48 protein-coding genes and 3 tRNA genes (1 of these 51 cut by a window edge) are annotated in these 57238 nt (G+C 62.3%); 30 read left to right on the forward strand and 21 right to left on the reverse strand.

Annotated features, from left to right (window positions below; all coding sequences use genetic code 11):
- The first annotated feature begins 73 nt into the window (after positions 1 to 73).
- From ACFMO7_RS09855 to rpsI, 4 genes are all read left to right on the forward strand, one after another.
- Positions 74 to 700 carry a bL17 family ribosomal protein gene (locus ACFMO7_RS09855; RefSeq protein ID WP_376795317.1) on the forward strand — a complete coding sequence of 209 codons (627 nt, stop codon included), beginning with the start codon at positions 74 to 76 and terminating at the stop codon, positions 698 to 700.
- 306 nt (positions 701 to 1006) lie between these two features.
- Complete coding sequence (gene truA, locus ACFMO7_RS09860) at positions 1007 to 1861, forward strand: tRNA pseudouridine(38-40) synthase TruA (protein ID WP_376795318.1); 855 nt, start codon at positions 1007 to 1009, stop codon at positions 1859 to 1861.
- Positions 1862 to 2189: 328 nt separating this feature from the next.
- Positions 2190 to 2681 (forward strand): 50S ribosomal protein L13, encoded by a 492-nt coding sequence (gene rplM, locus ACFMO7_RS09865; protein WP_376795319.1) that lies wholly within the window; start codon positions 2190 to 2192, stop codon positions 2679 to 2681.
- Between the two features lie 132 nt (positions 2682 to 2813).
- The gene (gene rpsI, locus ACFMO7_RS09870; protein ID WP_376795364.1) at positions 2814 to 3188 is read left to right on the forward strand and encodes a 30S ribosomal protein S9; all 375 of its coding nucleotides are present in this window, start codon (positions 2814 to 2816) and stop codon (positions 3186 to 3188) included.
- Between the two features lie 322 nt (positions 3189 to 3510).
- Here rpsI and ACFMO7_RS09875 read toward each other — a convergent pair whose 3' ends face one another.
- Together ACFMO7_RS09875 and rocF are read right to left on the reverse strand one after the other, a co-directional pair.
- A complete protein-coding gene (locus ACFMO7_RS09875; RefSeq protein WP_376795320.1) occupies positions 3511 to 4452 on the reverse strand; it encodes a branched-chain amino acid transaminase in 942 nt (313 codons plus the stop codon).
- Positions 4453 to 4688: 236 nt separating this feature from the next.
- A complete protein-coding gene (gene rocF, locus ACFMO7_RS09880) occupies positions 4689 to 5582 on the reverse strand; it encodes an arginase (protein WP_376795321.1) in 894 nt (297 codons plus the stop codon).
- 419 nt (positions 5583 to 6001) lie between these two features.
- Here rocF and ACFMO7_RS09885 point away from each other — a divergent pair, with 419 nt between their 5' ends.
- Both ACFMO7_RS09885 and ACFMO7_RS09890 read left to right on the forward strand, forming a co-directional pair.
- Positions 6002 to 7720 carry an ABC transporter substrate-binding protein gene (locus ACFMO7_RS09885; RefSeq protein WP_376795322.1) on the forward strand — a complete coding sequence of 573 codons (1719 nt, stop codon included), beginning with the start codon at positions 6002 to 6004 and terminating at the stop codon, positions 7718 to 7720.
- Positions 7721 to 8253: 533 nt separating this feature from the next.
- Complete coding sequence (locus ACFMO7_RS09890) at positions 8254 to 9507, forward strand: Glu/Leu/Phe/Val dehydrogenase (RefSeq protein WP_376795323.1); 1254 nt, start codon at positions 8254 to 8256, stop codon at positions 9505 to 9507.
- Here ACFMO7_RS09890 and recJ read toward each other — a convergent pair.
- From recJ to rpsF, 6 genes are all read right to left on the reverse strand, one after another.
- Positions 9498 to 11363, reverse strand: a complete 1866-nt coding sequence (gene recJ, locus ACFMO7_RS09895) for a single-stranded-DNA-specific exonuclease RecJ (RefSeq protein WP_376795324.1) — start codon at positions 11361 to 11363, stop codon at positions 9498 to 9500. The genes ACFMO7_RS09890 and recJ overlap by 10 nt on opposite strands.
- Before the next feature lie 29 nt (positions 11364 to 11392).
- On the reverse strand, positions 11393 to 12628 hold the full coding sequence (gene hemW, locus ACFMO7_RS09900; protein ID WP_376795325.1) for a radical SAM family heme chaperone HemW: 1236 nt from the start codon (positions 12626 to 12628) through the stop codon (positions 11393 to 11395).
- Positions 12629 to 12883: 255 nt separating this feature from the next.
- Complete coding sequence (locus ACFMO7_RS09905; protein ID WP_376795326.1) at positions 12884 to 14341, reverse strand: peptidylprolyl isomerase; 1458 nt, start codon at positions 14339 to 14341, stop codon at positions 12884 to 12886.
- A 643-nt stretch (positions 14342 to 14984) separates the two neighbouring features.
- Positions 14985 to 15380, reverse strand: a complete 396-nt coding sequence (gene rpsR / locus ACFMO7_RS09910) for a 30S ribosomal protein S18 (RefSeq protein ID WP_376795327.1) — start codon at positions 15378 to 15380, stop codon at positions 14985 to 14987.
- A gap of 82 nt (positions 15381 to 15462) precedes the next feature.
- On the reverse strand, positions 15463 to 15870 hold the full coding sequence (locus ACFMO7_RS09915; RefSeq protein ID WP_376795328.1) for a single-stranded DNA-binding protein: 408 nt from the start codon (positions 15868 to 15870) through the stop codon (positions 15463 to 15465).
- A 226-nt stretch (positions 15871 to 16096) separates the two neighbouring features.
- Positions 16097 to 16708 (reverse strand): 30S ribosomal protein S6, encoded by a 612-nt coding sequence (gene rpsF, locus ACFMO7_RS09920; RefSeq protein WP_376795329.1) that lies wholly within the window; start codon positions 16706 to 16708, stop codon positions 16097 to 16099.
- 80 nt (positions 16709 to 16788) lie between these two features.
- Here rpsF and ACFMO7_RS09925 point away from each other — a divergent pair, with 80 nt between their 5' ends.
- The 4 genes from ACFMO7_RS09925 to ACFMO7_RS09940 all read left to right on the forward strand — a co-directional run bounded on the left by ACFMO7_RS09925 (position 16789) and on the right by ACFMO7_RS09940 (position 19391).
- Complete coding sequence (locus ACFMO7_RS09925; protein WP_376795330.1) at positions 16789 to 16926, forward strand: hypothetical protein; 138 nt, start codon at positions 16789 to 16791, stop codon at positions 16924 to 16926.
- A 706-nt stretch (positions 16927 to 17632) separates the two neighbouring features.
- Positions 17633 to 17839 carry a 50S ribosomal protein L35 gene (gene rpmI / locus ACFMO7_RS09930; protein WP_376795331.1) on the forward strand — a complete coding sequence of 69 codons (207 nt, stop codon included), beginning with the start codon at positions 17633 to 17635 and terminating at the stop codon, positions 17837 to 17839.
- A gap of 107 nt (positions 17840 to 17946) precedes the next feature.
- Entirely contained in the window at positions 17947 to 18336 is a 390-nt protein-coding gene (rplT, locus tag ACFMO7_RS09935) for a 50S ribosomal protein L20 (RefSeq protein WP_376795332.1), read from the forward strand.
- Positions 18337 to 18551: 215 nt separating this feature from the next.
- Positions 18552 to 19391, forward strand: coding sequence for a TrmH family RNA methyltransferase (locus tag ACFMO7_RS09940; protein WP_376795365.1), 840 nt, complete (start codon positions 18552 to 18554; stop codon positions 19389 to 19391).
- 609 nt (positions 19392 to 20000) lie between these two features.
- On the opposite strand, the gene ACFMO7_RS09945 is transcribed toward ACFMO7_RS09940, so the two are convergent.
- From ACFMO7_RS09945 to rny, 4 genes are all read right to left on the reverse strand, one after another.
- On the reverse strand, positions 20001 to 22319 hold the full coding sequence (locus ACFMO7_RS09945; RefSeq protein WP_376795333.1) for a methyl-accepting chemotaxis protein: 2319 nt from the start codon (positions 22317 to 22319) through the stop codon (positions 20001 to 20003).
- A 760-nt stretch (positions 22320 to 23079) separates the two neighbouring features.
- Positions 23080 to 23667 carry a signal peptidase I gene (gene lepB, locus ACFMO7_RS09950; protein WP_376795334.1) on the reverse strand — a complete coding sequence of 196 codons (588 nt, stop codon included), beginning with the start codon at positions 23665 to 23667 and terminating at the stop codon, positions 23080 to 23082.
- 133 nt (positions 23668 to 23800) lie between these two features.
- Positions 23801 to 24685: a PHP domain-containing protein gene (locus ACFMO7_RS09955; protein ID WP_376795335.1), complete on the reverse strand. Its 885-nt coding sequence runs from the start codon at positions 24683 to 24685 to the stop codon at positions 23801 to 23803.
- 150 nt (positions 24686 to 24835) lie between these two features.
- On the reverse strand, positions 24836 to 26401 hold the full coding sequence (gene rny / locus ACFMO7_RS09960) for a ribonuclease Y (protein ID WP_376795336.1): 1566 nt from the start codon (positions 26399 to 26401) through the stop codon (positions 24836 to 24838).
- Positions 26402 to 26657: 256 nt separating this feature from the next.
- On the opposite strand from rny, the gene ACFMO7_RS09965 reads away from it, so the two are divergent.
- Positions 26658 to 27128: an NUDIX domain-containing protein gene (locus ACFMO7_RS09965; RefSeq protein ID WP_376795337.1), complete on the forward strand. Its 471-nt coding sequence runs from the start codon at positions 26658 to 26660 to the stop codon at positions 27126 to 27128.
- Between the two features lie 96 nt (positions 27129 to 27224).
- Here ACFMO7_RS09965 and ACFMO7_RS09970 read toward each other — a convergent pair whose 3' ends face one another.
- The gene (locus ACFMO7_RS09970) at positions 27225 to 28790 is read right to left on the reverse strand and encodes an NAD(P)H-hydrate dehydratase (protein ID WP_376795338.1); all 1566 of its coding nucleotides are present in this window, start codon (positions 28788 to 28790) and stop codon (positions 27225 to 27227) included.
- A gap of 169 nt (positions 28791 to 28959) precedes the next feature.
- On the opposite strand from ACFMO7_RS09970, the gene ACFMO7_RS09975 reads away from it, so the two are divergent.
- Complete coding sequence (locus ACFMO7_RS09975) at positions 28960 to 29928, forward strand: hypothetical protein (RefSeq protein ID WP_376795339.1); 969 nt, start codon at positions 28960 to 28962, stop codon at positions 29926 to 29928.
- Between the two features lie 48 nt (positions 29929 to 29976).
- Here ACFMO7_RS09975 and ACFMO7_RS09980 read toward each other — a convergent pair whose 3' ends face one another.
- From ACFMO7_RS09980 to ACFMO7_RS09995, 4 genes are all read right to left on the reverse strand, one after another.
- Positions 29977 to 31122 (reverse strand): outer membrane lipoprotein carrier protein LolA, encoded by a 1146-nt coding sequence (locus tag ACFMO7_RS09980; RefSeq protein WP_376795340.1) that lies wholly within the window; start codon positions 31120 to 31122, stop codon positions 29977 to 29979.
- A gap of 190 nt (positions 31123 to 31312) precedes the next feature.
- Entirely contained in the window at positions 31313 to 31744 is a 432-nt protein-coding gene (locus ACFMO7_RS09985; protein ID WP_376795341.1) for a FixH family protein, read from the reverse strand.
- A 9-nt stretch (positions 31745 to 31753) separates the two neighbouring features.
- Positions 31754 to 32740, reverse strand: a complete 987-nt coding sequence (locus ACFMO7_RS09990) for a ubiquinol-cytochrome c reductase iron-sulfur subunit (protein ID WP_376795342.1) — start codon at positions 32738 to 32740, stop codon at positions 31754 to 31756.
- Between the two features lie 52 nt (positions 32741 to 32792).
- Positions 32793 to 33302, reverse strand: a complete 510-nt coding sequence (locus ACFMO7_RS09995; protein WP_376795343.1) for a sigma-70 family RNA polymerase sigma factor — start codon at positions 33300 to 33302, stop codon at positions 32793 to 32795.
- 926 nt (positions 33303 to 34228) lie between these two features.
- Between ACFMO7_RS09995 and sdhC the strand changes: the two genes are divergently transcribed.
- The 5 genes from sdhC (at position 34229) to ACFMO7_RS10020 (ending at position 39056) form a co-directional block, all read left to right on the forward strand.
- Positions 34229 to 34609 (forward strand): succinate dehydrogenase, cytochrome b556 subunit, encoded by a 381-nt coding sequence (sdhC, locus tag ACFMO7_RS10000; protein WP_376795344.1) that lies wholly within the window; start codon positions 34229 to 34231, stop codon positions 34607 to 34609.
- 344 nt (positions 34610 to 34953) lie between these two features.
- The gene (sdhD, locus tag ACFMO7_RS10005; protein WP_376795345.1) at positions 34954 to 35373 is read left to right on the forward strand and encodes a succinate dehydrogenase, hydrophobic membrane anchor protein; all 420 of its coding nucleotides are present in this window, start codon (positions 34954 to 34956) and stop codon (positions 35371 to 35373) included.
- Between the two features lie 17 nt (positions 35374 to 35390).
- Positions 35391 to 37127, forward strand: coding sequence for a succinate dehydrogenase flavoprotein subunit (sdhA, locus tag ACFMO7_RS10010; protein ID WP_376795346.1), 1737 nt, complete (start codon positions 35391 to 35393; stop codon positions 37125 to 37127).
- Positions 37128 to 37176: 49 nt separating this feature from the next.
- Positions 37177 to 37884: a succinate dehydrogenase iron-sulfur subunit gene (locus ACFMO7_RS10015; RefSeq protein ID WP_069803256.1), complete on the forward strand. Its 708-nt coding sequence runs from the start codon at positions 37177 to 37179 to the stop codon at positions 37882 to 37884.
- 254 nt (positions 37885 to 38138) lie between these two features.
- Entirely contained in the window at positions 38139 to 39056 is a 918-nt protein-coding gene (locus tag ACFMO7_RS10020; RefSeq protein ID WP_376795347.1) for an alpha/beta fold hydrolase, read from the forward strand.
- Between the two features lie 2 nt (positions 39057 to 39058).
- On the opposite strand, the gene ACFMO7_RS10025 is transcribed toward ACFMO7_RS10020, so the two are convergent.
- Complete coding sequence (locus tag ACFMO7_RS10025; protein WP_376795366.1) at positions 39059 to 40702, reverse strand: molybdopterin-dependent oxidoreductase; 1644 nt, start codon at positions 40700 to 40702, stop codon at positions 39059 to 39061.
- A 485-nt stretch (positions 40703 to 41187) separates the two neighbouring features.
- Between ACFMO7_RS10025 and ACFMO7_RS10030 the strand changes: the two genes are divergently transcribed.
- From ACFMO7_RS10030 to ACFMO7_RS10085, 12 genes are all read left to right on the forward strand, one after another.
- The gene (locus ACFMO7_RS10030) at positions 41188 to 42258 is read left to right on the forward strand and encodes an ROK family protein (protein ID WP_376795348.1); all 1071 of its coding nucleotides are present in this window, start codon (positions 41188 to 41190) and stop codon (positions 42256 to 42258) included.
- Between the two features lie 71 nt (positions 42259 to 42329).
- Complete coding sequence (locus ACFMO7_RS10035) at positions 42330 to 43088, forward strand: TlyA family RNA methyltransferase (protein WP_376795349.1); 759 nt, start codon at positions 42330 to 42332, stop codon at positions 43086 to 43088.
- A gap of 499 nt (positions 43089 to 43587) precedes the next feature.
- The gene (locus ACFMO7_RS10040) at positions 43588 to 45204 is read left to right on the forward strand and encodes a benzoate-CoA ligase family protein (protein ID WP_376795350.1); all 1617 of its coding nucleotides are present in this window, start codon (positions 43588 to 43590) and stop codon (positions 45202 to 45204) included.
- 108 nt (positions 45205 to 45312) lie between these two features.
- Positions 45313 to 46155: a hypothetical protein gene (locus tag ACFMO7_RS10045; protein WP_376795351.1), complete on the forward strand. Its 843-nt coding sequence runs from the start codon at positions 45313 to 45315 to the stop codon at positions 46153 to 46155.
- Positions 46152 to 46760, forward strand: coding sequence for an NUDIX hydrolase (locus ACFMO7_RS10050; RefSeq protein WP_376795352.1), 609 nt, complete (start codon positions 46152 to 46154; stop codon positions 46758 to 46760). The genes ACFMO7_RS10045 and ACFMO7_RS10050 overlap by 4 nt, the downstream gene beginning before the upstream one ends.
- 265 nt (positions 46761 to 47025) lie before the next feature.
- On the forward strand, positions 47026 to 47793 hold the full coding sequence (locus ACFMO7_RS10055) for a response regulator transcription factor (protein ID WP_376795353.1): 768 nt from the start codon (positions 47026 to 47028) through the stop codon (positions 47791 to 47793).
- Positions 47790 to 49400 (forward strand): sensor histidine kinase, encoded by a 1611-nt coding sequence (locus ACFMO7_RS10060; RefSeq protein ID WP_376795354.1) that lies wholly within the window; start codon positions 47790 to 47792, stop codon positions 49398 to 49400. The genes ACFMO7_RS10055 and ACFMO7_RS10060 overlap by 4 nt, the downstream gene beginning before the upstream one ends.
- 216 nt (positions 49401 to 49616) lie before the next feature.
- The gene (locus ACFMO7_RS10065) at positions 49617 to 50036 is read left to right on the forward strand and encodes a MaoC family dehydratase N-terminal domain-containing protein (protein WP_376795355.1); all 420 of its coding nucleotides are present in this window, start codon (positions 49617 to 49619) and stop codon (positions 50034 to 50036) included.
- 55 nt (positions 50037 to 50091) lie between these two features.
- A tRNA-Leu gene (locus tag ACFMO7_RS10070) sits at positions 50092 to 50173 on the forward strand.
- Positions 50174 to 50303: 130 nt separating this feature from the next.
- Positions 50304 to 50385, forward strand: a tRNA-Leu gene (locus ACFMO7_RS10075).
- 94 nt (positions 50386 to 50479) lie between these two features.
- Positions 50480 to 50553, forward strand: a tRNA-Val gene (locus ACFMO7_RS10080).
- Between the two features lie 645 nt (positions 50554 to 51198).
- Positions 51199 to 52848 (forward strand): acetolactate synthase, encoded by a 1650-nt coding sequence (locus tag ACFMO7_RS10085; RefSeq protein WP_376795356.1) that lies wholly within the window; start codon positions 51199 to 51201, stop codon positions 52846 to 52848.
- A gap of 535 nt (positions 52849 to 53383) precedes the next feature.
- On the opposite strand, the gene ACFMO7_RS10090 is transcribed toward ACFMO7_RS10085, so the two are convergent.
- The 3 genes from ACFMO7_RS10090 to ACFMO7_RS10100 form a co-directional block, all read right to left on the reverse strand.
- Positions 53384 to 54043 (reverse strand): LysM peptidoglycan-binding domain-containing protein, encoded by a 660-nt coding sequence (locus tag ACFMO7_RS10090; protein WP_376795357.1) that lies wholly within the window; start codon positions 54041 to 54043, stop codon positions 53384 to 53386.
- 478 nt (positions 54044 to 54521) lie between these two features.
- Positions 54522 to 55691, reverse strand: coding sequence for an ABC transporter ATP-binding protein (locus ACFMO7_RS10095; protein WP_376795358.1), 1170 nt, complete (start codon positions 55689 to 55691; stop codon positions 54522 to 54524).
- 408 nt (positions 55692 to 56099) lie between these two features.
- Complete coding sequence (locus ACFMO7_RS10100; protein ID WP_376795359.1) at positions 56100 to 56369, reverse strand: helix-turn-helix transcriptional regulator; 270 nt, start codon at positions 56367 to 56369, stop codon at positions 56100 to 56102.
- 592 nt (positions 56370 to 56961) lie between these two features.
- Here ACFMO7_RS10100 and ACFMO7_RS10105 point away from each other — a divergent pair.
- A protein-coding gene (locus tag ACFMO7_RS10105; RefSeq protein ID WP_376795360.1) for a Gmad2 immunoglobulin-like domain-containing protein crosses the window boundary here: on the forward strand, positions 56962 to 57238 show its 5' portion. Its footprint extends 977 nt past the window's final position; the window shows 277 of its 1254 coding nt (coding positions 1-277); the start codon lies at positions 56962 to 56964; its stop codon lies off the right edge, out of view.

Below are 57238 nucleotides of genomic sequence, written 5' to 3' on the forward strand. Positions count from 1 at the left end.
TCCCGACGAATCTGCGCGCCAGCACGGTCGGGGCCGAGATGAACGGCGATCACGAAAGGGAGGGTTAGTTAAGTTGAGGCATCGTGTTGCCGGTAATAAGCTGGGAATGCCGGAGCACCGCCGCCGCGCTGTCCGCCGCAGCCTGATGGCCGGTTTGCTCCGCTACGATCGGGTCAATACTACCCTGGCCCGCGCCCGCGCCATTCGCGGCGAGGTCGAGCGGCTGATCGCGACCGCCGTTGAGGGCCGCGCCGCCGCTCAGCGCCATCTGGCGCAGGTGGTTCCCGATGAGGAAAAGGCTGCTAAGCTGCTGGCCTTCGCTCGCCGCGGCCGCTTCTCGCTCCATGACGAGGTGGCGACAAACGAGGAGCGCGCCGCTATAGGCATGCCCCCGCTGACAGAGCAGGGCCGCAAGTTCCTGGAGAATAAGCTGAAGGAGCGCCGCGCGGAGCTTCTGCGCATTATTCCTAAGGAGGAGGAGGCGGAGCAGGCTTTGCGCGCCGCTTATGAGGCCCTGGTGATCGAGTTGCGCGCCCGCCGCTATATTCTGAGCCATCTGCCCGATGAGCTGGTGGTGCGCCGCCTCTTCGATGAGCTGGTTCCGCGCTACATGGGCCGTCCGGGGGGCTATACGCGCATTACCAAGCTGGGTCGGCGCAAGGGCGATGCCGCCGAGATCGCTCAGATCGCTTTGGTCTGAGTGGGGCCGCGAACCCGGCTTGCCTGGCTTGCTAGGCTGGCCCTCCCGCTTGCTGGCCTGCCGCTCTGGAGAGAGGAGAGGCGCAAGCGGCGAGCTGCGTCCTGACCCTCCTTCTGGCTCTGGCTGCTCCGCCTCCCCTGGGACTGGCGAGTGAGTGAGATGCTGCCAGGCTGGGCTGGACCGGCAGGCGGGCAAGTCAGTGTCTCTAGGGCCAGGCTGCAAGGGTCGGACTGCCTCGGCTGGCAGAAAAGCGGGGGCAGGTTGTACGATACAGGGTTGCGTCAGCTTCTGGTTTGACAGGAGTGTATGAATATCGCCTGTGGCATTGAGTACGATGGCACGGACTACCACGGCTTCCAGCGGCAGCCGGCGGCTCAGGGTCCCACCGTTCAGGGAGTGTTGGAGACCGCTATTGCCCGCATTGCTGGCGAGCGGGTCGTGGTGCACGGTGCCGGGCGCACCGATGCCGGCGTGCACGCCTCGGGCCAGGTGATCAATTTCCATACGACGGCCCAACTCGCCCCCGAGGTCTGGGTGCGGGCCTTGAATGCGACCTTGCCGCCAACGGTGGTCGTGCGCTGGGCGCGGGCGGTGCCGGAGCGCTTCCATGCTCGCTTCAGTGCCATCAGTCGCTCTTATCGTTATACGATCTGGAATGATGCGGTTCCGACGGCGCTCCTGGCCCGCTTTACCTACCATCGGTCTCAGCCGCTGGCGGTCGATCTCATGGCTGAGGCCTGCAAGTTCCTCTTAGGAACCCAGGATTTCGGGGCCTTTGGGCGTAGTCCCGAGGATGCTTCTCATCCCGATGAGGCCGGCCCGCATCACTGTATTCGTACCATGCTGGCGGCCTCCTGCTTTCGCTACGGCCCATGTATCTTTTGTGACTTTACGGCCAATGCCTTTCTGACCGGTATGGTGCGCCGCCTGGTGGGAACGCTCTTGCTGGTCGGGCAGGGACGACTCAGTCTGGAGGAGTTCGCTGCCATTGTCCGACGGGCCGAGCGCTCTCATCCCGGGGTAGCTGTGCCGGCACGCGGACTGTGCCTGGTCGGCGTCTCCTATCCCAGCGAGCTGGGTTTGCCGGAGCCGCCTCTGATGACACCGGCTGCTGCCTGGCCCTCACCGGTTGGCGCTGGCGCAGAGTTGCAGGCTGACTGAGGCTGGCTCGTCTCTCCCTGGCGGGCTGAGTGGGCGAAGCTTGTCAAGCCTGACAAGCCTGACAAGCCTGACAGACGGCAGGCGAGGCAAGGCCAGGCGTAGGACGGCTAAGGCGCGCCTGCACTCGATGCTCTGCGATGGATGTGCTGCTTGTTTGAGTGGGTGAGTGGGTGGCTGGATGGATGGGTAAGTGAGAAGTGCCCGTGTGTATGCCTGTGGGCCTGTGTGCCTGCAGGTGGTCAGGCGGACATTCGTGAGCGTGTGTGTGCAAGCCAGCGAGCGAGCGAACGAGCAAGCAAGCAAGATTGCGTTTTGGGAGCTGTGACCTATGAGAAAGACCTATAGCGCCAGGGCGGCTGACCTGCGCCCGAAATGGTATGTCATCGATGCCGAGGGGCAGGTGCTGGGCCGGCTGGCGGCACAGATTGCAACTATTCTGCGCGGTAAGCATAAGCCGACGTTTACTCCGCATATGCCCTGCGGCGATTATGTGATTGTGATCAATGCCGATAAGATCGCTGTGACCCGCGGGCGCCTTGATAAGAAAGTCTACTTTCGCCATACGCAGTACCCTGGTGGGGTGAAGCTGCAGACGCTTCGCCAGGTGCTGGAGGGTCCTCACCCTGAGCGCGCTCTGATTCACGCGGTGCGCGGCATGGTGATGCACAATAGCCTGGGCAACCAGTTGATGCGGCGGCTGAAGGTCTACGCCGGCCCCAATCATCCGCACCAGGCCCAGAAACCTGTACCCTGGCGTGGGTCTCAGGCCCTGCTCGACGAGTATCTCTCGGAGCAGTCGCCAACCTCCGACAAGAAGTAAGTGGCCATCGTTGCTTGTTGTTACTTACCTTACCTTACTTACCGCTTGAGATGAGAGAAGGAAGGGAGAGGAGTACGGACCTTGGCTGAGAGCACCAAACTGGAGCTGCCCAAAGGGGAATATTACTATGGGATGGGACGGCGCAAGACGGCTGTGGCCCGCGTACGTCTTTATCCCAATGGGAGCGGCAGAATTATTGTCAATGGACGCGACTTCCAGAATTACTTTGGCAATCGTGAGTCGGTGGTCGCGACCGCTCTGGCGCCGCTCCGCTTGCTCGATCTGACCTCGGCGTATGATATCTCTGTGCGCGTGCTTGGTGGCGGAATGAGTGGCCAGGCTGGCGCGATTCGCCATGCTCTGGCACGGGCTTTGCTGCGCGTTAATCCCGATTGGAAGGGCGCTTTACGCAAAGCCGGCTTCTTGACGCGCGATCCTCGCATGAAGGAGCGAAAGAAGCCAGGTTTGAAGCGCGCACGCAAGGCGCCGCAGTACACCAAGCGTTAAGCCGGGCCTTGCTGTCGACCGCGCTCGCCCTAGCGGCTGTTTCTCAGCAGGATGGATCGGGTAGGTCCTGACCGAGCGGCCAGGACTGGACCGAACCCAGCAGCGTGGGCACGGGAATGGCTCGCAGGCAAGTTCTGGCCGAGTGTCTGGTGGTGGACGGCGGGCATCGCAAAAAAAACAGGCGTGGGGAAGATGATCGCCCCGCACCTGTTTTTTTGGTCTCTAATTTGGACCCGCTGGCCTGGCGTCCTTTGAAGGCTGAGTAACCTGGCCTGGTCTGGATGGGATAGGAGATGAGGGTTCTCTCTCTCCTTCTCCGGTGCTAGCCGGCGCTGGCTGGAACGCTGCTGTAAACGGGCGTGCACCAGCGGGCGCGATATTCAGGACGCTTGCCACGTACGACCTGGAAGTAGAGGTCCTGTAGGGCCTTGCTGATGGGACCGATCTGGCCGCTGCCGATGGGACGATGGTCTACCTCTACGACAGGGGCGATCTGGGCGCCTGTGCCGCACAGGAAGATTTCCTCGGCGTTGTAAAGCTCGGTTCGGTCAATGCTTCGCTCGCGTGTAATGCGCCCTAGTTCGCGACGGGCCAGCTCCATGACCGTGTCGCGAGTAATGCCAAGCAGGATGTTTTCGGTCGGAGCTGGCGTGATCAGCTCGCCGTTGAGAACCAGAAAGATGTTTTCGGCGCTGCCTTCGGAGACATGCCCCTCGTGGGTGAGCATGATGGCCTCGTCGTAGCCGTTCTGCAGGGCCTCGCTTTTGGCCAGCGCTGAGTTGACGTAAGCGCCGCAAACCTTGGCGCGCGCGGGGATGGCGTTGTCATCGATCCGTCGCCAGCTTGAGACGCAGCAGCGCAGGCCCGTGGTGGACACGTAGTCCCCAAATGGCTCGGTGGTGATCAAGAAGCTATCGCTGATCCCGTGCAGGCGCACACCGATCGTCTGGTCGCTTTTGTAGGCAACGGGACGGATGTAGATGTCTCGCCGCTGGTTGTTGCGTCGCACCAGCTCAACCGTGATCTCTAGCAGTTGCTCGACGCTGTAGGGCAGCGCGATTTGCAGCGTCTTGCAGGAGCGCAGCAGGCGCTCATAGTGCTCACGGGCCCGGAACAGGTAAAGCTGTTGTTCCTCTTCGTTCCAGTAGCCGCGGATACCCTCGAAGCAGCCGGTGCCGTAGGCGAAGCCATGCGTGCGTACAGAGATCACCCCACGCTCGACGGGGATGAATTCGCCGTTCATGAAGAGTTCTTGGGCTTCCATCGCTGTTTCGGCAGAAAGCTCCGTTGCTCTCTGCCTTCCCTCCTTCTTCAGAATAAGCTTTGGCCTGGTTTCCTGGTAACCTGCTGCAGGCCGCTCTGCCCGGCCTGGCCCGGCTCAGCTTCGCTCGCGGCGGGGTGAGGTCTGCCTGGGCTGGCCAGGGCGGAGAGACCTCGCAAGAGGCAGGCTGGCCCGGCCATGAAGAGCGAGCCGGCAGGGTATGGGTTGGCTCCGGCGAGCTAGAGAATGGTCTTCCCCAGGGCGGAGAGCACCAGCCCGACGGCCAGCGAGGCAGTCGCGTTCTCGCGATCCAGAATTGGGTTGACCTCGACCACGTCCAGCGAACAGAGCTGACCGCAGGCGGCCAGCAGCTCCATCGAGAGGTGAGCCTCGCGATAGCTGAGGCCCCCACGTACCGGGGTTCCCACGCCGGGCGCTTCGCTGGGATCGAGTGCATCCAGATCAAGGCTCAGGTGGATGCGTCTGCCGTTGTGTCCGGCCACGGCGATGGCTTCTTCCATGATGGCGGAGATGCCGCGGCGATCGATGTCGGTCATGGTGAAGACATGGACACGATTGGCGCGCAGGAGTTCGCGCTCGCCAGGGTCGAGGTCGCGTGCGCCGACGATCGCGATGTTGCGCGGGTTGACCTTGGGCGCGCGGCCGGCCAGCTGCACGAGGCGCTCGTGTCCCAACCCGGCCAGAGCGGCCAGCACCATGCCATGAATGTTGCCGGAAGGCGTGGTCTCCGGAGTATTGAAGTCGCCGTGGGCGTCGATCCAGATGACGCCGATTTCTCCGTAGAAGCTGGAGACACCCGTGATCGAGCCGAGGGCAATGCTATGGTCGCCGCCCAGGACGAGCGGCAGATCGCCCGCCTCCAGCGCCTCGCTGACAGCGGCGGCTAGCTCTTCGGCCACCTGGATAATCGGCTCCAGGTATTTGACATGGGGGTCGCCTGCTGGCTGGCTTTCAGGAAGGGGGACGTGCAGATTACCGATATCGTTAACGCTGTGGCCGAGCGCACGGAGTTTCTCGTGAAGGCCGGCATAGCGGATAGCACTCACCCCAATATCCACGCCACGTCGATCTGCCCCGAGGTCCATCGGCACGCCAATCACACGAATCTGCATCTGTTCGCTTGCCCTCCTGTTCGCCGTTGAACAGTGTGATCTTCTCCTCTCCATTATAGCCCTGGGCTAGCTCCTTGTCCATCAGCCAATTGCTCCCAGAATGGCCAACTGAGGGGAGCCATTAGAGCCTGGGTGGGGCCAGGGCACGAGCAGGACGGCAGGACGCCAGCAGGACCTACCTGTTGGTGCGGCAGGTGGATGCTGTCAGGGACGTCCTGACGGACCGACAGGGCCGACTTAGCGGGTATCCCCCCACAACTTGCCGCAGGCGCAACGGGCGCTATACAATAATAGACTACCTTCCCTGACGCTCCTGCCAGGTCCGGCTGGCTCAGGAGTGGTGAAATGGTGCTAGCAATAAGGAGGGCCGGGGCACGTTCGTTCCGCTGGCCTGTCTGCAAGAAAGGGGGCGCTTTGTCGTGCTGCTCTGGTTGCCGTCTATCCGCATCTACAGGAGCCGCTGGCAGGGAGTGAGGGCGGCTCTCTTCCGACTGCCGACAGGGAAGTCTCTTGCCCGGGCCTGGCTGCAGTGTTGCTGGCCAGGCGCTCTGCTTTGCCTGCTCGTCCTCTTCTCGGCCTGCGCTGGCAACTCCCCGCCGTCCACCAGCAGTCAGCAGCCTCTGGCCGCGGCGCAGCAGGTGCTGGTCTTTCCCAACGTGGGGACGAAAGATATCGCCACCCTCGATCCGGCCCAGGGACCGGATGCTAACTCGGCGCTGGCGGTCAATATGCTCTACAGCGGCCTGGTCCGCGCGACCGCCGACCTGAGCGTCGTCCCCGACCAGGCGACCTGGCAGGTCTCGCCCGACCAGCGCGTCTATACCTTCCATCTCAAGCCCGGTATTGCCTTCTCCGACGGTACGCCTGTCACCGCGCAGACCTATGTCTTTACGCTAACACGCCAGCTCCTGCCAGAAGTCAAATCCCCGATTGCTTCCTTCTTTGAAGGCTTTATTGCCGGCGCGTCGGATGTGGCGGCTGGCAAGACCCGCACGCTCAGTGGGGTGCGGGCCTTGGACAATTCGACCTTGCAGATCACGCTGACCCAGCCAACCCCCTTCTTTCTGGAGGTCCTGACCAATCCCCTCTTTGATCCCCTGAATCCAGCCCTGGTGCAGAAGTATGGTCAGGCCAACTGGGCCAGCCAGGCCGCGGGCAACGCCGTTGGCACGGGGCCGTTCATGGTGAAGAGCTGGCAGCACAACGTCAAGATGGTCCTGGTGCCCAATCCCCACTACTACGGTCCCAAGCCGCGGCTGCGCGAGGTCGATATGCTCTTTGTGGCCGATCCGGCCACGGCCTTTAAGGCTTATGAGGCGCACCAGTATAGCTTTATCTGGAATATCCCGCCCGGCGATCTGGGACTGGCTCGCCAGATGTCGGGCTTTGTGCAGCGTTCGCTGCTGCAGACCGACCTGCTCTTCTTCTACACGCGCAAACCACCCTTTGATAAGACCGCAGTACGGCAGGCTTTTGCCTATGCAGTTGATAAGAAGACGCTGGCCCATGCCATCTTTAAAGATGCTGTTCTGCCAGCCAGCACCATCATCCCGCCGGGTATGCCTGGCTATCAGGCCAATTATGCGGGTCTGCCCTATGACCGGGCCAGGGCGCGCAGCCTGCTGCAGTCGGTCTATCCTGACATCGGCAAAGTTCCGCCGATTGTCTTCACCTATCCCTCTTCACAGGTCTCGCAGAGTGAAGCTGCAGCCCTGCAGCAGATGTGGCAGAGCGCGCTCGGAGTGCAGGTCAAGCTGCAAAGCATGGATCTGACGACCTACAACGATGAGTTGTCGAAGCATCTGGTGCAGATGGGCTTTATTCAGTGGACTGCCGATTTTCCCGATCCCTACGATTGGCTGACGCTGAATCTCACCAGCGGCTCTCCCAATAACAACGGCGAGTGGAGCAACCCGCAGTTTGATCGCCTGGTAGCGCAGGCCGAGAAAGAGAGCGGTGAGGCGCGTTTGCGTACCTACAATGAGGCGGAGCGGGTGGCCATCGAAGATGTGGGATGGCTGCCGCTGGACCATCAGGCCCTGGCCGCGGTCATTCCGCCCTGGCTGCATGGTGTAACGCTCAACGGCCTGGGCCTCTACTTCGGCGACTGGTCCACGGTCTACCTGCTCCAGCACTAGAGCTGGCGGGCCAGGCTGGCCGCGCGCCCTCCCATGGTCCGGCTCCGCCTCGGCCTGGCCCGCGCCTTGAAGGGCGCCACGCTACGATGGTATAATAGAGCTACAACGTTCATCACTGTGCTTATATGCTTGAACGCAAGCAGGGCGCATTCTCCCTGAAGCAGGTCGCCCGCCCTCCGCGGCGGGCTTTGTTATGCCGCAGTTGGGGCTGTTGCTCTGCCATTGGCTGGAAGCTCTCGATCTTGCTCTAGTGGTCTGTCATTGCTCCCTTCGGAGAACCTCTTGTTCTCCCACTGCCGGGTGGCAGGAAGCGATGACGCTTCCATTCTTAATGACCTGTTGCAGGTATGCAGCGAGGCATACGAGCCTGGCCTGAGCGGATGAGGTCGCTGCTCTCGCTGGCAGGGAGGAGGAAGGGGACTGGCTAGTGGGCTAACTAGCTGGCTGGCTGGTTCTCTGCCCGGTAGCCAGCTAGCGGCTGCGTGCAGGTCTCTTCCCTGGCCGGGCGCATTGCTGAGGAGGTTCTGAACTCGATGGCTGTTGATATCCTCAACCCCTATGAAGTAGCGGTGGCCCAGTTTGATGAAGCCGCCGAAATACTGGGTCTCTCGCAGGCCATGCGCGCTATTCTGCGCAAGCCCAAACGAGAACTGATCGTCAATTTCCCCGTGCGCATGGATAACGGCGACGTGCAAATGTTCACCGGCTACCGTGTCCAGCACAACATCAACCGTGGCCCGGCGAAAGGCGGCATTCGCTTCAGCCCGGATGTCTCCCTGGACGAGGTGCGGGCCCTGGCCATGTGGATGACGTGGAAGTGTGCAGTGGTGGGCATTCCCTTTGGAGGTGCCAAAGGAGGCGTGGTCTGCGATCCGCACAGGCTCTCGCGTCACGAGCTGGAGCGCCTCACCAGGCGCTACGCCACCGAAATCTCTATTCTCATTGGTCCCAATAGCGATATTCCAGCCCCCGATATGAACACCAATCCCCAGATTATGGCCTGGATCATGGACACTTATTCCATGCATCACGGCTACTCTGTGCCCGAGGTGGTCACGGGGAAGCCGCTGTCGATCGGCGGCAGCGAGGGGCGCCTGGAGGCAACGGCGCGCGGGGTGCAAGTTGTAACGCGCGAGGCCCTGCTCAGTTTGGGCAGGCAGCCCGAGGGGGCCAGGGTGGTCATCCAGGGCTTCGGGAACGTCGGAGGCAACTCTGCACGCTTGCTCCAGTCTCTGGGCTGCAAGATTGTGGGCCTGAGCGATATCAGTGGCGGCGTCTATAATCCCAATGGCATTGACGTCACACGGGCGCTGCGCTATTCGCAAGAACATGGCGGCCTGCGCGGCCTGCCCGATAGTGAGCAGGTGACCAATCAGGAGCTACTGGAATTGCCCTGCGATGTACTGATTCCGGCTGCTCTGGAAAACCAGTTGACGGCCCAGAACGCCTCGCGCGTCAAGGCTCGCCTGATCGTTGAAGCCGCCAATGGACCAACGACGCCGGAGGCCGATCGCATCTTCCAGGATCGCGGTATTACGGTAGTGCCCGACATCCTGGCCAACGCCGGCGGAGTGACCGTCAGCTATTTCGAGTGGGTCCAGGATCTGCAGCGCTTCTTCTGGTCGGAGGACGAGATCAATCAGCGCCTGGAGCGTATCATGGTACGCTCCTTCCAGGCGGTCAAAGAGCGGGCAGAGCGTCAGCGTACCAGCCTGCGCATGGGGGCCTACTTGCTGGCCGTGGCGCGGGTCGCCGAGGCCACCGAGGCGCGCGGGATCTATCCCTGATCAGGTGAGCCAGCCGGCGGGCGGGAGAGCTGGACGGGCGCGTGGCCTGGCCGTGGCGAGGGCGCGATGTCAAGGATCTTGAGCACGATCTCGCGCGTGCTCTCGCCCTCCTGGGGACTCCAGGCTGGCTCGAGGCGGAAGATCACGTCGACGTGCGAGGCGCCGCTGAGGGCGCTCATGTGGGTCGCGGCTCCGCGTACAAAGGTCCCCATTACCTGTACGCTGCCGATGCCGAGGCGCAGGCGCAAGTTGCGTCCTTCTGGGCCGCTGCTCCAGTAGTTGAGCAGGCGTACTTTCTCGGCCTTGAAGATCGGCTCAGGGTTGGCGGCCCCGAAAGGAGCGAGCCGGCGAATACGACTATAGGTCTGGTAGTGGAAATATTCGGGGCGGCGCAAGACCAGGTCGACCATGAGCGTGTTGGTCGGAGCGGGCGTCTGGCTCTCCTGCTCGCTGGGTGGGGTGGTGGACTCAAACGCCGACAGGGCTGACTCTGCCCCGTTGCTCTGGCTATCGTGCCAGTTCAACAAGTGCTGATGTAGCTCTTCAACGTGCTGGTTGGCGATGGTGAAGCCCGCGGCCTGAGCATGGCCACCATAGCGCTCCAACAAGTGGGCACAGTCACGCAGGGCCGAAATCATGTTAAACCCCTCACGGCTGCGGGCCGAACCGCGGCTGAAGTCTTTGCCGCGGCTGAGTACTACTACCGGGCGGCCGATCTCCTCGGCCAGCTTGCTGGCCACCAGACCGATGATCCCTTCAGGCCAGTTGTCGCCGCTGACCATCACCACAGGATCGTCCGGGTGGCGGGCCGCCTCCTCGCGTGCCAGGCCCATCAGCTCTTCCGTCTGGACCTGGCGCAAGTGATTAAGGCGCTCCAGGTGGGCGGCATAGGCCCGCGCCTCAGCCGCATCATCTGTCATCAGTAGCTCGCAGGCCCAGCGCGCATGCTCCATGCGTCCGGCTGCATTGAGGCGCGGCCCCAGCACAAAGGCTACATCGCGCTCGCGTATCTGGCCAGGCTGCAGGCCGGCACTCCCCATCAGCGCCAGCAGGCCCGGGGACCTCGTCCGATTCAGCTGTTCCAGGCCCAGGCGCACCAGCGTGTGGTTCTCGCCGAGCAAATCGGCCACATCGGCAATCGTGCCGATGGCCACCAGATCGAGCAGGGCCAGCTCTTCCTCGCGGGAGAGACCAAAGGAACGGTAGAGGGCCTGCACCAGCTTGAAGGCGACGCCGACTCCGCAAAGCAGGCGCTCGGGGTAGGTTGAACCGGGCCGCCAGGGATTGACCAGGGCATAAGCTGGCGGCAGCTCCTCCGGAGGACGGTGATGATCCGTAATAATCACATCGATGCCGAGGACCTCGCGAGCATAGCGCACCTGGGCCACATCGGAGCTGGCGCAATCGGCGGTGATGATCAGCGACGTCCCCTGGCGCTTGAGCCAGTCGAGGGCACCGACGTTCAGACCACACCCCTCATCGATGCGAGACGGAATGTAGTAGTCAAGCGGCGTCTCCGGATTCTTGAGACGGCGCAAAGCCCGCATCAGCAGAGCGGTAGCCGTCACCCCATCGGCGTCGAAGTCACCGTAGACCGTGATATGCTCACCTTCTAGCAGGGCGCGGCGGATACGTTCCAGCGCCCGTGGCAGATCGATCAGGGTCAGAGGATCAGGCGTCTGCTCGTAGCGCGCCTCCAGAAAAGCCTTCATTTCCTCGGGCGTGTGCAGGCCGCGATTGTAAAGCAACTGAGCCTCCAACGGCTCGATACCCGCTGCCCGGAAACGCCGGAACTGGCTGGCACTCAACAGTTCGCGAACGCGCCAGGTGAGGCGCCATGCTCTTTCAGGCTCCACAGGGATATCCTTCTTCTCCACTCTCTAGGCTAATTTTCGTCGGGAAGCAGGCACAGAAAGACCTCGTTGCCCAGCAAGCGCCCGCGCTTGCTCAGGCGTAGCCAGCCCCCGTTCTCTCTCTCATACTCCAGCAAGCCAGCCTCCCAGACATGTTGCAGGCGCTTCCCCGCAAACTGCCAGAAGTCCAGGCCGAAGCGCTCACGGAAGGCCAGCAGAGACAGCCCGCGCGCGGTGCGCAGGGCCAGAATCGCCGTCTCGGCCATCTGCATCTCGCGAGAGAGAAGCTCGCTCTCGGCCTCGGGACGCTGGCGAGAAGCCAGGAGGCGGATATACTGGCGTGGCTCGCGCACGTTAGAAAAGCGCCGTCCGCCAAAGCAGGAATGGGCGCCGGCTCCCAGGCCCAGATAAGGCAGGTTTAACCAGTAAGTCAGATTGTGACGACACTCGTGGCCGGGGCGTGCCCAGTTCGAAATCTCGTAGTTCACATAACCGGCCTCTTGCAACAGAGCGTCGGCGTACTCGTACATCTCGGCGCAGAGGTCCTCGTCAGCGGGAACAAGGCGCCCCTCTTGTACCCAATGGAAGAAGGGGGTGCCCTCCTCCACGATCAGCGAGTAGAGCGAAAGGTGATCCGGAGCCAGCTCAAGCGCCCCCAGCAGTGTCTCGCGCCACTGAGCCATCGTCTGCTCGGGTAAGCCGAACATCAGATCGAGATTGAGCGAGGTGAAACCTGCGGTGCGGGCAGCTCGCACCGCCTGCGCCACATCCTCGGGAGAGTGGGTACGCCCAAGCAGCTTCAACAAGTGCGGGTCAAAGCTCTGCGCCCCCAGGCTCAGACGGTTCACGCCCGCTGCACGCAGGGCCTGCAAGTGCGGGCTAGAGAGCGTACCTGGATTGGCCTCCAGCGAGATTTCGGCCTCGGAATCAAGCACGAAAACCCTGCGACAGGCAGCGAGCAGGCGCTGAATCTGGTCAGCGCTCAACAGGCTGGGGGTGCCTCCTCCAAAGTAGACCGTGCGAACGCGGCGCGGGCCGCCGGTGGCTGTCTGGGCCATCTCTGCGGCCAGCTCGATTTCTGTCAGCAAAGCCCGCACGTACGGCTCACGCAGAGATAGCAGGCCCGCATACGTATTAAAATCGCAATAGTAGCAGCGTGTATGGCAGAAAGGGACATGCAAGTAGAGTGAAAGGCTCTCCAACAAGGAGGAAAGCGGTTCTTCGAAGAAGAAGGCCGTAAGTGGAGCATTCCCGAGCGTAGTGGTCATCCTGTTCTGCCTGTCCGTCTGTCTATCTATCTCTCTAGCTGTCCGTTAACTTTCAGGAAGAGCGAGAGGGCTAGAGGGATGAGCCTTAAGCTTGCCTCTCTGATCTTCTTCCCTGTCGTGGTTTGGTCGAGCGGCTCAGGGAAGACAGGGGAGTCGCCGGGCCTGGCCTATCTCCGCCTCTTTGCCAACTGGATAGAGCCGAGGAAGAGAGTGCGACCGGCGAAACTCCCCTGCAGAACCAGAGCCGCTGGGCGGCTACTGGCTTGGTGCCGACAGGCCGCCGCTGCTCTGCGAAGGACCGCTCACGGGCAGCTCAGTTGGCATATTGATTGGATCGAAGAGCCGATTCTGATCGGCGGGCGTAATATGCGTTGTAGGCAGCGCCCGAATCTCCAGGGACCAGTTGGAGAGGGCGTTGTCCTTCAGCGTCTGCAGCGTACTCTGGTCCAGGGGACGGGAAGGATCGATCCCCAGGATCTGCACGATGTGGTAGGCGCCGTTCTCCATGATGATCGGACTGATCTCATTAATTGTCCGGGCCGGATCGAAGAGCCAGTTGTCCACATAGGCCTGGCCCTCCTGGTGGGCGTACTGGCCACGAGCCAGCCAGCCAAGGTAGCCGCCTTTTGTATTGGTCGTCGTATCGACCGACTTCTGGCGGGCCAGGGTAGCAAAATCGGCGCCTTTCTTCAGTTGGTCCAGAATCTTCTGGGCATCGGCTTTGGTGCTGAGGGTCATAGTGCGGGCCAGCACCTGATACGTGGGTGACTTAATCTGCGAGGCCAGATAGTTCTGCATATTGTCGCGGCGCAGCTTCAGAGCCATCATCTCGTGCATATCGGCATCGCTGACGCCGTCCTGAGCGAGCATCTGTTGATAGCTGCGCGCATACTGGCCGGATTTCGGCATATTGGCCTTCAGATCGTTGAGGGCGCGCTCAATCTGGGCCGCGGTTGGCTCGATGCGGGCACGGACCGAAGCCGGCTGGGTCTGGAGCCATTCGCGGATCAGCTCGTCGTCCTGGAGCCAGGTTGCGCTATCGTTGCCGATCTGGGACTGCGTGAAAGGACCTTGCTGCTCGAAAGGAATAGTATTCTGCGTCAAGTTGTTGAGCTGAGATTGCAGTTTATCGTGTTGGGACTGAGCGTTGGCGTAGGCTTGCTTGGCCTCATTCAGCTCCTTGGTGAGCTGGGTGCGCTGGGGACTGGGGCCGGCGGGTAGCTTGCTGATCTGCTGGTTGAGGTCGTCGATCTTCTTGGAGGCGTTATTCATCGCCTGCTGCTGCTGAGCGACAGCCTTTTCGAGGTTCGTGCGCTGGGCGAAGAGGCCATTTGGTCCGTAGAGCTTGTTGATCTCCAACTGGGTCTTCAGGACTACCAGCTTGTGGTATTCGGACTGAGGGATGTCGTGGCCGTTAACCGAAGTAATCGGCAAGCCAGGCACGATCACATTGATGTTGATCCAGAACCCGATGAGAACACCGACGATGGTGAGCAAGATAAGGATCGTGAGGGCCCAGGTAGCGCGGACGCGGATACGGTTTTTCTCGCTCTGAGAGAGGTGGCTGCCCCAGCCGAAGATCAGGGGTTTGCCATCTCGTCGGGCCGCCACAAGGGCTGTTTGGCGGACATAGCGCCTGGGCTTCGCCTTCTCCGGGCGGCTCGCTCGCGTTGACCGCTGGTTTTGGGGTTCACGCGCTGTTTGACTCTTCATAGTGGAAGAACCCTTTCCTGCCTTCAGCAATGGCTGCTCATGGCTTCATGATACACAGGAACGGCCTCTGAGACAAGAGGGCAAGCGCAGAAGGCTCGGCGGAGCCAGGCATGCGGACAACCTACAAACAGCACCCAGGCCGCTCGCCTTTCGCCCCTGTGGCTGACCAAAGCGGGAAGCCAGAGCCGCCTGTCTCGACGGCCCTGGTCTGGACCTGGCCTGAGCTGGCCTGATTGAAGGGAGCGCTTCTGCTTCTCCGGTTCCGCCGATCTGGGTGAGCCTCGGCGCGCCCGTCCCTTGTCGCCGTATTGAGCCGCTCCTGCCGCGCTCTCGGCCTTTCGCCTCTGGCCGGGCGGGGCAGGAGTAAGAAGGAGCCGAAGCGAACGGCTCTCATCCATCCAGGTCACTCTGCTGCAGGAGAATGGCGGACGGCCCGGAAAAGCGGGAACGGGGCAAGATGAGGCGGGAGAGGAAGAGGGTAAAGCTACCTCTCCACGCCTTCTCGCCTGGCCCGTTGGCCTGCCGCTCTGCCTGATCGCTTGCCTCTCATCCTGCCGGGCGACTTCAGCCGTGGGTGGCCATTGCCGGCAGCGAAGCGTGCCTCTTCTTCTTCTTCTGCCAGGCTGAAGATCGCGTTCGCCGGCTACATGCTGCGCATATGTTCTGCAGTGTAGGGGAGCAGGGCCATGAAGCGGGCCTGCTTCAGCGCGCGGCTCAGGGCGCGCTGGTGCTTGGCGCACGTCCCTGTCTTGCGGCGGGGCTCGATCTTCCCGCGGTCAGAGATGTAGCGTTTCAGGAAGCGAGGGGCATCCTTATAATCGATCTCTCGCACGCGGTCGTGGCAGAACTGGCAGATCTTGCGCCGGGGACCGCGCATGCCCTCGCGGCGGCCCTGGCGAGCGCCGGCCTGGGGCTGAGCGGGAGCCTGGCCCTGGCCGGGGGCCTGGGGGCTGTTGCCGGCCTGAGCTGCCTGGCCCTGGGTATTCTGCTGGGCGGCTGGTGTCGCCGACTGGTTTGCCGCTTCGTTACGTTTTTGCACGGACTGTCCTCTCCTCCTTCGAACACACAACGAGTAGGTCTCGCTCGGAGTTCACCAGCCCCTCTGCTCGGCCATACGGGCATTAGAAGGGCTGAGTATCGTCCAAATCCTCGAGGAAATCGCTGCTATCGGTCGGGAACTCATCCGAGACATCGGCCTCTTGTGGCTTAGGCGAGAGGAAGCGCAGATCGGTAGCGATCACATCGAAGGCCGTGCGCTCGATGCCGTTCTTATCGGTGTACTTGCGCTGAGAGACCCGTCCCTCGACGTAGACCTTACTGCCCTTGCGCAGGTACTGGTAGCAGCGCTCGGCCAGCGAGCGCCAGGCGACCACATTGAACCATTCAGTTTCCTCGCGCTTCTCGCCGCTGGGCGTCTTATAGGTACGGCTGACTGCCAGCGAAAAGCGAGTGACAGCTGTCCCATTATCGGTGTAGGACATTTCCGGGTTGCGGCCCAGGTTGCCGATCAGCATGATTTTGTTCAGCATCGCTCAGATCCTTTCGTCACACTGGGAGGCGCCGCACCATCCTTCGCTGAAGCCAGACGGGGCCAGGCTGGCCCTCTCCTGGCTGGCTGGCTGACGGGCTGGCGGGCTGATTGGCCAGCCAGCCTGTCGCTTTGCTCACTGGCGTTCTGTCCTGATCGAGCCATCGCCTTGTTGGCCGTGTGCTCATTCCCGAACCGATTGCTTGCTTGCTTGCTATGGCAGGCATCTAGGCTTGCTCAGCCTCGGGGGCTGGCTGCTCATCGAGTGCGGGAGGGGCACTCTCCATCTCTTCAGGCGAGACGGCGGGCGCCTCTTGATCTCCTACTGCTGACTCCGATGACTCTGATTCTGGTGATTCTGACGGGGTAGCTGCTTCGGAAGCGTCGGCAGAAGCTGCCGCTCCCGCCTCGGACGCGCTGCCGGCAGCAGCCGCGGCCTCCGCACTGGCGCCAGCCAGCTCCTCGCTGGCGACGCTAGCAGGGGCCGGAGCCGGGGCAACCCCGGCGGCGCTCGCGGCGGCGTGGGCCTCGCGCTCCTTCTGTACCACCCGCGGATCGCGTCGCTTGATCAGATGCCGCAGCACCTCCTCAGAAACCTTGAGGGTGCGGTCCAGTTCCGGGAGGGTCTCAGGGGAGACACTCATATCAACAAAGACATAGATGCCATCGCGATGATGCTCGATGGGGTACGCCAACCGTCGCCGTCCCCAGTGGTTCACCCTGACAACCTGGCCGTCATGCGCGGTTACGATCTGCTCGATCCGTTCAAGAATAGTACGTGTTCGCTCCTCACTGACTTCGGGATGGAGAATGAAGCCAAGCTCGTAGTCTCTCCTCACGAAGCCACCTCCTTCCTATGGGTTTGCTCGCGGTCAGTCGCGGTCAAAGCTGCTTGTTCTGCTGCCGGAGCAGGTGGAGTATGGCGATCTCTATTTTCGCCATCCGCTCTGCCGCTGTCTTTTGCCCTCTCTTGCTTATGCCCTTGCCAACCACTCTGGCCGATCTTCCTCTTGGACTGCTCAGGCGCCGTGCAGATAAGCGCCTGGGGGCCGTCTGAGGAGGTCTGGCTATTCTCCGCTCGTTGGGCGGGCAGGCGTGGCCTGTGGCTTTTGAGAGCGTCGGTACAGTGCCCCGCTATTATAGCATTGTCCTCCCTTTCTGGCAAGAGAAGGCCCTTCTCGCTGGGCAGATGGCTCTGGAGCTGGCGCGTGCCCCGACGGCGCACCTTTCTTGGGCGCGACGGCTGGGCTTCCTCCCCAGATGGATGAGCTTCACCCCGACCTGATCTTGGCTGGCCGGGCTGCTGCTCTCTTGATCTCTCGCGCGTCTCTCCCGCTCTGGTATTCTTGGGGCGGCCTCTCAAAATGGAAATGCTGTGGCATGGCCGACCTCGCTGGTCGGGTGGGGGCGCCCCGCCTGGGTTGCTCCCTACTGGACAGGGAGAGCAATCTGTGCTATACTCGCAGACGGCGTGCGGGGCTTCTTCGCTCTTGAAAAAGGCTTCTCTGCGCCTTCGATGGAGCTTTTCTTCTCTGTGGCCCTTTTATGACGCTCCCACCGGCTGGTAGAGGCATCGGGTCGGTCTGGGTCGTGTCGGGCATACCACAAGCTGCTCTCTCCTGCAAGCGAACTGATGGCCTCGACTTTCGCTGGTCTCGGCCTCCCTTCTCCTCCTGGCAGGAGGAAGCATCTGAGAGAAGGCTCTCTCTTGCTGTATGGCCTTCTCGCCCCGCATGAGAAGAAAGAAAGAGAGTGTAAACCGGATGAAGCAGAAACTGAAGACCCATAAAGCGACGGCCAAACGCATTAAGATCACGGCCTCTGGCAAGCTATTGCGCCGTAAGGTTGCCATCAGCCACCTGCGCCGTAACAAGTCTGCTCGCTCGGTTCGCGCGGCTGACAAGGCTTTTGCCCTGGCACGAGGGGATTCTCGCCGCGTGCGGCGCCTTCTCCCCTACGCTGGCCGTTAAGTGGAAGGTCCCCGCCCTCCACTCCTGCGGGCGGGGCTGCGGCAGCTCTCCGTTGTCTTCTATGATCGGTAACAGAACAGACAAGAAGAGGGAAGGAAGAATACGCTATGCCAAGGGTTAAGCGAGGCGTTACGGCGCGTCAAAAGCATAAGAAGGTATTGAACTTTGTGGAGGGTCATCGTGGCACTCGCCGCCGCCTCATCAAGAGGGCGCGCGAGTCCATGATGCATGCCTTGGCCTATGCCTATCGCGATCGGCGCAACCGCAAGCGCGATATGCGTCGTCTCTGGATTACGCGCATCAATGCCGCCGCCCGCATGTTCGGCGTGACCTATAGCCAGTTGATGCACGCTATCCGCGTGGCCAACATCAGCGTCGACCGCAAGATTCTGGCCGAGATGGCGGTCAACGATCGGCCCGCTTTCGCTGAGCTGGTCAAGACGGCCCTGGCCGCCGTAGAGAGCCAGGATCAGGCGCAAGCTCAGGCCCAAGGCTAGTCTGCGAGGCGACAAGGCAGCAATCGGACCAACCCCGGCCTGGGGTTGGCTCAAAAAAGATCCAGGTGCTATCTCCAGGCCGTCCTGTCCGGCGAGAGAAGAAGGCCCGGTCCTGGCTTCTCTGGGGAGGGCGGGCGGCCCGCAATCGTCCGGGGGGCGACTGCTCTGGCGGTCGCCCCTTCTGCATGAGAAAGGGGGCTGACTCTCCCTTGCAGGTGATTAGCAGTCCGCTCAATCCCCGCATCGCTCGCCTGCGCGAGCTGCATACCCCGCGCGGACGAAAGAAGCATGGTCTCTTTCTCATGGAAGGGCCTCACCTGCTTAAGGAGCTGCTCGATCGCGGGGTGGCACCCCTCGAAGTCTACTATCAGCCCGAGCTACTGGCGCGCACGCCTGAAGGGCAGGCCCTATTGCAGCGTTTACAGGCTGGAGCTGTCCCGAAGCGGGCGCTAATCCAGGTCAGTGTGCGGATCATCGAGGCTTTGGGAGAAGTGCAGACCTCTCAAGGGGTAGTAGCTGTCCTGCCGCTGGCGGCTTTCCGCTACGAGGAGGTGGCGGCGCGCCGGCCCCCGCTCCTGCGGCCTGCGCTTCTAGTTCTCGATCAGCTGGCTGACCCCGGCAACCTTGGCACCATTCTGCGCACGGCCCTGGCGGCGGACGTGGCGGCGGTCCTGCTGACGCCAGGCTGTGTAGATGCTTTCAGCCCCAAGGTCGTGCGAGCGGCTGCCGGGGCCCATCTGGCGTTGCCGCTGGCAGAAGAGCAGGACTGGAGCGAGATTGCGCGGCGGGTCAGGGAGCACTGCGGCGGGCAGCCGCGGGTCTTTCTGGCGGAGGCTGGGGCGCCCCAGCTCTATTATGAGCAGGACCTGCGCCAGCCGTTCGCTCTTATCATTGGAAACGAGGCTCACGGTCCCTCAGCAGCGGCTCGCGCTTTGGCCACCAGTCGGCTGAGCATTCCGCTGGCCAACGGAGTCGAGTCTCTCAATGCGGCGATGGCCGCCGGCATCCTCCTCTACGAGGCCGTGCGCCAGCAGCGTCAGGGACTTCTTCCCTAGCAAGGTCCGCTCCGTTGTCAGGGGAGCCTTTCTGACCAGGTCGCCAGCCTGCATAGCTCTGCCTGGATGAGTGGGCGGAGCCGTGCAGGCTGTGGTCTCTAAAGAGAAGGGAGATCTCAAGGGCTACCTTTTGCTGCTGGCGACCAATAACAGAGGCGGCAGGACCTACGGCGCCGACGCCCGTCGTAAGCCCTGCCGCCTCTGCGGGTAAGAGGGGGCAGTGTCGTTAGCCAGAGAAGAAGTAGTCTGCAAGAGGTGGTCGGCAGTCTGCCGGCTCTCGCTAACTATAACCTACACCATCAGTCTAACAGAGGAATTAAACGCTTGTCTATGAAACAAGATAGAGGTTGCAGATACTATCTATAACGGAAAGCTTATGGGAAGAGAGGAAGAGGGACTGAGCGACGAGAGATCAACCCGGCCTGCTCGATCCTGCTGACCGCCTCCGTGCCCGGCTGGGGGAGGTGGTGGCAGAGGAGAGATGGAGCGGGGATTAGCCCAAGCCACTCCATGCAAGCTTGGGCTAATCCCCGCTCTCGCTATCGATCTGGCCAGCGACCTCAGATCCTTAGCGGTATGGCTGGACGAGACCGTGAGGCTGAGGCTTACTTATGGGCGACCGCTGCCATTGCCAGGCATTCCAGAGTTCCAGGGATCGTAGGGAGACTGTTCGAATGGAACAGCCCTGGCTGGCGCAGAGGGGAAGCCGCTAGGCGGCGGCGAGAAGGGCCAACCTGGCTGCGGGCTGCCGCTGGCAGGCATCGAGGGTAGCGACTGGCTCCACTCGTTGTTTCCCATGGGGGAGGGGGAGGGCGAGAGCGGCTGGAAGGAGGAGAAACCCTCGGAGCCAGGGGTAGGTCCAGCGCTCGGCTGACGAGCTGGGGGGAGGGCATTATACAGACCGGCATGTGTCGGCGTAGGCTGAGCCTGAGCGGTCGCTGTAACCGTTCGGAAAGCGCCACTCAGAGACTGGCTCTCCCCGCTGTCCTGGGCCGTCAGAGCGTCGGTGAAGCCCGTCGTTGACAGGTAGCTCTGATCCTCATTCAGCTTGAAGGCCTCCACCGAAGCGCGCAAGCGCTCCACCAGGCGAGCCAGGCGGCCCATAGCCTGAGCGGCCTCGCGCGTCGTCGTGCTACTGCGCTGCGTGGCCTCCGAGACGCTGTGCATGATCTGCACCACGGAGCTGGACGACTCCAGCTGCTGATTGGCCATCTGGTTAATCGTCTCAATCTCGCGGGCCTGCTGCTCGATCACCGTAAAGACCGTCTCCAGGGCGCCACCGGCCTCCTGAGTCAGGCGAGCCCCGGCCTCGGTCTCTCGCTCTGTATCCTGCATAGCTACAGCCACGGCGCCGATGTCCTCGCGGACACTGCGGACGATGCGCGTCACGTTGCTGGCCTGCTCCTTAGCGCGCTCGGCCAGGCGGCGGATATCGGCGGCCACGGCGCCGAAGCCCTTGCCGTGCTCGCCGGCCATCGCGGCCTGAATAGCGGCGTCAAGAGCCAGGCGATTGGTCTGATGGGCGATGCTGGAAATAGCCTCGACGATATTATTGATCTCGCGCGAGCGGTCGCCGAGCACCTGGACCTTCTTAGCGGTCGCCTGCACGTTCTCGTGAATGCGGCCCATACCGGCGATGGCCATCTCCACGGCCTCGCGGCCTCCCTGGGCGTCTTTGCGGGCCTCGACGGCCACGTTGTGAAGCAACTGGGCGCGCTCGGCCACACGGCGGCTGGCCTCCGCCATCTGCTCGACCTCGACCGCGGCCTCGCTGATCTGGCGAAGCTGCATATCATCCTCTTCCACCAGTTGAGTCATCCCATCGATCAACTGGCTCGTTGTCTGCTCCACCTCGCGGGCCACCGTCTTAACGCGGATCACCAGATTCCCCAGTTCCTCGACCATGTAGTTAAAGGAGTCCGCGAGCACGCCGAGGGCATCAGCCGTCACCTCTGCCTGCACGCGCAGGTCACCCTCGCCGACGCCGCTGACCTCGCTCACCAGCTTCTCCACCTGGGCCTGCAGATTATCGCGCTGGGCCTGGGTTTCCTGGATCAGGCGCACGATGTTGTCGAGCATGTTGTTCATCGAATTCGCCACGATGTAGATCTCATCGCGGCTGTTGATCTTAACGCGGGCCGTGGTGTCGCCCTTGCTGATGCGCTTGGTCAGGTTGGCAAGCTGGCGCAGGGGGCGGGTGATGGTCAGGTTAATGATATAGCCGATGGTGATGACCACCATTGCCGTCGCCAGAATAGCGATGACCGTGCCGAGCGTGATCATTCCGATCTGGTTGGAGCCGATGGTCGTCACCTCGTTGCTGATGGTCTGGGTCACGGTCACGAGCTGCTGCCAGCTTTTGAGGAGCGAGGCGTACCTGGCGTTGGCCTGTTCGAGGAGGCTGTGGGTCTGGCTGTGCGGAAGATTGGCCTTCAGCGCTGTCAGCTCGGCATCCTGGGCCTGCTTATAATCCGACCACTGCTGGCTAGCCGTGCGGAAGATCTGAGCCTGGTTGCTGGCCTGAGCATTGATATCGCCGGGAAGGCTTCGGCGCACGCTGTCCATATTCGGGGACGAACCCAGCAGGAAATTCTGTTGGTAAGTGCTCAGCTCATTGCCGAAGCTATGCTCCAGGTCAAGAATCTCCGTCTCGGCGGAGGTGGCCATGCGCGCCATGGCGCTGTTATTGAGGCCGTAGGGACCCTCGTTCGCGTAGAGCGTCGAGTGGTACTCACCCAGCAGCGCGTTCATGCGCTCCAGGTCCGACATGGCCTGCATCGAGATCGTCGTTGCCTGGTTGGCCACCTGCATGGCCTGGCCGTGGACGGTCAGGGTATTCAAAAAGAAGCTTCCCAGCACTATAATCACGATGGCGGGAATGATCGCAGCCAGCGCGAAGGCCAGGAAGAGCCGGAGGAAAATAGGCATTCGCGTAATTGCTCTCATGACAGCTCTCGCCCCCTCTAAGAAGGTACGCAATGATCTCTATTGCTTAAGGGAATGGGCCTTGCCGTTGCCAGCCTGTTGTTGATGTATGGGCAAACGTCAATGAGACCTGGAACAACCTGACAAAAGACTCCCAAGGTAGTGTACTCCACCCTGGACGATTTTGAAACTCTCTTGTGAGAGATTCCCCTCTTTTTCCTAGATGTGTGGCGCCGACCAACAGGATGGGAGACAGGCATAAGGCTCCGCTTGCTTGCTCGCTTGCAGCCAGTGGAACGGCAGCGGTAGCTGAACAACAACTACCGCTGCCTGCACTACACGTTATTTAACGATAGCGGAAAAGGCTCTTTCCAGCAAGCAATCTCACCTCATAGGGTGCTTCCGCGGCCTGTCCTTCTCTCCATCTGCCTCACTAATAATGGGGTGGATGGACTTGCCCGGCTTCAGCCTCTTTGCCAGGCTATCTCCCTGGCCGACTTGCTGACGTGAGGGCTGCCCTATCTAACAGGAGCGAGCCTGGGGATATGCCGGACTCTGGAGGAAGAGAGAGGAGCTGTTGGGTGGGAAGGGAGGGGAGGGACGAGACAAAGAGGTGAGGTGAGACAGAAGATCGGCAGGTCCTTCCTCGCTTGTCGCCCTGGTGAACAGGGCCTGCCGATCCTCCGCCGGCCAGCGGAACAGGAGAGAGCCCGCTCGCTGAGGATGGCTGCGCTCTCCCGCTCCGCTGGCCTGTTTAGCTGGCCTATTTGATGGCGGCAAAGACGCTACTCACGTCGGGCAGCAGGCCAAAGTTATTGGCTCCCAGGGGCCAGTAGACCAGGGCGGCTTTGCCGACAATATCTTGTCTGGGTACGGTGCCCCATTGACGTGAGTCAGAGCTATCGCCGCGATTATCGCCCATTACAAAGTACTGGTCGGGGCCGACGACCAGGTTGCGGATCGGCGGATAGACGGCCAGACTGGCCGGATCATTAGGATTGACGTATGGCTCGTGGAGCGTGACCCCATCGACAATCACAGTCTGGCCGATGACCGTGATGGTATCCCCGGGGATGGCAATAATTCGCTTCACATAGTCTATACTCGGATCGCGTGGATAGTGGAAGACAATGACATCACCGCGCTGAGGCGGATGAAAAAGGTAAGCCAGCCGATCGACAAGGATGTATTCCTGATTGTGCAGCGTCGGCTCCATGCTTGGACCATCGATATAGTAATGTTGGACCGTCAGGCGCACTACCAGGAGCAACAGCAGCGTCAAGGCTACCGTCTCCAAGATGTCGCGCAAGAGCCGACGGCCCCTCTCCTCTTTCTCTGGTTTCGCGCTCAAAACCCTTGCCTTGCCTCCTGTTCTATCTCAAGGTCGGTGTCCTGCCAGGGGCCCCCTTCATCCTCAGCGATCAACTGATTGACGTGGGCTGCCCCAGTCTGCGCGCTGGGCTGGGAGGTGCTTGCTGAGCTAGCTAGCTGGCAGTCGGTTCTGGCAGTGTGAAGGGCGGTGGCGTTTGGCGGCTGCGGGCTGCGGCAGCTTCTTTCAGGCGGGCCACACTTTCAGCAGGGACAGGGTGGCCTCCGAGAGGAGTCGGATGAATGCCAGGACCATGATAGTCGCTGCCGCCTGTGGGAATAAGGTCGAACTCGCGCGCCAGAGAGAGCAGCTGTGCCTCCTCTTCGGGGGTATAGGGACCATAGTAGACCTCGAGGCCCACCAGTCCCAGTGCGCATAGCTCCGGCAGCCACTGCCGCAGGATCTCTGGACCTGGTAGCTCCAGCGGATGAGCAATCACCGGCAGTCCTCTGGCGCTCACAATGAGGCGTACCGCATCCTGGGGCGACAGCTTATAGCGTGGGACATAGGCCGGGCAACCCTGGCCAATGTAGCGTGCGAAGGCTTCCTCGATGCTCTGGGCGTAACCGGCCTCAACCAGGGCCTGGGCCACGTGAGGACGCCCAACCGATCCCTGAGCCAGCTCGCGTACTCGCTCCCAGGTGATGGCGATGCCCTGCTCGTTGAGCAGCTCAACGATGCGCTGGCCGCGACGCTGGCGAGCATCGCGCAGCGTGCGCAAGGCCTGCTGGAACGCTTCCTGCTGATAGTGCAGGAAATAGCCCAGCATGTGCACCTCGCCGGCCGGGATCTCGGTATTGATCTCGATGCCCGGGATAAAGTCGATTCCTAACTGAGAGGCCGCCGTGGCGGCCTCCTCCAGACCTTCGGTGCTATCATGATCGGTGAGGGCTAGCACACGCACCCCCGCCTCATGAGCCTGCTGGAGCAGGACCCGTGGCGCATAGAGGCCGTCCGAAGCGGTTGAGTGCGTGTGCAGATCGATCGCATAATCGGTCATAGTTCCTCCAGCCTGACTGGCCCGTCCAGGTTCCTTTTCAAAGGCAGCGGCGGTCGAGCTATCTGTTGCTGCTGCTGCGTGCTCATCTGTATCTGGCTGGCAGAGCGAGCGGCCGCTGGCGCCGTCCTGCTCTTCCCCATTTGCGATGGCCTATCTGGCGTAGTCGACGGCCCGCGTCTCGCGCACCACGCAGACTTTGATCTGGCCGGGATAGTCAAGGCTCTCCTCAATCTTATGGGCGATTTCGCTTGCCAGGCGGTTGGCACCGTACTCGTCGATCTCGTCGGGCTTAACGATGATACGCACCTCGCGCCCAGCCTGAATGGCAAAGGATTTCTCGACGCCCGGGAAGGAGTTGGCAATACTCTCCAGGGCTTCAAGGCGCTTGAGATAGAGATCGATGGTCTCACGCCGCGCCCCAGGCCGAGCCGCGGAGATGGCATCGGCGGCCTGGACGATGGCTGCCTCCAGGCTCTGTGGCTCCATCTCGCTGGCGTGATGGGCGACCATTGCATGGATAATCTTAGGCGACTTACCAAAGCGGCGAGCGATCTCACCGCCGACGACGGCGTGCGGCCCCTCAACCTCCTGGTCGATGGCCTTGCCGATGTCATGCAGCAGGGCAGCAGTCTTGCAGACGTTGACGTCGGCCCCCAGCTCGTGGGCGATGGTTCCCGCCAGAATAGCTACCTCGACCGAGTGGGCCAGGACGTTCTGACCGTAGCTGGTGCGGAAGTGGAGACGACCCAGGATCTTGAGTAGCTCGGGCTGCAGACCGTGAACGTTGGCCTCCATAGCGGCCCGCTCGCCGGCTTCGCGAATGATATTGTCGACCTCCTGCTGAGCCTTGGCCACAACGTCTTCGATGCGTGTGGGATGAATACGCCCGTCGAGAATCAGACGGTTGAGGGCCAGACGGGCCACCTCACGCCGCACGGGGTCGAAGCCCGAAAGAATGACCGCTTCCGGTGTGTCGTCGATGATCAGATCGACGCCGGTCGCGGCCTCCAAGGCGCGGATATTGCGGCCCTCCCGCCCAATGATGCGCCCTTTCATCTCCTCGTTGGGCAGAGGGACGACCGAGACAACTGCCTCAGAGACCTGATCGGAGGCGCAGCGCTGAATGGCCAGAGTGATGATTTCGCGGGCCCGCGCCTCGGCTTGCTCGCGGGCCTCCTCTTCGATAATACGCGCTCGCCGCGAAGCCTCGGCCCGGACCAGGGCCTCCATGCGGCTTAAGAGAAGCTCGCGCGCCTCCTCTTCGCTCAGTCGAGAGATGCGCTCCAGTTCGGCTTGCTGCTCTCTTTTGAGCGCCTCAACCTCCTGATGCTCCTCCTCGACCGCCCGCTCACGCGCCTGCAGCCGCCGCTCACGCTGCTCCAGAGCCTCGATCTTCCGTTCAAGGCTCTCTTCTTTCTGCTGCAGTCGCCGCTCCTGACGCTGAAGCTCGGCTCGCCGCTCGGCGTTTTCTCTCTCGATCGTGGCCCGGAAACGCGCCGTCTCTTCACGCGCCTCTCGTAGAGCCTCACGCTGCTGCTGCTGCATCTCGAGGAGGAGGCGCTCACTGGCCTCTTTTTCGAGCCGGAGGCGCTCCTCGAACTTGCTTTTATTTCGTGCCTCCCCGAGACGGTATCCGATGACGAGTGCGATCCCGGCTCCAAGGAGCGCCGCCAGGATAATGCCCGCTGCGAGGATGGCGATAATGGTCGGCGTCACGTTAGCCTACCTCCAGAGTAGTAAAGGGCAAACAGGCCCGCCTGCCGGGCTTGTGGTGACCGAGTGCTGTGTTCCATCGTATCGAGAGACGGTATATGCTAAGTATACTATATAGAAGGCGTATAGTACGCCAAGCATACTATATAAGAGCGTTGAGGGGCTGTCAAGAACGCTCAATTGAGAAGATCGATTGTTTCTCTAGCAGGTTCGCAGCCTTTTCTAGTTTCCTGCAATCAATCTCTACGGGAGTCGCCTCATGACACAGCAACCAGCGGAGTCCACTGCTCCCCTGCGCCCCACGCCGGTCGTCACCAGTTTCCTTCTGCGTTTCGACCGCCCTGGCGGGCCTCAGCTCCTGATCGTCCAGCGCAGCCAGCGGGTTGGCAGCTATCAGGGACGCTGGGCAGGCATCAGTGGCTTTATCGAGCCGGGAGTCAGCCCCGAGGAGCAAGCCTACACGGAGATCCGCGAAGAGACTGGACTGGGGTCGCAGCAGGTGCGTCTGCTCAAGCGTGGAGCGGTAGTTGAGCACCGCGACCAGGAGTTGGGCCGTCACTGGATCATTCATCCCTTCCTCTTCGAGGTCCTGACCCCCGAGGCCATTCGGACCGATTGGGAGGCGCTGACCATGCGCTGGATTCCTCCGGAGGAGCTGGAGCGTTACGAGACGGTGCCCCTGCTCAAGGAAGCCTACGAGGCAGCGCAGCGGGGCGAGAGCGAGCCATAGGCGAGGCCGAGGGGGAATGGTGGTGAGCTGATGGCGTTGGGAGCCAGCCCTCTGTCTCTCTTGCTTGCTCGCTCTGCCCGCTGGCTAAGCCCTTGTTCAGGTGGGCTGGAGCAATCGAAGGCGGGCGGCGGGGATCTGCGGCAGAAGGTCTGAGGCCAGCAGGCCGGCGTCGCCGCAGCGCTGGCTGACCAGTTTCGAGGCCGCCACGTGGAGGTAAACGGCCAGGCTGGCCGCGTCAAAGGGAGTGAGGCCCTGAGCCAGGTAGCCGGCAATCATGCCGGCCAGGACGTCGCCGGTGCCGGCGCTCGCCAGTGCCGGATTGCCTTCCCAGTTGATACGCAGTCGCCCCGCTGGCTCACTGATCAGCGTGCAGGCCCCTTTGAGGACAAGCGTGACGTTCCAGCTACGGGCGCAGTTCCGCGCTACCTGCAGGCGATCGATGCCGCCGCCCGTGACCCTGGTGCCTCCCAACAGGCGGGTCATCTCGCCCGGGTGGGGCGTGATCACGGTCTCCGACGGCAACTGCTGCCACCAGCTCTCGACGTCGGCCAGGTTGTTGAGACCGTCGGCATCCAGAACCAGGGCGGGACGCTGCTTGTCGGGCAGAGCGCGCAGGCCGTCGAAGAGGGCCAGAATGGCAGCCCGTATGGCCGGTGTTCGACCGAGGCCGGGGCCGATCAGCAGGGCCCGGTAGCCGCTCAGGTGCTCTAAAAGGACGCGGGCCTGTTCCTGGCCCAGGCTCTCCTCCGGCTGGCCGCTGGGCAGGAGGACGTAGGTGGCCTCGTGGAGCGAGGAGGCGTAGATGGGCAGCAGGTCCGGCGTGGTGGCCAGCGTTACTAAACCGGCCCCGACGCGCAGCGCGGCGCCGCCGGCCAGATAGGCCGAACCGGGATAGGGTGGCGAGCCGCAGAAGAGCATAACACGCCCAAAGGTTCCTTTGTTGCTTTCCAGGGGACGCGGCGGCAGGAGCTGCCGAGCCAGCGTCTCGTCTAGCATCTCATCGCTGAGGTCGCGCTCCAGAGCCTCCGGTAGGCCAATGCTGCCGACCAGCAGCTCGCCAAGGTAGGCGCGGGCGGGAAAGAAAAAGAAGCCCTGCTTGGGACAGGCCAGGGTAATCGTGAGGTCGGCTCGAATGCTGCCAGGATCGACTTCACCGGTGTCGGCGTTGACGCCGGTCGGCAGATCGATCGCCACTACGAGCAGCTTGCCTGGACGGCGGACCCGCTCCTGCTCAACCCGCGCCAGCAGGGCGCGCATATCCTCTGGCAGGGGACGCGAGCGCCCGGTGCCCAACAGGGCATCGATGACGTAGCCAGCGCGCTCCAGGACGGCGTTCAGTTCCTCGGCAACCTGCTCTGCTGGTACCTCTCGTCCCTCGCGCGTTAGCTGACGCTCCTTCCAGCGGTAGAGGTTGATGCGGACCCCTTCCGCGGCCAGGTAGCGGGCCATGACCTGGCCATCGCCGCCGTTATTGCCAGGACCAATCAGAAAGAGCATCTCGCATTCGTTCAGCGAACGCTGCTGACGCTCACGAATATAGCGGGCCAGCAGCTCGGCTGCGCTGCGACCGGCGTTCTCCATGAGAATGCTGGTGTTCAGCCCATATTCCTGGTCTGCCCGCGTCTCCAGCTCGCGCATGCGGGCAACGTCAACGATATGCATGGTTCTCCTCTCCCTGCTTTCTGTTCTTTATTCTACATGGCGCTGCCGGCCCTGTCACGCGCTGGCTCCCTCTCAAAGGAGCGCGACAAAGACCTCTCAACCTGCTATACTCCACCGTATGAAACTGGCACTCAAGATCAGGCCGCAACGAAGCAATCAGTACAGCAACATGGTCGAGACCCTGGCCGAGCCGGAGCTGCGTGCCAGTCCCCTCGGTCCGGCCATCGCTGAGCTAGAGCGCCGCGCCCTGGGTGGGCAGAGCTATCTGCTGGCAACCATAGAAGAGGACAAGGTTGAGCGCGAGACGTGTCTACGTCTTCTGGCCCACCTGGGCACCATTAGCGAAGTCTACGAGTACTTTGCCGAGGTCGCTGGCGTCGAAGGCCCCTTTCTGCGCCCGCTGGCTCTACCCTGGCAGCCCTTCATCTCGCCGGAGGTTGCCGAGGTGCGCCGCTACAAAGGCAAGACCAACGAGATCTTCACGCGCGTCCTCTTGAACGTCGCTCTCTTCGCGGGGGCCTATGCCGGCAGTCGCGAGCGTCTGCGGATCCTTGATCCCCTGGCGGGCGGTGGCACGACCCTCTTTGTGGCCCTGGCCGCCGGCTACGATGCTTTCGGCATCGAGCAGAAGCGCCAGGATGTCGAGACGACGGCGGTCTTCCTGCGGCAGTATCTCAGCGGCGAAGGGATCACCTTCAGAGAGATCTGCGAGCGTCGCCGCAGCGGCAAGCGCTACCAGTTCGAGGTCAGACCAGAGGGCAAGCGGGGCGAAGCTCGCCTGGTGGTGCTGGTGCATGGCGACAGCTGTGAGGCCCCACTTCACTTGCGCGAGATTCCGGGCGGACCCCGCGTGCATGCCATTGTGGGCGACCTGCCCTATGGTATTCAACATATAGGGGAAATCGGCGAGCTGCTGGGACGGGCCTTGCCGGCCTGGGTCGAGCTTCTCCTACCCGGAGGTGCGATCGCCCTGGCCTGGAACGCCACACGTCTTCCCCGCGAGGAGATGTGCGCGCTCGTTGAGCGCTACAGTGGTCTGCAGACGCGCAACGATCCACCGTATACGCAATTTGGGCACACGGTGGATCGCGTCATCAAAAAGCGCGACCTGCTCGTCGCTGTCAAGAGCCGGGCCTGAGCTGGGGGAAGGTCTCGTTCCCCGAGCCTGCCTGGCTCTCTGGCTGGTTTAGCTGAGCAGATTGGCGATGGCGATGGCCTCTTGCTCATCGAGGTCACCGCTGATGCGGATACCCAGACCCTGCTCTTTCCAGGCCAGGGTGGGATTATCGCTATCGGTTGAGTAGGTGGCAGTGGTGCCACGCAGCGTGAGCCTTATGCCGCTGGGCAGCGGCTCGTTGGCCAGAGCCTGGCCTTCAAGGATGGAAAAACTCTGGTCGCCCTTCAGATAGTGGAGCACAAAGACCTGTCCACTGGTGCTCGTAAGGACGTCAACTCCCTCAAGCTGGTAGGCGCTCTGCGAGGACGGGAGACTCAGCAGGTGGTAGCCGGCGAGCTGCTCCGCCTGGCCAAGGGTCAGAGTTCCGCTCGTTGGCGTGGCGCTGGCCTGGAGCAGAGGAACGACCTGGACATCGGCGGGCGGAGTAAAGCGAAAAAGACTGTCGCTCAGAGGACGGTTTAGCTCCAGGGTGGATAGCTGCAGCGTCACCTGGGCGAAGCCTTGCAGGTTGAGCACCAGCTTGAGAGGAAGATCGCTGCGGCGGTCCAGGTAGACATCGCCGCTATAATCAGGGCCTGCATTGGCCACTTGCTGGGAGGTGACATGGATGACGATGGCTGTGTGGCCGGCGACGGTCGCCTCCTGCGAGGCCAGCGTGGCCCGGCTCTGCCTGAAGACAGGATCGATCAGGTTCAGTGTCAACTGGTTGACCGGGTTAGAGCTGCTGCCGAAGATCGCTGAGCCGCCCTGGCCGCTCAGGCTCCCGCTATAGACGATATGCCGGGTGGGATGATAAATCCAGAGCCGCTGGCCGTCGCAGACCGTTAGCTCCCCTGCAGGGAAGTCGCTCAGCGTCGAACGCAAGATCTGGCTGCGGCTCCGGCCCGCGCTGGCTTTCCAGATTTCGCTGGTCAATGTCCCCTGATACGTTTCGCCGTCGATGGCGATGGTCACGAGGGTGTGCAGGGTCTGAGCTGCCGTCAGTTGCTGCTCGCTCTGCTGGAGCAGGCGCTGAGCACTGGCGCCGGTGGCGGTGGCGGTGGCGGTAGTTTGCGCCGATGGCTCTCCCTGTCCACCGTTGCAGGCCACGAGCAAGAGCAGGGGCAAAAGAATCGCGAAGATAGAGAAGCAGCATCTTCTCTTGAGAATAGACATAGAAGCCTCTCCGTTGCAGAATGGCCTTATATAGGGAGTAGATCGCGAGAAGTTTTCGGGTGATAGAGAGAAGCATCGCAGAGATGCCTCCCTATTCTACGCTGTGATGGTCCCAGGAGCAAGGAGGTAGGAAGGAGGGAGGGAAGGCAGGAAGAGCTGACAGGTGAATCGGGAAGACGAGCGTGGTCCCTCAGCGGGCGGTAAGCTGGAAGAGGGCGATGACGTTGGGGGAGGTGGAGCGCTGGATAAGCACCCGCAGCTGCCAGAGGCCGCCCATGACGAACTGCAAGCGCGCGCGATAGAGGCCGTCGTTGCCCGGGCGGGCGGAGACGGTGGGCAGTCCCATATTCATCTCCGGCATTGTGCCCTCGATCTGAACGCGCGCATCGTTGACGAGCGAGCCGTTAGCGGTCTCGACGATGCGCAGAACGATGGTTGATGGCTGAGAGCTGAGGGGTGGGTTAGGGCTTAGCTGCAGGGTCACCTCGTAGGGACCGGCGCGGGCCTGCTGTGCTCCTGGCTCCGACGAAGTTGGAGTGATGTTGGCTACCAGGCCCCCCAGCCAGGTCAGCAGGGCCAGGAAGAGCAGACCGAGCAGAATAACAAGGAGGTTGCGTCTCATACCAGACCTTCAGGAAGGAGTGCCGCTGGCCGGAATCCTCACATAGATCTTACCATCCTCGATGCGGATGTCAAGCCGGGGCAGAGGGGCCAGGTAGCGCAGGCGACCGGCGGAAGGGTCGGCCTGGCCGCTGGCCGTGAAGACTCCCCCGTGGCAGGGGCAATGGAACTTGCCATCGCTCTCCTGCCACTCGACCAGGCACCCCATATGGGTACAGGCTGCCGAGAAAGCCACAATCTCCTCCTCGCCGCTCGTGGTCCCGTCCGGAGTGGGGGCCCACGAGCGCGATCCATAGCCCTCGCCGGAGTCACTGCTGCCCCGCTCCCGGCGGATGACATAGCCAGCGATCGTCTCGGTCACAAAACGGACCGGACGCTGACCGAGGGCCGAGACCTCGGTCACAAAGTGCCAGCGGGAGGGAACGTCGGCCCCGATCAGCGAGGGATAGGCGGGGGGCCTGTAAGTAGGAGGGGCGCCCGTTCCCGTACTGCCGACAGGTGGTGTGGCCTGGCTGGCGGCACCTGAAGAGCCGCCCTTGGCCTGTTGCAGGGCGCGGTCAAGTCCGGCACCAGCTACCAGCGAGGCGGCTGCTACCGCGCCGCCGGTCAAGAGGCGACGGCGCGAGACCCGTGTGTTCCGCTCGGCGGAGAGCGATGGCGATGCCGAAGAAGGAGCGACTGGCCCGCTCGCCGGTTCCTCAGAGGAGGTTGGAGTCACAGCCGACTCATAGGTCTGCTTTTGCTCTGGCTCACTCTCACCTGCCGCCTGGGCGGTCAGCTCCCGCTCCAGCCGAGCGCGCAGCTCACTGACAAACTCCGGACGAGGGTCAGCGGCGCCGGGAGCCGCGGCGCGCAAGAGCGCTGCCAGGCGATAGAGGCGGGCCTGAGCTGGCGTCAGCTCCGCGGATAGCGGCGGCCTGCGGTCCTCCTGCAACGCCGCCAGATAGCGCTCTAGCTCCAGATAATCCTCAAAACGTTCCTGGTCTCCCTCAGGCATAAACCTCGCCTCCCTTCCGGTTCGTCACCTTCACCGAATGCCTCCATGTGCGTCAGCCGGTCACAACGCTCTCTAATTCTGCGGCGCGCTTGAGCGCCCGGAACTGAAGCACCTTCACGTTGGCCTCGCTCAGCCCCAGGCGAAGGGCTGTCTCCTTAATGGAAAGGTTTAAAAGAAAGCGGCAGATCAAGACCTCGCGGTAATGAGCGGGAAGGGCCTGCAGGATACGCTGGACGCGCTCGACTGCTCGCTCGTCGGGACAGGCGAGAGAGATCTCCTCAATTGGTCCCTGCCAGCCGGCGTCGAGCAGCTCCTCAAGAGAATCGAGAGGGAAACGATAATGGCTGCGCCAGTAGTCGGCCAGGGTTGTCCTGGCAACCTGGAAGAGCCAGCGCTGCCAGCTACCAGCGCTGGCGCTGCGCTCGCTGCTCAGCAGGCGCACGGCCTTCATGAAGATCTGCGAAGTCAGGTCCTCGGCCTCTTCACGATTGCCCACTTTGCTATAGACATAGCGATAGACGAGATGCAGATTATCCTCATAGAAGCGCTGAAATGCTTGCACATCCACGGCATCCTGTCCTATAGCAAGATTTCGCTCCTGTTTGCTCTGGCGTGCAGTATTCACATTGGCCCTCCTCGCCCTGCCTGCGCACAGGCCGAGGTCCAGACAGCTACGTTAGTCAGTTACGGCGGATCTCAGATAGCTACCTACCTATTACGTCGGCGGGTTACAGTAGAGATGAAAGAAAGGGAGGGGGGAGTCCGTACTGGCGAGCGAGCGAGAGGGCGAGCGAGGGAAGCGGAGGAGCGCCAGGTTTGCGCGACGATGGCAACTGCAGTATAATAGGCAATGCAACAGGAGCGTTGGCGCACCCAGCGTGGGGCGCCGCGGGGAGCACTGCAGCGCGATGGAAAGCGCGCCGTGGGAGAGGTGGGCAGACCAGCCAGGCCAGGTCAAACCCGGCGAGAGAAGCCGGTCTGGCGACCTTTTTCAGCTTGCTAACCCACCTGAGCGCCAGGGATGCGCGACCGGTCCCTCCCGTGCCCTCTCTCCGGGCAGACCGGGGAGCCATTGACAGGCGGACAGGCAGGCCGATCAGCCAGACGAGACGCCCTGGCTGTCTGACTGGCCGCTGAGCGACTCGTCTCGTTCAGCGTTATCAACACAGTCAAGCAAGCGATATCACAAGATTACGACCATACCATAGGCGGGAGCGGTGGGCGACTGCGGTCGAAGAGGTTGTCCTGAAGAGCCAGCCTTCTGAAATACAAGGACGAGATCAGCAAGCAAGTGCAAGCAAGGTTGTGAGACATCCCAAGGCCTGGGGATGACGGAGCGCGGAGCTGCGCGTGGCCGGCGGTGCGTGCGGGTGAGTCAGAAGTAGGGGAAGGGTGGTTCTGCCCTCAGCTCCAGCAGCTTCAACGTTCCTCAGTCTTTCCGTGCAGCGCTTTCTCCCCCCGCCTTCCGCCTGAGAATCGAGGAGCGGCATGTATAAAGGACAATCTGGAATGTGGTCCTGGCTGCTGCATCGCGTGACAGGACTGGCGGTTCTTCTCTTCCTGCTTGTGCACATCGTCGATATAGGGTTGCTCTCCTTTGGCCCGGATGTCTACAACGAAGGGATTGCCCTCTTTAGCACCGGCATTGTGCGCGTCATCTCGCTCGGGCTAATCGCCTCCGTCCTTTACCACGCCTTCAATGGGGTGCGCATTATTTTAATCGATTTCTGGCCGCGAGGGGCGCGCTATCAAGGGGTCATGTTCGCGGTCGTGATGATCCTGACTATTGTCTGTTTCCTGCCGATGGCCTACTTTGTGGTAGCGCCTATCTTCCAGCCGGGGGCCTCTGCCGTGGCACCGCCGATGTAAGAATGGGCCGCTGGCGCTGCTGAGTCTTCCGGGTCAGAGCCGGACAGCCTGCTCTGGCGCCAGCGGGCAGGCTTGCCAGGGCGAGGGAGACGGGCAAACCCTGCGCAAAGCAGTTTCGGCTCCCCGAGAAACTTCCTGCTGAGCGCGGCGATGATTGGGTGCAGGCAAAACGGTTGGCACCGGCTCTCGAGACTGCGCGGAGAGACTCGCGCTGGAATGGTGGCCGACGGGGCGAGGCGGAAGAGAGAGGCGTGGGGAGAGCAGCGAGGGCCTGACCTGCTGACCAGCCGACCTGCTCTGACGACGACGATGATCTTGCTCTCGTGAAGAGGAGTGCTGCAGCTATGTTACGTGTTTCCAGTGGCTATGGCTCGCGTCCCCCAGGCGGTGGCTTTGAGACCTTTTCCTGGTACTTCTTCCGGGTCTCCGGGGTCGCTCTTATTTTCCTGGCGATCATCCATCTGATCCTCATGCATGTCACAACCGATGTTGCCTGCACCAGCTATCAGTTTGTGGCCCATCGCTATCAAAATCCTTTTTGGCGGCTCTACGACTGGCTGCTGCTGACACTGGCGCTCTTGCACGGCATGAACGGCCTGCGTGTTGTGATCGATGACTATGTACGTAGTCGTGGCTGGCGTCTGTTCCTGCTCTCGCTGGTGGGCCTGGCGACGCTGGCCTTCTTCCTGCTCGGAACCATTACGATCGTGACCTTCCAGCCTGTGCCCGGTGGACTGCAGGGTGCTTCCTGCGTGACCCACTAGAGAAGAGGGGAATAGCTATGTACCAGAAATTTGACGTGGTGATCGTCGGCGCTGGCGGCGCCGGGCTGATGGCAGCGATGCAGCTTCCCAACGCCAGCGTGGCCGTCCTCTCGAAGGTCTATCCCACACGCTCGCATACGGGCGCAGCCCAGGGAGGGGTCGCGGCAGCGCTGGGCAACCTTGAGGAAGACCACTGGAAGTGGCATATGTTCGATACCATCAAGGGCGGCGACTATCTGGTCGACCAGCCGGCGGCGGAGATCCTGGCCCGCGACGCGATCGATGCTATCTATGAGCTGGAGCATCGGGGCCTCCCCTTTAACCGCACGCCGGACGGGCGCATCGATCAGCGCCGCTTTGGCGGCCATACGCGCAACTACGGCGAGGCACCGGTGCGCCGCTCCTGTTATGCCGCCGATCGCACGGGGCATATGCTGCTTCAGACCATGTACCAGAACGCCATCAAGAACCAGGTGCGCTTCTTCAATGAGTTTCTGGCCCTTGATCTGCTGATCAACGAGGGCCGCGCCTGCGGAGTGGTGGCTCTGGAGATCCGTACGGGCGAGATCCATACCTTCCATGCTAAAGCGGTCCTCTTTGCCACCGGCGGCTATGGCCGTGCCTGGCGGGTGACCAGTAACGCTTTTGCCTGTATGGGCGATGGAATGGCCATCGCTTATCGCCGCGGCATCCCCCTGGAAGATATGGAGATGTATCAGTTCCACCCCACGGGCCTCTATAAGGTGGGGGTGCTCCTGAGCGAGGGCGCCCGCGGCGAGGGGGCGCGCCTGCTCAACGGCAAGGGCGAGTACTTCATGGAGCGCTACATGCCCACGCTCAAGGACCTGGCGCCGCGCGATATTGTCTCTCGCTGCATCATCAAGGAGATCAAAGAGGGGCGTGGCGTCAATGGCGAGGATTATGTCTATCTCGATCTGCGCCACCTGGGCGAGAAGGTAATTACGGAGAAGCTGCCCGATATTACGGAGTTTGCCCGCAACTACCTCGGCGTGGAGCCGATTCGCGAGCCAGTGCCTATTCAGCCGACCGCTCACTATGCCATGGGCGGTATCCCAACCGATAACGACGGGCGCGTGGTGGTCGATTCCAGGTGGACGCCGCTGCCGGGCTTCTACGCCGCCGGCGAGGTGGCCTGCGTCTCCGTCCACGGCGCCAATCGCCTGGGGACAAATTCGCTGGTCGACCTGATCGTCTTTGGGCGCCGCGCCGGCAAACACATGGCCAGGTTCATCGCCGAGAACGATCATGTCCCCCTGCCACCGCAGCACGAGGACTTCGCGCGCGAGATGGTCGATCATCTGCTAACCTCGAAGGGAGGCGAGTCCGCGGCCCGCATCCGCAATGAGCTGCAGGGCGAGATGCTGGAGAATGTCTTTGTCGAGCGCCAGGAGAAGGGCCTGCAGCATGCTATGGAGACCCTCGCTGGCCTGCAAGAAGATTACAAGAAGATCCAGCTTCAGGATAAGGGCAAAACATTCAATACTGAGCTGGTCGAAGCCATCGAGCTGGGCTTCCTGCTGGAGTGTGCGGCGGCGACGGTCCACGGTGCCCTTGCCCGCAAGGAGAGCCGCGGCGCCCATTATCGCCTCGACTATCCCGAGCGCGACGACGTCAACTGGCTCAAGCATACCCTGATCTATAGGGGCGACGGAGCCTGCAACGCTCGTCTCGACTACAAGGATGTCATCCTGATCGATGACCCGGTCTTTAAGCCCAAGGAACGCAAATACTAGGCGCGTCCCAGCTCCAGGGAGACGCTCGCTCTATGACAGGTGAGGTGCTATGAAAGTTACCCTGCGCATTAAGCGCTTCGATCCCGATAAGGATGCGAAGCCCTACTGGGCCGAGTATACGGTGGAAGCCAGCCCCGTCGACCGCCTGCTGGACGCGCTCAACACGATCAAATGGACGATCGACGGCACGTTGACCTTTCGCCGTTCTTGTGCCCATGGCGTCTGCGGCTCCGATGCCATGCGCATCAATGGGCGCAACCGTCTGGCCTGCAAGGTCCTGATCCGCGATGTGGGCGAGAAGGTAACGGTTGAGCCGATGCTCGGCTTCCCGGTCATCAAAGATCTGGTGGTCGATATGGACCCCTTCTTCCACAAGTATGAGTCGATCAAGCCCTATCTGATCACCTACGACAACGAGCCGGGAACCGAGCGCCTGCAGAGTCCCGAGGAACGCGCGCGCTACGACGAGGGGACCAAGTGTATTCTCTGTGGGGCCTGCACTGGCTCGTGCCCTTCGATTTGGGGCAATCCCGACTGGGTCGGGCCGGCAGCCATTGTTAACGCTCACCGCTTTATCTTCGATAGCCGCGATCAGGGCACGGCTGAGCGCCTGGCGATCCTTGGCCAGCGCAACGGCGTCTGGCGCTGCCGAACGATCTTCAACTGCTCTGATGCCTGCCCACGTGGCATCCCTGTAACCGATCTGATTGAGCAGGTCAAGCGCGCGATCATCTACGGTGATCGCAATATTGACTAGTGCCGCTCGGCCAGCGGTGGAGATAGCTCCGTCGCCCGCTCACTTCTGAAAACGGATGGGCGGCGATCAATGATCAGCGCCCAGCCCAACGGGTACCGAGGGTCTGCCGCTCTCGGGACCCGCGAGCTGGGCCGCTTTCTCTGACGGTGAAGAGGGCGCGGCCACGCGCCCGTTGCTTCTGGCCTGTTTGCCTGTCTGTCTTCCTGCCTGCCTGGATGACTGCCGGCTGCAGGCTGGCGAGGAGTATTGATGCTATGCCTCCTGTGACGACCGAAGAGGAACGAGCTTCCTGGGAGCATCGTTTCATCACGGCCAACGGTATTCGCTTCCACTATGTCACTCAGGGGCAGGGGCCGCTGGTGCTCTTGCTGCATGGCTTTCCGGAGTTCTGGTACTCCTGGCGCTTTCAGATTCCCGTGCTGGCTGAGGCTGGCTACTGCGTTGTGGCTCCCGATCTGCGCGGCTACAATGAGAGCGAGAAGCCGCGGTGGGGTTACGATCTGCGTACGCTGGCGCGCGATGTGGCGGCCCTGATTGTCGCCCTGGGCTACGACCGGGCCATTGTGGTAGGCCACGACTGGGGCGGAGTCATCGCCTGGCAGGTGGCGATGCGCTATCCCGAGCTGGTCGAGCGCCTGGTGATCATGAATGCTCCTCATCCTGCGGCCATGCTGCGTGAGCTGCGTTCCCTGAAGCAGCTGCGCATGAGCTGGTACATTTTCGCCTTCCAGCTTCCCTGGCTGCCGGAGTACGTGCTCAAGCGCAATGGGGCCAACGAGATCGGCAGAATGCTGCGTGGGAGCGCCGTCCAGAAGGAGGCTTTCCCGCGTGCCGTCACGGCCCACTACCAGGCGGCCATGAGTAAGCCCGGAGCTATCTCGGCGGCTCTCGCCTACTATCGCCAGTTCGTGCGCGATCTGCCACGCGCGCTCTGGCGTCGTCAGTTAAGGGCCTTGCCCCGCATTCAGGCCCCGACACTGCTGATCTGGGGCCTGCAGGATATTGCTCTCAGTGTCGAGCTGACCCACGGTCTGGAGCCGTACGTCGCGCAGTTGCGTGTCTGCTATCTTCCCGAAAGTGGACACTGGGTTCAGCAGGAGCAACCCGAGCAGGTCAATCGCCTGCTGCTCGACTTTCTGTCGAGCGAAGAGACCCACAAGGCCGGCGCCTGAGATCAGGAGACGATGACGGTAATCGTATGGTAGCCGGAGGCGCCATCGGGCAGGGGCGGAGCCGGCCGCGGGTCCTGGACGTTGCCCTGGAGATCGATGGCGCGCGCCGTGATGCTATAGCTGCCGGCCTGAGCTGGCACGCGCCAGGGCAGTTCCCATAGTACCCAGGTGAGCGCCGATAAGGGACGCTTGAGCGTGGCGCGCTGCCAGCTCTGCCCAAGGTCGAAGCTCACGTCAACCTCGCTGATGCCGCGCTCTCCCGAAAAGGCCACGCCGGCAATATAGGTCAGGCTGCCGGCCTGAAGGCGGCTGCCGTCGAGGGGGGTATCGATGCGGCTCGTCATACGGATCTGGGCCTCGTCGCTCCAGCCACGCTGCTGCCAATAGCCCTGATAATCGTAGTCCACAACCTCGATGCGCGTGATCCACTTGGCGTGCTTCATGCCGTAGATGCCTGGAACAAGCAGACGGGCCGGGTAGCCGTGGCGCGTCGGCAGAATCTCGCCGTTCATGCGCACGGCCAGCAAGGTCGTCGGCTCCAGGGCCTTAACGAGATGGAGGCTGTCGCTGTAGTCATCGGCGCAAAAGAAGACCACCTTCGTCGCCCCTGGCAGAGGGCGCGCGCGCCCCAGAAGGTCTGCCAGCGCTACCCCCTCCCAGAGGGCGTTGCTCATGTAGGGTCCCCCAACCTCATTGCTGATGCACATCATCGACTCATACTGGCGACGCATGGGCAGCCTCAGCAGCTCGGCATAAGTCAGGGTGTAGGGCCGCTCGACCTTACCACCGATCGTGAGGCGCCAGCTCTCGCCGTCGACTACCGGATCGGCCAGCAGGTTCTTGGAGACCACATAGTATTGGTCGTTGGGTGTAATTTCCGATGAAAGATGAGGGACGGGTACGATAGAACCATAGTTAGGCTGGGGAGGAGGCACAATGCGGCTTCTGAAGCCGCGCACGCTGACGGCGGGAGCATGGGCACCCTGGGTAATAAAGCGAAAGACAAAGGCCGCCAGCAGGCCCAGGCCACTGACAATCAGGCCGCGGCGCAACAGCATCTGGCGCCGCTCGCGTAGCGCGGCCCGGCGCTCTTCCTGGCGCTCGCCGCTGGCCGTGAGCCAGCGATAGGCCGGGGAGAAAAGCAGGGCAAAGACCAGGCCACTCACGGCCAGGCTCCCCATGCTGTTGAACCAGCCAATGCTCAGGGAGGCTCCAAAGAGGCCGGAGCCGGTCAGCGGCAGCACCACCAGACCGGCCACTAGCCAGAGCAAGGCCGCCAGAACCAGACCGTCGACGAGCCGCGGCGCCTGATCCGAGGTGAGCGGCCAGCGACGACGAACCAGCATATAGAGGCCACCGCTGGCCGCCAGAACCAGGCACTGGCCAAGGAGCACGCAAACCAGCAAGTAACGCTTCGCCTCGTCTCCAATCAGTTGCTGCAGAAACTGGAAAAGAGACAGCGGCATCAGCGCTGTAATGGTTGCCCCTACCTGCTCCGGCAGAGAAACGCCGTGGGCGAAAGCGCTCAGCAAGAGCATACAGCCCGAGGCGGCAAGCCCGGCCAGCAAAGCGGCGCCGGAGCCGGCGGCGAAGGTCTCCCGAGCCGAAGCTCTGCTGGGAGAAGAAGAGGGATTGGGCATAGCCATCGTCAAATGAAACAGCCCTTTCTAGCGCGAGCGTGGAAGGGAGAGCTTTTCATCCAGGGAAGCCCCTCAGCGCTGGCAGGTCTTCCCTTTGCGGGTCGCTTTCCTGGCCCCGCCTTATTGATTGTAAGGCGGGCCCCGTCATCGATGCTACACGTTTAAGGGAAGCGCCATTGACAGTCTCATAGCAGGCATGGACTGTAGAAAAGGTAGAAGCCTCAAGTAATCGGGCAGAGAGGGAAAGCAAGCTCAGGAGAAGGGTCACTTGTTGCTTGCCTGCAAATGGAGTATCATCTATGCCGAATAGCGCTCCCCCTGTCTGCCCAAGCCGCACCCGAGGTGTAGCGTGCGTTCCGCTCGCTGGCTGCTTGGAGAGGCGGGAGCACACACGGTTGTCAGTCGCCCCTCTTCCTGTTCCTGGCGTCCCGGGCGAAGGGACAGAGCAACAACCGACAAGTAAAAGACCATCTGCGAGGAAGCCGAGACTTATGCCAGAAGACCAAGTGATCACAGCTACGACGACAGCAGCGACAACAGAGACTGCGCATCTTCCCCTGGCCGTCGGCGTTGATCTGGGAGGAACGCAGCTTCGGGTGGCGGTGCTGCGCGGGGCCAGCCTGCTTTCGCGCGTGGGCCTGCTGACCGGCGAAGATGCCACGCCTGAGCGCCTGATTCCGCGCATCTGCGACGCCATTCGTCAGGCGCTGGCCGAAGCGCGGGTTGAGCTAGAGCAAGTGGCCGGTATAGGTTTAGGAGCGCCAGGCCCGCTCAACAGCAAGACTGGTGTCATCTACTCGCCGCCCAACTTGCCGGGGTGGGAGAACGTGCCCATCCGTGAGATTCTGCAGAGAGAATTCCCCGTGCCGATCCTGATTGAGAACGATGCCCATTGCGCGGCCCTGGGCGAGTACATGTTTGGAGCGGGGCGCGGCAGCGAGGACATGGTCTATATGACCGTCAGCACGGGAATCGGCGGCGGGATTATCTGCAAAGGCCGTCTGTTGGAAGGGGCCGGGGGGACCGCCGGCGAGCTGGGGCATATGACCATCGACCTGCATGGTCCCCGCTGCAACTGTGGCAATATTGGCTGCCTGGAGGCCATTGCCTCGGGAACCGCCATTGCGCGGCGCGCCAACGAGGCCATCGCTGCCGGCCAGGGGGATGAGCTGCTGGCCTTTGCGCGCTCGCTCGATGAGCAGACGGCCCGTCAGCTACACCTGCCGGCTGGCACGGAGAAGGAGAGCCTCGAGCGTGTCAATGCTCGCACCGTCGGCGAAGCGGCGCGCGCTGGCATCGCTCTGGCGCGGCAGATCATCGGCGAGGCGGCTCGTGGCCTGGGCGTTGGCCTCGTGAACGTGATCCATGTCTTCAATCCGCGTAAAATTATTCTGGGGGGCGGCGTCATGCAGCTCGGCGACCTGATTCTTGGGCCGGCCCTTGATGTGGTCGAGCAGCGCGCTATGAAGGCTCCGCGCTCCATCGTCAGCATCGAGCTGGCCCAGCTTGGCCCCAACGTCGGACTGATCGGGGCTGGGACACTGATCTATTATCATGCCTGATTCCACCGCTGGGCTGATCGCGGCCAGCGGCGGAAGGGACCAGACACAAGGGGAAGACAGTCAGACTCGACATGGCGACAAAGAAGAAGGAACGTCTCGACGTGGCAATGGTGCGTCGCGGCCTGGTGCCCAGCCGTGAGCGGGCGCAGGCCCTGATAATGGCTGGGCGCGTCTATGTAGGGGAGCGGCGCCTGGAGAAGCCTGGCGTCCAGGTGCCCGACGACGCCCAGATCAGACTTGATCTGGCCGCACCCGAGCTGCGCTACGTTAGCCGCGGTGGGCTGAAGCTCGAAAAGGCCCTCGATGTCTTCGGACTCGACCCGCGCGGCCTGATCGCCCTCGACGTTGGCGCTTCGACCGGCGGCTTTACCGATTGTCTGTTGCAGCGGGGGGCGGCCCGTGTCTACGCCCTCGATGTCGGGCATGGACAGCTTGCCTGGAAGCTGCGCAGCGATGCGCGCGTTGTCGTCATGGAGGGGGTCAACATCCGCTACCTGGAGGCCCTGCCAGAGCGGCCGCAGTGCGCAACCATCGATGTCTCCTTTATCTCGCTGCGCCTGGTTCTCCCCTCGGTAGCGCGCTTGTTGACTTCGGGGGCCTGGGTCGTGGCCCTGGTCAAACCGCAGTTTGAGGCCGGCAAGCAGGAGGCCGATCGTGGCGAAGGCATTATCCGCGATCCGCGCGTCCATGAGCGTGTCTTGCGCGACCTGGACGCCTGGATTCCGGAGCATACCCCGCTGCTGCCCCGCGGCGTGATCGAGTCGCCTATTGCTGGCAGAGAAGGCAACAAGGAGTTTTTGATGCACCTTGTCTTGCCACCACAAAAGTGACGAGCGTGTAGGGTCAGAGAGGCTCCGTGTGCGCTCTCGCAGGCGAGGCAGAGGAAGGCCCGCCGGGGGCCAGGCCCTTGTCGCCGCCGCCGTTCTCGGCTGGGGAGAAGAGACAAGAGCAGGCTCAAAGGGCGAAGGAACGCCATCAGGGGCTGCCCGCCCGGTGGTAACAGCAATAGTCTGGGAAGGTCGGGCCGCAATCTGGTACAATAACAGCAAGGTAGAGGTATCCCATCCTGGGGTGACGCGCCAACCTTCTCCTGCTGGCGGGCCTTCATCGTCCTGCCACCGTGGGGGGGCCGAAGACGACCGTTCTCGGACAGGCAAAGGAGCATACCAGAGCAGCGCTGCTCGCAGAGATACAAGACGGCGGGCCGGGAAGGGAGCCGAGGCCCGCTCTGGTGGAGAAGAGACGAGGGAGGACATGAACGGATGGGGCGCGTCCGCCGGGGATAAGCCAGGCATCGTGTCGCCTGCAGGTGAGAAAAGAGGGAAGATCATGGAGATTCCTACGGTCAACGTGCCCGACCAGTTCAATGCGGCCAGCGCCTTTCTCGATGCCAATCTTGCGCAGGGGCGTGGTGGCAAGGTGGCCATCTATTACGAGGATCAGACCTTTACCTATGCCCAAGTGGCTGAGATGGCTAACCGCGTCGGCAATGGATTGCTAGAACTCGGCGTCGAGATGGAGCAACGCGTGGCCCTGCTGCTGCTCGATTCCCCCCCGTTCGCGGCGGCCTTCTTCGGAGCCATCAAGATGGGCGCGGTTCCAATCCCCATGAACACCATGTTGCGCCCCGAAGACTATGTCTACATGCTCAACGACAGCCGTGCCAGGGTCCTCCTGATCCATGCAGTTCTCTGGCCTCCGCTGCGACAAGTCCTGTCCCAACTGCGCTTTCTGCGGCACGTCGTCGTCGTTGGCCTGGAGGAGGGAGCGGCGGGCACAACGCTGCTGGCAGGTCGCCAGCGCGTAACCCTGCACGATTTCGAGACCTGGATAGCCCGCGCCTCGCCCTCGCTCAGTCCGGCCCCCACCAGCAAAGATGACAGTGCCTTCTGGCTCTATAGCTCGGGAAGCACCGGTTTCCCCAAGGGCTGCGTCCATCTGCAGCATGACATGACCTTCTGCCTCGAGTGCTATGCCAGGCCCGTGCTGGGCATCACCAAAGACGACATCACCTTTTCTGCGGCGAAGCTCTTCTTTGCCTATGGGCTGGGCAATGCTCTCTATTTTCCTTTTGGCGTGGGCGCCAGCACGGTTCTCTATCCTGGACGCCCTCTGGCCGAAGACATGTTCAAGGTTGTGGAGCGCTATCGGCCCACCATCTTCTACGGTGTTCCTACCCTCTATGCCAGTATGCTCAATGTGCCCGAGGCCGAGAAGCGCTTCGATTTCTCCTCGGTGCGCGTCTGCGTTTCTGCGGGCGAGTCGCTGCCGGCGGATATTTTGCGACGTTGGGAAGAGAAATTCAAAGTGCCCATTCTGGACGGGATCGGCAGCACCGAGATTCTACACATCTTTATCAGCAACCGCCTCGGCGATATCAAGCCGGGCAGCTCGGGCAGGCTTGTGCCGGGCTATGAAGCGAAGATTGTCGATGAAGAGGGCCGGCCACTGGGTCCGGGCGAGATCGGCAACCTGCTCATTCGCGGCGATAGCATTGCCGCCTACTATTGGAACAAGCACGAGAAGACTAAGGATACCATTACCGGTCATTGGATTCATACCGGCGACAAGTATTATGTAGATAGCGAGGGCTACTACTGGTACTGCGGGCGTGCGGATGACATGCTCAAGGTCAGCGGTCAGTGGGTGTCGCCTGTGGAGGTTGAAAACGTGCTGATCGAGCACCCCGCCGTGTTGGAGGCGGCGGTGGTTGGAGCCTATGATAGCGATCGGCTGGTCAAGCCCAAAGCCTTTGTCGTGCTCAGATCGGGCTACGAGGCTTCCGAGTCGCTGGCAGGTGAGCTGCAAAACTTTGTCAAGGAGCGCCTGGCGCCGTTCAAGTATCCCCGCTGGGTGGTCTTTGTCTCGGAGCTGCCCAAAACAGCGACCGGCAAGATCCAGCGCTTTAAGCTGAGGGAGACGGGCGAGACTGCCCCGCTCTCCTGAGCTAAGGTGCTCGTCTCGCCCTGGTCGGACTGGGGTGCTGCTGGCGCGCTGTGGGCGGGCCGGAGCTGCTTGCGCCGGCGGTCCGTCTCACCTATGACGGAGGGAAGAGTGCAACAGGCTTATCGTGCGCTGCGTATTCTGGCTGAGGCGCAAACGGTGCGCCTGATGTTGACGCCCGAGCCGTGTGCGCTGCTGCTGGACGAGCTGGCCAGCGCATGTGCGGCTCTCCAGAATGGGGGTGCGGGCCTGCTCTGCGTCATTCTCGACTTTGGCAGTGCTGGGCGGCGGGCGGAGCTGCCCGGGGTGTCAGAGAGTCGATCGGGCGCGGCAGAGGCCGCGAAGGTGCGCAATGAGGCCAGGCGTGCAGCGGCGCTCGTGCAGGCTGTACCGCAGCCGGTGTTGGCTGTAGTGCGCGAGTCGCTCTCGGAGGCGGCTTCGCTCCTGGTGCAGGCTGCTGACCTGGTCCTGGTGGCGCAGGAGGCCAGCTTTCTGGCCCCGAGCGGGGGCCTGCGCGGACTCGAGCGTTTGCCGGGTGAGCAGGCGGTACGGCTGGGCCAGGCCACCTGGTCTGCACCGGCGCGCCAGCTTGACAGGCGCCTGGAAGAGGTACTGGCCCTCTTGCGCCGGAGCAGCGCCACGGTTCTGCGCCAGGCCAAGGCCGCCGTGAGGCTGGGGATGCGCTGGCTCCCTCCGGCTGAGGGGCTAACCCCGTTGCCGTGGTTGGAGTCTGGCAGCTTCTCCCTACCCCTGCCTTCCGAGGACGAGGATGAGGAGAGTCGTCGTCTGCGCGAGAGCCGTGCGCGTCTAGAGGCCCTCCGCCGGGTCAACGCCTTTTATCTGGGCGAGGTCTCGCCTTCGCAGGAGGCTCAGGAGGGTCTGCGGGCTTTCCTGGAGAAGCGGGCGCCGCGCTGGCAGCAACGACGGGAGCAAGGAGAGCGCGAGAGAGCATGACGACGGATCACCACTCTGCCCGGCAGCAGCAAGAGTCAGCTCTGCGCCCGTGGGTGACGCGGGCCGCTGAGCGAATTCTAGATACGCCTTACCTGAAGGTGCGGCGTGAGGAGGTGCTGCTGCCGGATGGCACGCTTATCCCTGACTACTATATTATCGAGAATCGGGGCTGGGTGGGCATTGTGCCGCTTACACCCGATGGACGCTTCTTGCTCAATCGGCAGTACAAGCATGGCATTGGGCGGCAGGTACTCGAGTTTCCCGCGGGGGCCATTGATCCTGACGAGGATGATCCTCTGCTCACGGCCCATCGCGAGCTGATGGAGGAGACAGGCTACAGCGTGGTCCCGGAGAAGATCGAGCTGCTCGCCCATATGTATGCGAATCCTACGGGGGCGCAAACGCGCATCTGGTGGTATCTGGCACGCGATGTGGAAAAGACCGGTCAGCAAAAGCTGGACCCACGCGAGGTCATTGAGAATCTACTGGTAACTCCGCGCGAGCTGCTCGCCCTGATCCATAGCGGAGAGTTCGCGGTCCAGGGCCAGATCGCCGCCGCCTACCTGGCTCTGGAGCGCCTGGGGTACCTGCGGGCCTCCTTCTAAGGTCGAAGCATGGCGGGGGCCAGTTTCGGACCTGGCTCGCTCAGGCCCGACGGCCCCCGGTCTTTTTGAGGGCTGGCTGTCTTTGGAGACAGCTCCTGGCTTTCCTCCTCCCCTGACCTGCTCCAATCAGGCTTCGCCTGGCTCCTTACAAAATCTTTACAGATTATTGCTGGTTTTCTCACCCTCCGGCGCTATGCTCTATATGCTATAACTTAGTGGATACTTCCTACCTGTTAGTAGAAGAACAGGACAGGACAGGTGGGTTATGAAGATCCTGATTATAGAAGATGAGAACAACATTGCGCAGCTCATTCGCCTTTATCTGGAACAGGCTGGCTATGAGGTGGTCATAGCCGGTGACGGGGCGGCGGGGCTGGAACTGCATGCGCGCGAGAAGCCCGACCTGGTGATCCTGGATCTGATGCTACCGGCCCTCGATGGAATGGAGGTCTGCCGCCGCATCCGCGCCTGGGCGGACACCCCTATCCTGATGCTGACGGCGCGGCAAGGGGAAGAGGATCGCATTGCCGGGCTAGAGCTGGGCGCAGACGACTATCTGGTCAAGCCCTTCAGCCCGCGCGAGGTTGTCAGCCGGGTGCGGGCCATCTTGCGGCGCACCGCCCTGGCTGGGGCCCATCGAGCTGGGGCCACGGCGGGGAACGGCGCCGAAGGCAGCAGCGGCGAGCAAGGTCGGCCAGGGGGTGAGCGAGAGCACGAGCGAGAAGAGCTACGCTTCCCAGGTCTGGTCATCAACATTCCAGCGCGACGCGTCGAGGTCAACGGACAGCGTGTTGCCCTGACGGTCAAAGAATTCGACCTGCTGGTCGTACTCGCCTCCTCACCCGAGCGCGTCTTTACGCGCGAGGTCTTGCTCAACAAGGTCTGGGGCTACGACTATCTGGGCGATGGGCGCACGGTCGATGTCCATATCGGTACGCTGCGCAAGAAGATTGAGGCGGTGCCAGGGGCGCCGCGTAACATCAAGACCGTCTGGGGGGTTGGCTACAAATTCGAGCCAGAGGCGTCCGCATGAATGGATCGGCGACCAGCACCTCGCGGTTACCTTCCGCGCCCCAGCCGGAGCGAGTGACTAACGGGCTACCATCCTTGAGCCTGCGCAGCAAGCTGGTCCTCAGCTATCTGGCGGTCGCCCTGGGGGCGATTGTGGTGCTTGCCATTGCTGTGATCGCGGCTGTCTACAACTACTACTATACAGCTCAGATTCGGCAGTTGCAGGACGCAGCCCAGACCTACGCCCGCGGCGTGGAGGACTTCTACACCTATCAGCTTGGAGGGCGGTGGGGACCATTTTCGCTGCGCTTCCCCGTGCCCGCGCTCCTGGTGATCGTTGACCAGAACGGCCATCAGCTCCTCTGCAACCCGCCGGCTGGCTTTGATAACCAATTCTGCTCTGACTCGACCATTGCGCAGTCGGTAGCGCGGGCTTTGCAGGGTCAAGAGGTCGATGGGCACCTGGAGAGCAGCGGTTTTAAGGGTCTGTATGTCAGTGTCCCCCTCTATGACGAAAACAGCAGCGGCCACCCGCTCATTGGGGCCTTGCTGATCGCTCAGCCCGAGGCGTCACCGCAGCGCTTTCTGAGCAACGTCACCCAGGCGATCCTGCTCGCTGGCCTGCTCATTGGCGTGGCCGTCATCATCTTCAGCCTGCTGCTAGCGCGACGGCTGACCCATCCCCTGGAGTCGCTGACCGCCGCCGTGGAGCGGATGAAAGAAGGCGACTACTCGCAGCGCGTCGATCCACCGCCGGCTCAGGATGAGCTGGGACGGCTGGCCCAGACCTTCAACGACATGGCCGATCGCATTGAGGCCGATGTGGCCGAGCTACGTCGTCAGGACCAGATCCGTCGCGATATGATCGCCAACATCGCTCACGATCTGGCCACTCCTCTCACAGCCATTCAAGGCTTCAGCGAGGCCCTGGCTGACGAGGTCATTCAGGAACCGGGGGCGCGTAAAGAAACGGCCCAGCTCATTGCGCGCGAGGTCCAGCGTCTGCGGCGCCTGGTGGCGGACATTCAGCATATGACTCTGCTGGAGTCTGGCCGGGCCCGGCTGGATCTGGCCCCGCTCGATCTAGCCGTACTCGTCGATGAGACCCTGGCCGTCATCGAGCCTGAATGCTCACAGGCCGGCATTACTCTGCAGAACGCCATCGATCCCCAGACGCCGCCGGTCCTGGCCGATAGCGACCGCATCACTCAGGTGCTGCTCAACCTCATCGATAATGCCCGCCGTCACACCCCTGCCGGCGGCAGCATCACCGTGGGGGCCAGGCGCCTGGGGCGCATGCTGGAGGTCTGGATACGCGATACCGGGGTGGGCATCGATCCGATCGACCTCCCCCACATTTTTGAACGCTTCTACCGCGCCGATCGGGCCCGCAGCGGAGGACGCGGCGGCAGCGGCCTGGGCCTGACCATTGTCAAGGCTATCGTGACAGCCCACGGCGGGACGGTGGCCGCGGAAAGCACCCCGGGCAAGGGTACCTGCATCCGCTTCACCCTGCCGCTGGCCCCCGGCCAGGAGGAGCAGAAAAGTTCTTCGGGGTCGGGACCCGGGCGAGAACGACGCGATAAAAGTGGGCGGCTCTTGCCTCACGCCTGGGGGTATAATACATAAAAGAGCCACCAGGGTTGGGCACGGTATGGCGGCGGGCGACGGCGGCATACCCCTCTGCCCATGCCGTGCCCGCTGCCGCGACAGTGCCCGGCTGGCATGCCGCTATCTCGACTGGATCGTTGCAGACCGGACTCGGTTCGCTCAGTCCAGTCTCGCTCACTCAGGCTGAACAACTTTCCTCACCCACCAAGGAGAGGAGAAAGGAGCGCCTCACTTATGGCGATCGACGCGAGCTTGATCGGCAAGACCTCGGCCCCCCAGACCTTCGAAGTCACGGAGGAGGCCGTGCGGCGCTTTATGGAAGCTACGGGAGACCCCGCTCTGGAGCGCCAGACTCCCCTCGTCTATGCTCCCCCTACCTTCCCGACGACCTTCCGCCTGCGTCCCCCAGAGCTGCAGATCGATCCCTCACAGATGCAGCTACTGCATGGCGAGCAAAGCTATAGCTACCAGCGACGCCTGCGCATCGGAGAGCAGGTGACCTGCGTGGCGCGCGTGGCCGACGTGCGCGAGCGCAGTGGACGCTCCGGCCCAATGACCTTTGTGATCCTGGAGATCGAGGGGCGCGATCCTCAGAACCAGCTCCTCTTTACGTCACAGGGCACCCTGATCGTGCGTGCGAAAAAGCAAGGCTAACCGTTGACAAATCTCAGGGGTCAGTATACAATACAATGCGGAATCTATGAGAGATGCCCTCGTGGCGGAATGGTATACGCAGCAGGTTGAGGGCCTGTGCCCGTAAGGGCGTGGTGGTTCGAGTCCACTCGAGGGCACCCTCATCTGTATAGCTCCTATCCGACTGGCGAGCGGCAGCTCATCCAAAGCCTCGCTCGCCAGCGGAGAGCGAGCAAGTACCCTTCTCTCCTCTTCCGTTCTTTCTTTTCTTCTTTGCAAAGCAATGATGCCCTCGTGGCGGAATGGTATACGCAGCAGGTTGAGGGCCTGTGCCCGTAAGGGCGTGGTGGTTCGAGTCCACTCGAGGGCACCGTGACTATGGTGGCAGGTCAGGAAGAGGCGGATAGGCGAGGCCGCCTCTTCCTCCTTCCTTGCCTTGTCAGCTTGATGAGGTCCAGCCAGTTGGGCGACTAGCTCAGTTGGGTAGAGCGGCTGCTTTACACGCAGTAGGTCAGGGGTTCGAGTCCCTTGTCGCCCACTCTCCTCGCTTTCCTTTTCCTTTGTCTTTCCTCTTCTCTCTTCCCTTTCCTGACCACCCGGCTCCCTGTTCCTCCTCTTTTTTAATCCGATCTGGCAGGTGGCTCAAAAAGCTGCGGTCCTGGCTGCCTTGCTCTCTTCCCCGTTCTCGCCTCAGACTATCCCCAGGATAGGGAACCGTTCGTTTACAAGGGCCTCCCTTGCTGCCTGTGGCCCGCGCTGCGTCGATCTTTCCTTCCGGTTCAGAGCCTGACCGCTCGCGCCGCCTGGACGCTCTGGGCGGCTCCATCAGCCCAGTCCACTGCTGCTGTCGGAACGGCCCTGCTCTCGGCGCACGAAGGGCTGTTAGCGCGCTACATTGTCAGAGAAAGGAGCGGGCGCTATCATTCATCTTAGCAGTGCTGATGGGCGAAGCCGCGGCCCGGCTGCTTGGGGAGTTGGCTCGTCCCCCTGTCGGACTGGAAGGTGCTCGCTCGTCTGGGATAGAGGTGTGCTGGGCCGCACCTGCTGCGGCAGGGCGGAGCGGAACGAGGTGGGACGGAAAAGGCGGCCACGGTGGGGAGGCCGGTGAGCGGGCCAGCAGCTTTTCTGAGGCTGGCAGAGAGAAGCAACCGAGCAGAGTTGCTCAAGACAAAGGAGGCGAAACGTGAGTATCACGCATGGTGGCTGGCTGGTTGCCAAGGTTCTCAAGCGCGAGGGAGTTGAAGTTGTCTTCACCCTCAGCGGGGGGCATATCGCGGCCATCTATGATGGCTGTCTCCGTGAAGGCATTCGCGTCGTAGACACTCGGCACGAGCAAGCGGCAGTGCATGCCGCCGAGGGCTGGGCCAAGTGCACGCGCCGGCCAGGGGTCGCCTTATTGACAGCCGGTCCCGGGGTCACCGATGGGGTGACCGGCGTCGCCAATGCCTATCTGGCGGGCAGCCCTGTCCTCATCATCGGCGGCGCGGCTCCGCTCAGTCTCTGGGACCGCGGCGCATTGCAGGAAATGAACCAGATTGACCTGCTGCGACCAATCACCAAATGGGCGCGCACCGTCCATGAAACTGGGCGCATTCCCGAATATGTGGCCACTGCCTTTCGCCAGATGCTCAACGGGAAGCCGGGTCCCGTCTTTCTAGAGATTCCGATGGATGTCCTCAACAACCTGGCGGATACCGACAACGTCACCGATCCAGGTGAACCGAGCAGCTATCGCCCGGCGGGGCCTGTGCAGCCGACTCCGGACCAGATCGAGCGAGCCGCCGCTCTACTGGAGCAGGCTGAGCGCCCGGTCATTATGGCGGGAAGCGCCGTCTGGTGGTGTGAGGCCTCTGAGGCCCTGCGCGAGCTGGCCGAGCGCATCCAGGCCCCGGTCTATCTGAATGGGGCCGGACGGGGGTGTCTGCCTCCCACCCATCCCCTCTTTTTCAGCGCCTCGCGGCGCAAGGCCCTGGAGGGAGCCGATACCATTCTGGCCATTGGGACGCGCATGGACTTCCGCCTCAATCATGGGCGACCGCCGCTCATTCCCGCTGAGGCCCGGCTGATCTGGTTCGATCTGGCGGGCGAAGATATCGGGGTCAACCGTGGGGCTGAAGTGGGATTGGTGGGCGATGTCGGCATCGCCATGCGTCAGGTCGCGGCGGCCTGCAAAGCCTATAGCGGTGAGCGCGCCTGGCTGCGTTTTGTGCGCCAGGAGGAGACCAAAGCCTGGGAGCGCGATGCGCCGGCCCTCAACTCCGACGCTGTTCCCATCCACCCGATGCGCCTCTGTAAAGAGATTCGTGACTTCATCGATGAAGAGACCACGGTCATCGGCGACGGAGGCGACATCGTCAGCTATGGCGGGCGGGTCATCAACGTCTATCGACCTGGCTACTGGCTGGATGCCGGGCCGATGGGAACGCTTGGCACCGGCACCGGCTTTGCCATGGCGGCCCAACTGGCCCGTCCAGGGAAGCGCGTCCTCATTCTACACGGAGATGGGGCCTTCGGGCTGAACGGCATGGAGTTCGAGAGCATGGTACGCCACAAACTGCCAGTAGTCTCGGTGATCGGCAACGATGGCGCCTGGGGCCAGATCAAGCATCCCCAGAAGGCGCTGATCGGTCACGCCACGGCAGCGGAGCTGGCGCCGGGCATTCGCTACGACAAGATGGTGGAGGCCCTGGGAGGCTACGGCGAGCTGGTCGAACGTCCCGAGGAAATCCGTCCCGCCCTCGAGCGCGCTTTCGCCTCCGGCCTGCCAGCCTGCATCAACGTGCTGATCGACCCCGATAAGCCCTACAGCCGTTCAACCAACGTCGCCGTCTAGCCGACCCCTCCCCTCCAGCCGGCCAGCCAGACCCGGACGGGCCGGGAGCAGTGGAAGCAGGCGGCCTCGGATGCCAACAACAAGGAAAGCAGACAAAGGGAGAGCGGCGAGGACGATGTCCACCTGGCCAGCGTCTGGCCGGCGTCGTCTTCGCCGCTCCGCTTCATGCCTGGGGCGAGCGCTCTCCCAACTCCTGGCTCTGGAACGACCCTTGATCCCCCTGCAGGGAGGGAAGGGGCCAACCACCAGGTGGGGGCGCCGCGCCTGCCAAGATACTCCTCTTCTGATACGTGTGAGCGCTCTGTTTGGGAGACGGACGAATCCTACTGCTTGCTTCTCTCGGACTGGCCTCCGCCTCTCTTAAGGCTTTCATCAAGCCGCCTGCCAGTCTGGGCAGCCTGGCGCTTCGACGCGGCTGGTTGAACGACTGGCGGACGTGAGGCGGATGGACCACCAGGTCCTCTCTTGTTGCTTGTAGCTGCCGCCGATCTCTGCGCTGCCTGTCAGACTGAGCGCAGCCGCGGCCAAGGCCCGCCTAGGGCTGGCAGGACCATTCCCGCCAGGAGAACCCATCGCGCGCAAAGACCTCGTAAGCGGCGCGGATATTGGCCGCCGCGTTATAGGGCGAGTAAGCCGCCTGCGAGGTAGTAGCCCAGGTGCTGGGCAGGAACTGGAAGAGACCCGCCGCTCCAGATGAACTGTTGGTCGCATACGGGTTCAGCCCCGACTCGCACTGAGCAACGCTGAGAGCCTGCCCTCCATAGGAGCCGAAGACCTGATAGATCATCTGCGGGATCGAGCCACTGACGCTCTGAGAAGAGGCACTGGTGGCCACACTGCTCTGAGTTGTCTGGCTCTGGCTCTGGACGCTCACCGAGGTCGCGTTGCTGTTCCCCTGACCAGGGATGCAGACCTGCTGCCCCGGGAAGATCAGGTTCGGGTTGGCGATGTGGTTATAGGAAGCCAGCGTCTGCCAGCTCGTGCCATAGCGCACGGCGATCCCGCTGAGGGTGTCGCCTGAGACAACGGTATAGCAGCCACCGGCGGCCTGGGCGTGGGCCCCCTGGCTGCTCAGTGTGAGCAGGGCGCCGGCCAGTGCAAGAGCCAGCATCAGGCTGGCGACAAACTTCGTGAAGAGACGACCTCCCTTGTTCTGCTGTTCACACCTACGAATGTCCGTATGTAGTAACTGCATGTAACCCCTTCTGACAAAACCTACAAGTCTCCCCAAACAGCGGCCTCTGGCGGGCAAGATAGCCACAGCGACCAGCCACTGGCAGTCTGACGGCCTGCACCGCACCTTTCTTGCTGGCTGTAAAGGCCAACAGACTGGAGACAACCGGCCAGCCCGGCAACCCGCCGGAAGCTCTGGCGTCCCCGCAGGGCACAAAGTTGCTCCCTTAGGGAGCAGCCAGCCGGCGCGGGAACACGCATATGATAGCATGAGCTAAAGTGAGACATGCAAATACTCTTTGAAACATAGCCAAAACTGGCTATTGCAGTGCTAAAGCAAGCATGCGTAACAATGATGGGGAGACTATAGATGATGGACCGACTATTTGTGCAGAAGCCAGGGGCCAGGAAAAACCAGGATTACCAACGAACGGGGAGGGGGGAGCGTTTCAGGTGAGCGGGTCCTGGTCGGCCTGAGAGAAGGAGGATCATGGGTGAATTCACAGATAGGCGCGGGCCTCGGTTGCCTTGAAGCCGGCGTAGACGTGGCTGCCCTCATGTAGCTCCAGGCGCTGGAGGGACTCTTCAGTGATCTCGGCGGTGAGGGGAGGAAGGGAGGGATCGATCGCTATGCTCACGCGTACGCGGCCATCGTGAGCCGGGCCTTGGCCGGCGCTCAGCGGCAGGATCTGGACGATCTCGCCGGCGAAGAGATTGCGGGCCGAACCCTCTGGCGGAGTGCGATAGAGCGTGATACTGCGGGGGTCGACCACCACGCAAGCCTCATCGGCAGGACCGGCCTCTGCCGATTCGCCCTCGTCCAGGATGGCGCTGACCTGCCAGGGGTGGTGAGCGCCGTTAATAGCCAGCGTGCAGAGGGACCCGGCCTCGCGCGTCACCAGGCGTCCGCGCAAGAAATTCAGTCCGACCAGCTCGGCGATGTAGGCCGAGCGTGGGCGCTCTAGCAGCTCGCGTCGGCTCCCCTGCTGGATCACCTGACCGTTGTCAAGGACCAGAATCTGATCGCCGAAGAGTAGCGCCTCGAGATGGTTATGGGTCACGAAAATAGTGGTAATCCCGATCTCGCTCAGCAGGCGGCGCAGCTCCTGGCGCACCTCGCGCTGAGTCTGGACATCCAGAGCTGCCAGCGGCTCATCGAGCAAGAGCAGGCGTGGCTGAAGCACGAGGGCGCGGGCCAGGGCGACGCGCTGCTGTTGTCCGCCCGAGAGCTGGGCTGGACGGCGCCCGGCCAGACCGCTGAGGCGCATCTGCTCGATTGCGGCCTCTGTGCGCCGGCGGACTTCCGGGCCAGGCAGACCCTGGGCTCGGAGACCAAAGGCGATGTTCTCGAAGACCGTCAGGTGTGGAAAGAGCAGGTAGTCCTGAAAGACGTAGCCAATGGGCCGCTCCTGGGGAGGGACGAAAAGACCCCTCTCGCTGTCGAAGTAGCAGGTGCCGTCAAGGATCATCTGCCCTCGCCTGGGGCGCAACAGGCCGGCCAGCAGGCGCAGAACCGTCGACTTGCCGGCTCCGCTCTCGCCGAGTAGAACGGTGGTGTGGCCAGCCTCTGCCTGCAGGCTAATCGTGAGACGAAAGTGGCTTGCCCGCTCCGCCGATGAGCGTCGCCCCGGCTGGCCCGCGAGATCAACCTCGAATCTGGCAGTCAACATACCTGTAGGTAGTATAGGCGAAGGTCTGCCGTTCCGCAAGCACTCGACTCGGCCTGGCGGTTCCGGCCAGCTACAGAATGAGAGGCGCTCCGGCTGGTCGTTGCCGGGTCCCGCTGCCTGGGTGGTCTGGAGTGGTATATGTGGTAGGATACACAGTATCGTCTTTCATCTGGTTCAATGAAGAAAATCGATAAGAAACGCCCTATTGGAACGAGAAGATGAGCCGATAAAGAAGAGTAGAGAGGGGGAGCGTCCGAAGTGTACAGTGAGCCGCTGCCACTTCTCTCCTCTCCTCAGCCTGTGCCTCCCGTGTCTCCCGACCTGCCGACCTCCAGGACGCTCCCCGCTCTCCCTGTGGGAAGGGGCGTGCATCGGCGCGCCCCTTCCCCTTTGTTCTGCCTCCGGGGGTCACCTCCTCCGCCTGAGTGGCCTGGGATAGCCCAGCTCTTCGGGAGTGGTCCCGAGCACCTCGCACAAAAGCAGAACATTGGCGACCCGCGGGCACTGCTCTCCCCTCTCCCAACGCGCGATGGTGCTGACGTCTGGGGCGCGCTGGCCTGGGCTGCGCTCCCCGGCTTGCCCATCCATGCGGCTGACAAGCCCTTCGCGCGTCAGGCCCAGCTCTTCGCGCCTCCGCCGGATATTCTGGCCAAAACGCACCCATGAAGGATTCTTCATTGTTTTCCTCCTTAAGGAGGTAGTGGGATGAAATTTTGAAAAATATAAAATCTGTGATGTTTTTGCGCTGCAAGAAAGACGCTCCTTTCCTGTGGGGGACCTCTTGTCGGAGAAGCCCAATCGGGTGGCGTGCTTTTCTTGCATGTGACAATGCTACTCACATTGTGAATAGCAAGTTATCACATCGCAAATAACATGTTTCTACTTCGATCGAGGTAATCCTAGAGCAGAGGAAAGATTTTTTACAGTGCGTTTTGGAGTTGCAGATCAACTCGGGGAAGAAGATCGCAGAGCTACCTCTTTGTTAGCATGGTGCTAACCAGGCTCGCGAGTTGGATAGGGCAACCTTTCTAATCCATTATGGGAATATTTCTAACTGTAATTAATCAACGCAGGCTGCTCTTGGGAGAAAGGTACCGGGGGAGGCGAGCCTGTCCTCTCAGTCCGGTGGTACCGGCGGAGTGCCTACAGGGTGCCTGGCCGGCGGGCTTCACGCGGGCCATATGAGCTATCTCACAGCAGCTATTGTCGAGCTATGTTATGCTAATCCTGCAGCGGGAACGAGCGCAGTTCCTTAATGAGGAGAAAGCCCATGCTGAACCGCTTCCGTCCAGCCAAGCGGCCTGGACATCCCAGCTATTCAGAGCGAGCCTGCTGGCCTCAGCGCTATCGAAAGGGAGTCCTGAGTGGCATACTGCTGCTGCTGCTCTGCCTTGGCCTGGTGGCCTGTGCCACTCCCTTTGGGGGAGGAAGCCAGGCCACGCCGACCGCCGGAGCGGCCACGCCGACGGCGGGAGGGGCCACTGCCACAGCCACGCAGAGCGTCCTCCTGGGTCCCCGCCCTTGTCCCACAGCAGTCCAGTCGCCCG

Source organism: Thermogemmatispora sp. (genome assembly GCF_042408735.1).
Classification (GTDB): domain Bacteria; phylum Chloroflexota; class Ktedonobacteria; order Ktedonobacterales; family Ktedonobacteraceae; genus Thermogemmatispora.

Coding starts and splice junctions, on each gene's coding strand:
- truA (WP_376795318.1), top strand. CDS start 1,007: ATGAATATCGCCTGTGGCATTGAGTACGATGGCACGGACTACCACGGC.
- rplM (WP_376795319.1), top strand. CDS start 2,190: ATGAGAAAGACCTATAGCGCCAGGGCGGCTGACCTGCGCCCGAAATGG.
- rpsI (WP_376795364.1), top strand. CDS start 2,814: ATGGGACGGCGCAAGACGGCTGTGGCCCGCGTACGTCTTTATCCCAAT.
- ACFMO7_RS09875 (WP_376795320.1), bottom strand. CDS start 4,452: ATGGAAGCCCAAGAACTCTTCATGAACGGCGAATTCATCCCCGTCGAG.
- rocF (WP_376795321.1), bottom strand. CDS start 5,582: ATGCAGATTCGTGTGATTGGCGTGCCGATGGACCTCGGGGCAGATCGA.
- ACFMO7_RS09890 (WP_376795323.1), top strand. CDS start 8,254: ATGGCTGTTGATATCCTCAACCCCTATGAAGTAGCGGTGGCCCAGTTT.
- hemW (WP_376795325.1), bottom strand. CDS start 12,628: ATGACCACTACGCTCGGGAATGCTCCACTTACGGCCTTCTTCTTCGAA.
- ACFMO7_RS09905 (WP_376795326.1), bottom strand. CDS start 14,341: ATGAAGAGTCAAACAGCGCGTGAACCCCAAAACCAGCGGTCAACGCGA.
- ACFMO7_RS09915 (WP_376795328.1), bottom strand. CDS start 15,870: ATGCTGAACAAAATCATGCTGATCGGCAACCTGGGCCGCAACCCGGAA.
- ACFMO7_RS09925 (WP_376795330.1), top strand. CDS start 16,789: ATGGCGATCTCTATTTTCGCCATCCGCTCTGCCGCTGTCTTTTGCCCT.
- rpmI (WP_376795331.1), top strand. CDS start 17,633: ATGAAGCAGAAACTGAAGACCCATAAAGCGACGGCCAAACGCATTAAG.
- rplT (WP_376795332.1), top strand. CDS start 17,947: ATGCCAAGGGTTAAGCGAGGCGTTACGGCGCGTCAAAAGCATAAGAAG.
- ACFMO7_RS09945 (WP_376795333.1), bottom strand. CDS start 22,319: ATGCCTATTTTCCTCCGGCTCTTCCTGGCCTTCGCGCTGGCTGCGATC.
- ACFMO7_RS09955 (WP_376795335.1), bottom strand. CDS start 24,685: ATGACCGATTATGCGATCGATCTGCACACGCACTCAACCGCTTCGGAC.
- ACFMO7_RS09965 (WP_376795337.1), top strand. CDS start 26,658: ATGACACAGCAACCAGCGGAGTCCACTGCTCCCCTGCGCCCCACGCCG.
- ACFMO7_RS09970 (WP_376795338.1), bottom strand. CDS start 28,790: ATGCATATCGTTGACGTTGCCCGCATGCGCGAGCTGGAGACGCGGGCA.
- ACFMO7_RS09975 (WP_376795339.1), top strand. CDS start 28,960: ATGGTCGAGACCCTGGCCGAGCCGGAGCTGCGTGCCAGTCCCCTCGGT.
- ACFMO7_RS09980 (WP_376795340.1), bottom strand. CDS start 31,122: ATGTCTATTCTCAAGAGAAGATGCTGCTTCTCTATCTTCGCGATTCTT.
- ACFMO7_RS09985 (WP_376795341.1), bottom strand. CDS start 31,744: ATGAGACGCAACCTCCTTGTTATTCTGCTCGGTCTGCTCTTCCTGGCC.
- ACFMO7_RS09990 (WP_376795342.1), bottom strand. CDS start 32,740: ATGCCTGAGGGAGACCAGGAACGTTTTGAGGATTATCTGGAGCTAGAG.
- sdhC (WP_376795344.1), top strand. CDS start 34,229: ATGTATAAAGGACAATCTGGAATGTGGTCCTGGCTGCTGCATCGCGTG.
- sdhD (WP_376795345.1), top strand. CDS start 34,954: ATGTTACGTGTTTCCAGTGGCTATGGCTCGCGTCCCCCAGGCGGTGGC.
- sdhA (WP_376795346.1), top strand. CDS start 35,391: ATGTACCAGAAATTTGACGTGGTGATCGTCGGCGCTGGCGGCGCCGGG.
- ACFMO7_RS10015 (WP_069803256.1), top strand. CDS start 37,177: ATGAAAGTTACCCTGCGCATTAAGCGCTTCGATCCCGATAAGGATGCG.
- ACFMO7_RS10020 (WP_376795347.1), top strand. CDS start 38,139: ATGCCTCCTGTGACGACCGAAGAGGAACGAGCTTCCTGGGAGCATCGT.
- ACFMO7_RS10025 (WP_376795366.1), bottom strand. CDS start 40,702: ATGGCTATGCCCAATCCCTCTTCTTCTCCCAGCAGAGCTTCGGCTCGG.
- ACFMO7_RS10030 (WP_376795348.1), top strand. CDS start 41,188: ATGCCAGAAGACCAAGTGATCACAGCTACGACGACAGCAGCGACAACA.
- ACFMO7_RS10035 (WP_376795349.1), top strand. CDS start 42,330: ATGGCGACAAAGAAGAAGGAACGTCTCGACGTGGCAATGGTGCGTCGC.
- ACFMO7_RS10040 (WP_376795350.1), top strand. CDS start 43,588: ATGGAGATTCCTACGGTCAACGTGCCCGACCAGTTCAATGCGGCCAGC.
- ACFMO7_RS10050 (WP_376795352.1), top strand. CDS start 46,152: ATGACGACGGATCACCACTCTGCCCGGCAGCAGCAAGAGTCAGCTCTG.
- ACFMO7_RS10055 (WP_376795353.1), top strand. CDS start 47,026: ATGAAGATCCTGATTATAGAAGATGAGAACAACATTGCGCAGCTCATT.
- ACFMO7_RS10060 (WP_376795354.1), top strand. CDS start 47,790: ATGAATGGATCGGCGACCAGCACCTCGCGGTTACCTTCCGCGCCCCAG.
- ACFMO7_RS10065 (WP_376795355.1), top strand. CDS start 49,617: ATGGCGATCGACGCGAGCTTGATCGGCAAGACCTCGGCCCCCCAGACC.
- ACFMO7_RS10090 (WP_376795357.1), bottom strand. CDS start 54,043: ATGCAGTTACTACATACGGACATTCGTAGGTGTGAACAGCAGAACAAG.
- ACFMO7_RS10095 (WP_376795358.1), bottom strand. CDS start 55,691: ATGTTGACTGCCAGATTCGAGGTTGATCTCGCGGGCCAGCCGGGGCGA.
- ACFMO7_RS10100 (WP_376795359.1), bottom strand. CDS start 56,369: ATGAAGAATCCTTCATGGGTGCGTTTTGGCCAGAATATCCGGCGGAGG.